The sequence below is a fragment of the Scytonema millei VB511283 genome, from assembly GCF_000817735.3.
GTDB lineage: Bacteria > Cyanobacteriota > Cyanobacteriia > Cyanobacteriales > Chroococcidiopsidaceae > Chroococcidiopsis > Chroococcidiopsis millei_B.
On sequence record NZ_JTJC03000006.1, the window covers coordinates 240,830 to 298,500 of the forward strand.

Annotated in this window: 60 protein-coding genes and 1 tRNA gene (2 of these 61 running past the window's edge); 22 read left to right on the forward strand and 39 right to left on the reverse strand. The window is 45.2% G+C overall.

The window, feature by feature from the left end; all coding sequences use genetic code 11:
- Together QH73_RS20680 and QH73_RS20685 are read left to right on the forward strand one after the other, a co-directional pair.
- On the forward strand, positions 1-278 hold the 3' end of the coding sequence (locus QH73_RS20680; RefSeq protein ID WP_039713975.1) for a four-carbon acid sugar kinase family protein. Its footprint begins 1,072 nt before the window's first position; 278 of the gene's 1,350 nt are visible here — the last part of the coding sequence; its start codon lies beyond the left edge, outside the window; its stop codon occupies positions 276-278.
- Between the two features lie 36 nt (positions 279-314).
- Positions 315-764 (forward strand): hypothetical protein, encoded by a 450-nt coding sequence (locus QH73_RS20685; RefSeq protein ID WP_132867427.1) that lies wholly within the window; start codon positions 315-317, stop codon positions 762-764.
- 119 nt (positions 765-883) lie between these two features.
- Here the strand turns inward: QH73_RS20685 and psbA are convergent, their stop codons facing one another.
- Positions 884-1,966 (reverse strand): photosystem II q(b) protein, encoded by a 1,083-nt coding sequence (gene psbA / locus QH73_RS20690; protein ID WP_039713973.1) that lies wholly within the window; start codon positions 1,964-1,966, stop codon positions 884-886.
- Positions 1,967-2,344: 378 nt separating this feature from the next.
- On the opposite strand from psbA, the gene cofG reads away from it, so the two are divergent.
- Both cofG and hflX read left to right on the forward strand, forming a co-directional pair.
- Positions 2,345-3,307, forward strand: coding sequence for a 7,8-didemethyl-8-hydroxy-5-deazariboflavin synthase subunit CofG (gene cofG, locus QH73_RS20695; protein WP_039713972.1), 963 nt, complete (start codon positions 2,345-2,347; stop codon positions 3,305-3,307).
- A 93-nt stretch (positions 3,308-3,400) separates the two neighbouring features.
- Positions 3,401-5,158 carry a GTPase HflX gene (hflX, locus tag QH73_RS20700; RefSeq protein WP_132867428.1) on the forward strand — a complete coding sequence of 586 codons (1,758 nt, stop codon included), beginning with the start codon at positions 3,401-3,403 and terminating at the stop codon, positions 5,156-5,158.
- Between the two features lie 32 nt (positions 5,159-5,190).
- Here hflX and QH73_RS20705 read toward each other — a convergent pair whose 3' ends face one another.
- The 3 genes from QH73_RS20705 to QH73_RS28945 all read right to left on the reverse strand — a co-directional run bounded on the left by QH73_RS20705 (position 5,191) and on the right by QH73_RS28945 (position 6,778).
- The gene (locus QH73_RS20705; protein ID WP_039714630.1) at positions 5,191-5,868 is read right to left on the reverse strand and encodes a TIGR04283 family arsenosugar biosynthesis glycosyltransferase; all 678 of its coding nucleotides are present in this window, start codon (positions 5,866-5,868) and stop codon (positions 5,191-5,193) included.
- An 89-nt stretch (positions 5,869-5,957) separates the two neighbouring features.
- Positions 5,958-6,590: a TIGR04282 family arsenosugar biosynthesis glycosyltransferase gene (locus QH73_RS20710; protein ID WP_039713970.1), complete on the reverse strand. Its 633-nt coding sequence runs from the start codon at positions 6,588-6,590 to the stop codon at positions 5,958-5,960.
- A gap of 62 nt (positions 6,591-6,652) precedes the next feature.
- A complete protein-coding gene (locus tag QH73_RS28945; RefSeq protein WP_286194148.1) occupies positions 6,653-6,778 on the reverse strand; it encodes a hypothetical protein in 126 nt (41 codons plus the stop codon).
- A gap of 177 nt (positions 6,779-6,955) precedes the next feature.
- On the opposite strand from QH73_RS28945, the gene pgl reads away from it, so the two are divergent.
- The 6 genes from pgl (at position 6,956) to QH73_RS20740 (ending at position 11,432) form a co-directional block, all read left to right on the forward strand.
- Positions 6,956-7,687, forward strand: a complete 732-nt coding sequence (pgl, locus tag QH73_RS20715; protein WP_039713969.1) for a 6-phosphogluconolactonase — start codon at positions 6,956-6,958, stop codon at positions 7,685-7,687.
- A 37-nt stretch (positions 7,688-7,724) separates the two neighbouring features.
- Positions 7,725-8,609, forward strand: coding sequence for a double zinc ribbon and FHA domain-containing protein (locus QH73_RS20720; RefSeq protein ID WP_039713968.1), 885 nt, complete (start codon positions 7,725-7,727; stop codon positions 8,607-8,609).
- Positions 8,610-8,640: 31 nt separating this feature from the next.
- Complete coding sequence (locus QH73_RS20725; RefSeq protein ID WP_039713967.1) at positions 8,641-8,946, forward strand: FHA domain-containing protein; 306 nt, start codon at positions 8,641-8,643, stop codon at positions 8,944-8,946.
- Positions 8,947-9,027: 81 nt separating this feature from the next.
- Entirely contained in the window at positions 9,028-9,261 is a 234-nt protein-coding gene (locus tag QH73_RS20730; protein WP_015156280.1) for a DNA-directed RNA polymerase subunit omega, read from the forward strand.
- Positions 9,262-9,711: 450 nt separating this feature from the next.
- Complete coding sequence (locus tag QH73_RS20735; RefSeq protein WP_039713966.1) at positions 9,712-10,587, forward strand: SDR family oxidoreductase; 876 nt, start codon at positions 9,712-9,714, stop codon at positions 10,585-10,587.
- A 119-nt stretch (positions 10,588-10,706) separates the two neighbouring features.
- The gene (locus QH73_RS20740) at positions 10,707-11,432 is read left to right on the forward strand and encodes a molybdenum cofactor guanylyltransferase (RefSeq protein ID WP_052289926.1); all 726 of its coding nucleotides are present in this window, start codon (positions 10,707-10,709) and stop codon (positions 11,430-11,432) included.
- Here the strand turns inward: QH73_RS20740 and QH73_RS20745 are convergent.
- From QH73_RS20745 to QH73_RS20765, 5 genes are all read right to left on the reverse strand, one after another.
- Entirely contained in the window at positions 11,392-14,676 is a 3,285-nt protein-coding gene (locus QH73_RS20745) for an EAL domain-containing protein (protein ID WP_039713965.1), read from the reverse strand. The two genes, QH73_RS20740 and QH73_RS20745, sit on opposite strands and share 41 nt — an antisense overlap.
- A complete protein-coding gene (locus tag QH73_RS20750; protein WP_132867430.1) occupies positions 14,673-14,852 on the reverse strand; it encodes a hypothetical protein in 180 nt (59 codons plus the stop codon). Before QH73_RS20750 ends, QH73_RS20745 begins: the two co-directional genes overlap by 4 nt.
- Before the next feature lie 637 nt (positions 14,853-15,489).
- Positions 15,490-16,407 (reverse strand): fused MFS/spermidine synthase, encoded by a 918-nt coding sequence (locus QH73_RS20755; RefSeq protein WP_039713964.1) that lies wholly within the window; start codon positions 16,405-16,407, stop codon positions 15,490-15,492.
- 66 nt (positions 16,408-16,473) lie between these two features.
- Positions 16,474-16,869, reverse strand: a complete 396-nt coding sequence (speD, locus tag QH73_RS20760; protein ID WP_039713963.1) for an adenosylmethionine decarboxylase — start codon at positions 16,867-16,869, stop codon at positions 16,474-16,476.
- A gap of 119 nt (positions 16,870-16,988) precedes the next feature.
- Entirely contained in the window at positions 16,989-18,635 is a 1,647-nt protein-coding gene (locus QH73_RS20765) for a flavin monoamine oxidase family protein (RefSeq protein WP_039713962.1), read from the reverse strand.
- Positions 18,636-18,656: 21 nt separating this feature from the next.
- Between QH73_RS20765 and QH73_RS20770 the strand changes: the two genes are divergently transcribed.
- Positions 18,657-18,794, forward strand: coding sequence for a hypothetical protein (locus QH73_RS20770; RefSeq protein ID WP_165587751.1), 138 nt, complete (start codon positions 18,657-18,659; stop codon positions 18,792-18,794).
- Here the strand turns inward: QH73_RS20770 and QH73_RS20775 are convergent.
- Entirely contained in the window at positions 18,791-19,108 is a 318-nt protein-coding gene (locus QH73_RS20775) for a DMT family transporter (protein ID WP_039713961.1), read from the reverse strand. The genes QH73_RS20770 and QH73_RS20775 overlap by 4 nt on opposite strands.
- 861 nt (positions 19,109-19,969) lie before the next feature.
- On the opposite strand from QH73_RS20775, the gene QH73_RS20780 reads away from it, so the two are divergent.
- Positions 19,970-20,161, forward strand: coding sequence for a CsbD family protein (locus QH73_RS20780; RefSeq protein ID WP_015156289.1), 192 nt, complete (start codon positions 19,970-19,972; stop codon positions 20,159-20,161).
- Between the two features lie 154 nt (positions 20,162-20,315).
- Here the strand turns inward: QH73_RS20780 and dusB are convergent, their stop codons facing one another.
- Positions 20,316-21,344, reverse strand: coding sequence for a tRNA dihydrouridine synthase DusB (dusB, locus tag QH73_RS20785; RefSeq protein WP_039713960.1), 1,029 nt, complete (start codon positions 21,342-21,344; stop codon positions 20,316-20,318).
- 472 nt (positions 21,345-21,816) lie between these two features.
- Here dusB and QH73_RS20790 point away from each other — a divergent pair, with 472 nt between their 5' ends.
- The gene (locus QH73_RS20790) at positions 21,817-23,205 is read left to right on the forward strand and encodes a chlorophyll a/b binding light-harvesting protein (RefSeq protein ID WP_063777304.1); all 1,389 of its coding nucleotides are present in this window, start codon (positions 21,817-21,819) and stop codon (positions 23,203-23,205) included.
- A 187-nt stretch (positions 23,206-23,392) separates the two neighbouring features.
- On the opposite strand, the gene QH73_RS20795 is transcribed toward QH73_RS20790, so the two are convergent.
- Complete coding sequence (locus tag QH73_RS20795) at positions 23,393-23,881, reverse strand: allophycocyanin subunit beta (RefSeq protein ID WP_039713959.1); 489 nt, start codon at positions 23,879-23,881, stop codon at positions 23,393-23,395.
- A 114-nt stretch (positions 23,882-23,995) separates the two neighbouring features.
- Complete coding sequence (gene apcD, locus QH73_RS20800; RefSeq protein ID WP_039713958.1) at positions 23,996-24,472, reverse strand: allophycocyanin subunit alpha-B; 477 nt, start codon at positions 24,470-24,472, stop codon at positions 23,996-23,998.
- A gap of 566 nt (positions 24,473-25,038) precedes the next feature.
- Between apcD and QH73_RS20810 the strand changes: the two genes are divergently transcribed.
- From QH73_RS20810 to QH73_RS20820, 3 genes are all read left to right on the forward strand, one after another.
- Positions 25,039-25,112: transfer RNA gene (locus QH73_RS20810), tRNA-Asp, on the forward strand.
- Between the two features lie 71 nt (positions 25,113-25,183).
- Complete coding sequence (gene gltX, locus QH73_RS20815; protein WP_039713957.1) at positions 25,184-26,623, forward strand: glutamate--tRNA ligase; 1,440 nt, start codon at positions 25,184-25,186, stop codon at positions 26,621-26,623.
- 146 nt (positions 26,624-26,769) lie between these two features.
- Positions 26,770-27,750 (forward strand): aldo/keto reductase, encoded by a 981-nt coding sequence (locus tag QH73_RS20820; RefSeq protein WP_039713956.1) that lies wholly within the window; start codon positions 26,770-26,772, stop codon positions 27,748-27,750.
- Between the two features lie 173 nt (positions 27,751-27,923).
- On the opposite strand, the gene QH73_RS20825 is transcribed toward QH73_RS20820, so the two are convergent.
- From QH73_RS20825 to pheA, 9 genes are all read right to left on the reverse strand, one after another.
- Positions 27,924-28,424: a hypothetical protein gene (locus QH73_RS20825; RefSeq protein WP_039713955.1), complete on the reverse strand. Its 501-nt coding sequence runs from the start codon at positions 28,422-28,424 to the stop codon at positions 27,924-27,926.
- 107 nt (positions 28,425-28,531) lie between these two features.
- Positions 28,532-29,836, reverse strand: a complete 1,305-nt coding sequence (locus QH73_RS20830; RefSeq protein WP_039714627.1) for a GTPase family protein — start codon at positions 29,834-29,836, stop codon at positions 28,532-28,534.
- A 167-nt stretch (positions 29,837-30,003) separates the two neighbouring features.
- On the reverse strand, positions 30,004-30,216 hold the full coding sequence (locus QH73_RS20835) for a DUF6887 family protein (protein WP_039713954.1): 213 nt from the start codon (positions 30,214-30,216) through the stop codon (positions 30,004-30,006).
- Positions 30,213-30,395 carry a DUF6888 family protein gene (locus tag QH73_RS20840; protein WP_132867431.1) on the reverse strand — a complete coding sequence of 61 codons (183 nt, stop codon included), beginning with the start codon at positions 30,393-30,395 and terminating at the stop codon, positions 30,213-30,215. Before QH73_RS20840 ends, QH73_RS20835 begins: the two co-directional genes overlap by 4 nt.
- A gap of 283 nt (positions 30,396-30,678) precedes the next feature.
- Positions 30,679-31,410 (reverse strand): HNH endonuclease, encoded by a 732-nt coding sequence (locus QH73_RS20845; protein WP_039713953.1) that lies wholly within the window; start codon positions 31,408-31,410, stop codon positions 30,679-30,681.
- Between the two features lie 169 nt (positions 31,411-31,579).
- Positions 31,580-31,939 (reverse strand): type II toxin-antitoxin system PemK/MazF family toxin, encoded by a 360-nt coding sequence (locus tag QH73_RS20850; protein ID WP_132867432.1) that lies wholly within the window; start codon positions 31,937-31,939, stop codon positions 31,580-31,582.
- Complete coding sequence (locus QH73_RS20855) at positions 31,936-32,160, reverse strand: hypothetical protein (RefSeq protein ID WP_039713952.1); 225 nt, start codon at positions 32,158-32,160, stop codon at positions 31,936-31,938. The genes QH73_RS20850 and QH73_RS20855 overlap by 4 nt, the downstream gene beginning before the upstream one ends.
- A gap of 171 nt (positions 32,161-32,331) precedes the next feature.
- Positions 32,332-33,300: a protochlorophyllide reductase gene (locus QH73_RS20860; protein WP_039713951.1), complete on the reverse strand. Its 969-nt coding sequence runs from the start codon at positions 33,298-33,300 to the stop codon at positions 32,332-32,334.
- A 155-nt stretch (positions 33,301-33,455) separates the two neighbouring features.
- Positions 33,456-34,304, reverse strand: a complete 849-nt coding sequence (gene pheA, locus QH73_RS20865; RefSeq protein WP_039713950.1) for a prephenate dehydratase — start codon at positions 34,302-34,304, stop codon at positions 33,456-33,458.
- Here pheA and QH73_RS20870 point away from each other — a divergent pair.
- Both QH73_RS20870 and QH73_RS20875 read left to right on the forward strand, forming a co-directional pair.
- Positions 34,284-34,478 (forward strand): hypothetical protein, encoded by a 195-nt coding sequence (locus tag QH73_RS20870; RefSeq protein ID WP_132867434.1) that lies wholly within the window; start codon positions 34,284-34,286, stop codon positions 34,476-34,478. The genes pheA and QH73_RS20870 overlap by 21 nt on opposite strands.
- 120 nt (positions 34,479-34,598) lie before the next feature.
- Positions 34,599-35,177 (forward strand): DUF1997 domain-containing protein, encoded by a 579-nt coding sequence (locus QH73_RS20875; protein WP_039713949.1) that lies wholly within the window; start codon positions 34,599-34,601, stop codon positions 35,175-35,177.
- Positions 35,178-35,200: 23 nt separating this feature from the next.
- Here QH73_RS20875 and QH73_RS20880 read toward each other — a convergent pair whose 3' ends face one another.
- The 6 genes from QH73_RS20880 to QH73_RS20905 form a co-directional block, all read right to left on the reverse strand.
- Entirely contained in the window at positions 35,201-35,902 is a 702-nt protein-coding gene (locus QH73_RS20880; RefSeq protein ID WP_201278254.1) for a ribonuclease HII, read from the reverse strand.
- A 95-nt stretch (positions 35,903-35,997) separates the two neighbouring features.
- On the reverse strand, positions 35,998-38,100 hold the full coding sequence (gene rne / locus QH73_RS20885) for a ribonuclease E (RefSeq protein WP_039713947.1): 2,103 nt from the start codon (positions 38,098-38,100) through the stop codon (positions 35,998-36,000).
- 9 nt (positions 38,101-38,109) lie between these two features.
- Positions 38,110-38,280 carry a hypothetical protein gene (locus tag QH73_RS20890; RefSeq protein WP_015156311.1) on the reverse strand — a complete coding sequence of 57 codons (171 nt, stop codon included), beginning with the start codon at positions 38,278-38,280 and terminating at the stop codon, positions 38,110-38,112.
- 376 nt (positions 38,281-38,656) lie between these two features.
- Entirely contained in the window at positions 38,657-41,428 is a 2,772-nt protein-coding gene (locus tag QH73_RS20895) for a TIGR03960 family B12-binding radical SAM protein (protein WP_039713946.1), read from the reverse strand.
- A gap of 147 nt (positions 41,429-41,575) precedes the next feature.
- Positions 41,576-41,905 (reverse strand): STAS domain-containing protein, encoded by a 330-nt coding sequence (locus QH73_RS20900; RefSeq protein ID WP_039713945.1) that lies wholly within the window; start codon positions 41,903-41,905, stop codon positions 41,576-41,578.
- 942 nt (positions 41,906-42,847) lie between these two features.
- Entirely contained in the window at positions 42,848-43,210 is a 363-nt protein-coding gene (locus tag QH73_RS20905) for a hypothetical protein (protein WP_132867435.1), read from the reverse strand.
- A gap of 135 nt (positions 43,211-43,345) precedes the next feature.
- Between QH73_RS20905 and clpS the strand changes: the two genes are divergently transcribed.
- Both clpS and QH73_RS20915 read left to right on the forward strand, forming a co-directional pair.
- Positions 43,346-43,627, forward strand: coding sequence for an ATP-dependent Clp protease adapter ClpS (gene clpS / locus QH73_RS20910; RefSeq protein WP_015156315.1), 282 nt, complete (start codon positions 43,346-43,348; stop codon positions 43,625-43,627).
- 85 nt (positions 43,628-43,712) lie between these two features.
- Entirely contained in the window at positions 43,713-44,543 is an 831-nt protein-coding gene (locus tag QH73_RS20915) for a CPBP family intramembrane glutamic endopeptidase (protein ID WP_039713944.1), read from the forward strand.
- Between the two features lie 63 nt (positions 44,544-44,606).
- On the opposite strand, the gene QH73_RS20920 is transcribed toward QH73_RS20915, so the two are convergent.
- The 7 genes from QH73_RS20920 to QH73_RS20950 all read right to left on the reverse strand — a co-directional run bounded on the left by QH73_RS20920 (position 44,607) and on the right by QH73_RS20950 (position 51,851).
- Positions 44,607-44,807, reverse strand: a complete 201-nt coding sequence (locus QH73_RS20920; protein WP_039713943.1) for a hypothetical protein — start codon at positions 44,805-44,807, stop codon at positions 44,607-44,609.
- Positions 44,808-44,954: 147 nt separating this feature from the next.
- Positions 44,955-45,992, reverse strand: coding sequence for a glycosyltransferase family 2 protein (locus QH73_RS20925; RefSeq protein ID WP_039713942.1), 1,038 nt, complete (start codon positions 45,990-45,992; stop codon positions 44,955-44,957).
- Positions 45,993-46,005: 13 nt separating this feature from the next.
- On the reverse strand, positions 46,006-47,307 hold the full coding sequence (locus QH73_RS20930; protein ID WP_039713941.1) for a DegT/DnrJ/EryC1/StrS family aminotransferase: 1,302 nt from the start codon (positions 47,305-47,307) through the stop codon (positions 46,006-46,008).
- Positions 47,308-47,761: 454 nt separating this feature from the next.
- Positions 47,762-48,394 (reverse strand): pentapeptide repeat-containing protein, encoded by a 633-nt coding sequence (locus tag QH73_RS20935; RefSeq protein WP_039713940.1) that lies wholly within the window; start codon positions 48,392-48,394, stop codon positions 47,762-47,764.
- Between the two features lie 92 nt (positions 48,395-48,486).
- Positions 48,487-49,830, reverse strand: a complete 1,344-nt coding sequence (locus QH73_RS20940) for a DICT sensory domain-containing protein (RefSeq protein ID WP_039714625.1) — start codon at positions 49,828-49,830, stop codon at positions 48,487-48,489.
- Positions 49,831-49,922: 92 nt separating this feature from the next.
- The gene (locus tag QH73_RS20945; protein ID WP_039713939.1) at positions 49,923-51,494 is read right to left on the reverse strand and encodes a photosystem II high light acclimation radical SAM protein; all 1,572 of its coding nucleotides are present in this window, start codon (positions 51,492-51,494) and stop codon (positions 49,923-49,925) included.
- Positions 51,495-51,698: 204 nt separating this feature from the next.
- Positions 51,699-51,851: a hypothetical protein gene (locus tag QH73_RS20950; RefSeq protein WP_165587753.1), complete on the reverse strand. Its 153-nt coding sequence runs from the start codon at positions 51,849-51,851 to the stop codon at positions 51,699-51,701.
- Between the two features lie 222 nt (positions 51,852-52,073).
- Between QH73_RS20950 and QH73_RS20955 the strand changes: the two genes are divergently transcribed.
- Both QH73_RS20955 and QH73_RS20960 read left to right on the forward strand, forming a co-directional pair.
- A complete protein-coding gene (locus tag QH73_RS20955; protein WP_052289924.1) occupies positions 52,074-52,439 on the forward strand; it encodes a DUF1830 domain-containing protein in 366 nt (121 codons plus the stop codon).
- A 184-nt stretch (positions 52,440-52,623) separates the two neighbouring features.
- A complete protein-coding gene (locus tag QH73_RS20960; RefSeq protein ID WP_039713938.1) occupies positions 52,624-53,061 on the forward strand; it encodes a DUF4079 domain-containing protein in 438 nt (145 codons plus the stop codon).
- A 293-nt stretch (positions 53,062-53,354) separates the two neighbouring features.
- On the opposite strand, the gene sir is transcribed toward QH73_RS20960, so the two are convergent.
- The 4 genes from sir to QH73_RS20980 all read right to left on the reverse strand — a co-directional run.
- Positions 53,355-55,334, reverse strand: coding sequence for a sulfite reductase, ferredoxin dependent (sir, locus tag QH73_RS20965; RefSeq protein ID WP_039713937.1), 1,980 nt, complete (start codon positions 55,332-55,334; stop codon positions 53,355-53,357).
- A gap of 228 nt (positions 55,335-55,562) precedes the next feature.
- Positions 55,563-56,111, reverse strand: a complete 549-nt coding sequence (locus QH73_RS20970) for an outer membrane beta-barrel protein (protein ID WP_039713936.1) — start codon at positions 56,109-56,111, stop codon at positions 55,563-55,565.
- 655 nt (positions 56,112-56,766) lie between these two features.
- Positions 56,767-57,087 carry a divalent-cation tolerance protein CutA gene (cutA, locus tag QH73_RS20975; protein WP_039713935.1) on the reverse strand — a complete coding sequence of 107 codons (321 nt, stop codon included), beginning with the start codon at positions 57,085-57,087 and terminating at the stop codon, positions 56,767-56,769.
- A gap of 88 nt (positions 57,088-57,175) precedes the next feature.
- A protein-coding gene (locus QH73_RS20980; protein ID WP_039713934.1) for an iron-sulfur binding domain-containing protein crosses the window boundary here: on the reverse strand, positions 57,176-57,671 show its 3' portion. Its footprint extends 206 nt past the window's final position; the window shows 496 of its 702 coding nt (coding positions 207-702); its start codon lies beyond the right edge, outside the window — the gene reads right to left on this strand; it ends in the stop codon at positions 57,176-57,178.

A 57,671-nucleotide genomic window follows, 5' to 3' on the forward strand; every position in this document is an offset into this window, starting at 1 on the left:
ATGTCTCAGCACTGTTGATGGATATAGTCAAGGGTTTACCGTCAGATATTGGCTTTTTAATTAGTAAAGGTGGAATCACTTCCAACGATGTTTTAAGTGACGGACTCGCCCTGACTTCTGCCCGCTTGTTAGGACAAATTTTAGCTGGTTGCTCGATGGTACGCACACCAGTCGATCATCCGCAATTTCCTAATCTACCTGTGGTTTTATTTCCTGGGAATGTTGGCGATACCGATGCTTTAGCCACAATTTATCGCCGCCTAGTGACGGTTACTTAAAAGATCGGAGCATTAGCATCGCAAGACTTACCGACAGTGAAGCGAATCCTTTTTTCTCTAGCAGCATTGACTTTTATCTCAGCTGCAATAGCTCTATTGAACGGCTCGATTCTACCAAGAAAGCCTAGCGAGGTATCGCGATGTCCGAGCGAAGCTTTGATAGGATCGGATACCAAGAGCGATCGCATACATCCCGAAAAAGTTGTCGTCAGACCCTGGAAAGGTCGGCATCAAGTCTATGCTATTTTTGTACTCCCTGATGACTATGAGATAGACAATGCTGTTGTCGTCAGTATTGAGGGAGAGATGACTTACTGTGCTAGTAAACCCGCCAGAGTTAAAGGAGATGAATTTCAAGGAGTCTATGCCAAACCTGGAGAAGATATATTTGTCGCACGCTTCAGAACTCGAACCGCTAGCTGGCTGATTGCCCAAGGTAAAGTAGAATCACTAAAACAACCGCACAACTGGAGCTTGAGGAGATAGAAATCGCCTGTTCTTCTGCTCCCTGCTATACAAATAAAAAGCACCCCTCAACTCTGAAAGGCGCTCTTTATGTTTATGGAGAGATACGAGCGATCGCATCTCGGCTATGAGCTATTGAATTAACCGTTGATCGCAGGAGCGGTTAAAGCAACTGGAGTAGCTTCACCACTAGCCAAGTCGAGGGGGAAGTTGTGAGCGTTACGCTCGTGCATGACTTCCATACCCAGGTTAGCGCGGTTGAGTACGTCAGCCCAGGTGTTGACGACACGACCTTGGGAATCAAGAACAGATTGGTTGAAATTGAAGCCGTTGAGGTTGAACGCCATCGTGCTGATTCCTAATGCGGTGAACCAGATACCGACAACGGGCCAAGCACCCAAGAAGAAGTGCAAGGAACGACTGTTATTGAAGGAAGCGTATTGGAAGATCAGACGACCAAAGTAGCCGTGCGCTGCAACGATGTTGTAGGTTTCTTCCTCTTGACCGAACTTATAGCCGTAGTTCTGAGACTCGTTTTCGGTAGTTTCGCGTACCAGAGAAGAGGTAACGAGAGAACCGTGCATAGCCGAGAACAGAGAACCGCCGAATACAGCCGCTACACCTAACTGGTGGAAGGGATGCATCAGGATATTGTGTTCGGCTTGGAACACGAACATAAAGTTGAAGGTTCCAGAGATCCCTAAAGGCATACCATCAGAGAAGGAGCCTTGTCCGATTGGGTAAATCAGGAACACGGAGGTAGCAGCAGCCAAAGGAGCGCTATAAGCTACGCAGATCCAAGGACGCATACCCAAGCGGTAGGATAATTCCCACTGACGACCCATGTAAGCAAAAATGCCGATGAGGAAGTGGAAGACTACCAACTGGTAAGGACCACCGTTGTAGAGCCACTCATCTAAAGAAGCAGCTTCCCAAATCGGGTAGAAGTGCAAACCGATCGCGTTAGAAGAAGGAACAACAGCACCGGAGATGATGTTGTTGCCATAGATCAATGAACCTGCAACGGGTTCGCGGATACCATCGATGTCTACCGGAGGAGCAGCCACGAAAGCGATGATGAAACAGATGGTAGCGGATAGCAACGTAGGAATCATCAATACACCGAACCAACCTACGTAAAGGCGGTTTTCAGTGCTAGTGACCCAGTTGCAAAACCGATCCCACACGCTGGAGCCGCGCTCGCGCTGTAATGTGGTTGTCATGGTTCTATAATTGCTGGTTTGAACTGTTAATGAACTGATAATTAAATTTTAGGCAGTATGTTTACCACCTGTATTGAAGATTAACGTTAGGAATTGATTTTTGTAAAGGGTTTTTTAGTTTAATTTTTGTTTTTTTGGCAACGAAAGAGCGAGAACAGCAAATTACAGTAATAGCTACAGTTTTTGTTAAATTATATTTAATCGACTGAAGAATTTTTAACTCTTCTTTACATCAAGTTCTACAGATTGATTGTATCTAAATGTAAAAATGAATATCAATAATTTAATTAAGAAATATTAATCACAAGTTGGTAGTTAGTTATGAGTTGTTGGCTGACTGATAACTGCTCCCTACTCCCTACTCCCTGCTCCCTGCTTATGACTGGTACTGTCACCTATAGCCCCGCTTATACCTTAGTTCCAACTTACGAATGCTTTAATCGCTGTAGTTACTGCAACTTTCGTACCGATCCCGGTCAAAGTCCTTGGATGACATTAGAATCAGCAGCAAAGATTCTGAGGGAACTGCAAAAGCAAGGCGTATGCGAGATCTTGATTTTAAGCGGTGAAGTGCATCCGCGATCGCCCCGCAGGAATGCTTGGTTTGAAAGGATTTACCAGTTATGCAAACTTGCTTTGGAACTGGGTTTTTTGCCACACACCAATGCTGGACCTCTAAATTTTGCGGAAATGGAACGCTGCAAAACCGTGAATGTTTCAATGGGATTGATGTTGGAACAATTGACACCAGAATTATTACAAACAGTACATCGACACGCACCTAGTAAAATTCCACAATTGAGATTGCAGCAATTAGAATGGGCGGGAAAATTACAGATTCCGTTTACGACTGGGTTATTACTGGGAATTGGCGAAACTCAAACAGATTGGTGGGAGACATTAGAGGCGATCGCCACACTACACCAACGCTGGGGACACATTCAAGAAGTCATTTTGCAGCCGCATAGTCCTGGGAGTCAGCAAAGCTTTGATGCACCAGCTTTCAACCCGCATCAAATGCCAGAAGTTATTAGCAAAGCTAGGGACATTTTACCTTTAGATATTACAATTCAAATTCCACCTAATTTAGTTTTAGATCCAAAGTGGTTAATAGCCTGTATAGAAGCAGGAGCAAGAGATTTAGGTGGAATAAGTCCCAAAGATGAAGTTAACCCCGACTATCCCCATCTTTCCGCACAAAAGTTAACAGAAATTCTGAAACCCGCTGGATGGCAACTCGTCCCCCGATTACCTATATATGGTCAATATGACCATTGGCTGATACCGCAGTTGCAAACGGCTGTGAAACAGTGGCGAGATGTGGGTAGGAATGAGGAGTGAGTAAGTCGTAATTTCCCCCCTGCTCCCTACTCCCTGCTCCCTACTCCCTTTTTTGTAGAATAGAAATGATGCATTCAGAGGATAAAAAAGCCTATCGAGACTATCTACGGAAACTTACAGGGTCTAAAGTCTAGCCAATTAAAGCAACTCGCTAAACTTTACCATCAACGCTTACCAGGCGATCGCCTCACTACGCCTGAATTTGCCCAACGGTTAGCGGCAATTAGTAGCGACATTAACCAGCCAGTCTGTGTTTATCTTAACCGTCGCGGACAAGCGATCCGAGTCGGAGTAGGGACACCCAGACAAACTCAAATCCCACCTTTAGAATTACCTCGCTACGGTGCGGAAAGACTCAGTGGTATTCGCTGCATTGCCACACAGCTTAAACCAGAGCCACCAAACGAAGCCGCGCTGACATCAATGGCGTTGCAAAGGCTAGATGCACTCGTAACGCTCAATATTACCAGTGGTGGCTTTGAAAAGCGGGGTGGCGGAGTCACCGGATACGTGAAAGAAGCTTACTTGTCACATTTAGTACCCAGCACCAGTATAGAATCTCCGCTCCCGACTCCCGACGCTGTACGGGCGCACAGCAGTGCGCCCCTACCGACTCCCCAAACCGCATGGAGTGTATCCCCACCCCTCAGCCTAGATAACCTTACCAAACAAGACTTCCTCGACTTGGTAGAAGGATTAGAGGCGGAGTTCGGACGGGAATTTATCGGTCAACAAGTCGATACAGACCGCGATCGCGTTTTACTAGTCGGAGTTGTGACAGATAACGCAGCGGCGCGAGAATTTCAAGACCGTTTGGCAGAATTGGGACGTTTGGTAGAAACAGCTGGCGGTGAGGTGTTGCAGGTAGTACAACAAAAACGCCCTCACATTCATCCTCAAACAGTCGTGGGTGCGGGAAAAGTGCAAGAAATTGCTCTCACAGCTCAAACTTTGGGAGCCAACTTGATTGTCTTCGATCGCGATCTTTCTCCCGCCCAAGTGCGTAACTTGGAAATTCAAATTGGGATTAGAGTCGTCGATCGCACGGAAGTGATCTTAGATATTTTTGCCCAACGCGCCCAGTCACGAGCGGGTAAATTACAAGTTGAGCTAGCCCAGCTAGAATACATGCTGCCCCGTCTGACGGGTAGAGGTCAAGCCATGTCTCGATTGGGTGGTGGAATTGGAACTCGCGGTCCTGGGGAAACAAAATTAGAAACTGAACGACGGGCAATTAGTCGTCGCATATCACGACTGCAACAAGAAGTCAACCAGCTCCAAGCACATCGCTCGCGACTGCGTCAACAGCGCCAACACCAAGAAGTCCCCTCAATCGCCTTAGTTGGCTATACCAATGCTGGTAAATCGACATTGTTAAATGCTTTAACAAATGCTGAAGTCTATACTGCCGACCAGCTATTTGCTACCCTCGACCCGACGACACGCCGTCTAGCGATCGCAGATACAGAGACAGGTACACCGCAAGAGATTGTCTTGACAGATACAGTAGGGTTCATTCACGAACTACCTGCATCGCTAATGGATGCTTTTCGGGCAACATTAGAAGAAGTGACGGAAGCCGATGCTTTACTGCATGTTGTAGATTTATCCCATCCAGCTTGGCAAAGTCAAATCCGTGCCGTGATGGGCATCTTATCAGAAATGCCCGTTACCCCGGGTCCAATTCTGTTGGCACTCAACAAAATCGATCGAGCTGATAGCGACACTCTCGCACTGGCGCAATCTGAGTTTCCCCAAGCTGTATTTATTTCTGCCGAGAAGCGCCTGGGATTGGAAACCTTAAGACAACGGCTGCTTCAGTTAGCTAAATATGCGGTGACAACTGTGTGAGTGGTTGACGGTTGACAGTTGACAGTTAACCGTTAACTACTACTTTTTCCTCGATACCAAGCAGCAATTTTAGCGGGTGCAACGCCTAACAAATAAGAAATAATTGCGATCTGGTTTTTGAGTGTAGTTTGACAAACACCTTGTTTGAGCCAACGGCGGGGGGAGGTAAGCACGGGTGTAGGCAGAATAACGATGCGTCCTTTTCGTTGTAAGCGTCGCATCAGTTCAAAATCTTCCATCATGGGTAGTTCGGGAAATTTCCCCAACTGATGAAATACAGACGATCTGATAAAAATAGCTTGGTCGCCGTAAGGCATTTTCAGAAGTCGCGATCGCCAATTGACTCCCCATTCAATTAACCGCAAGCTACTTAAAGGCGAATCAATTTGTAAGCGAAAAGCTCCCGCGATCGCGTGAGGTTGTGCTATTGCAGCGCGTACCATTGCGTCAAACCCAAATGGTAAAAGGGTATCGGCGTGAAGAAACAGTAAAATTTCCCCCGTTGCTGCGGTTGCACCTAGATTCATTTGCTTGGCGCGTCCTTGGGGAACGGACAACACTTTTGCCCCCCAAGCAGACGCGATCGCCACAGTATCATCTTGGCTGCCACCGTCCACAACAATAACTTCTACATTTGTCCCTGTTTGCGTGCTAGCTAAAGTTTTCTCGATCGCTCGTGCTTCATTCACCGCCGGAATAATAATCGAAATCTTCTCTTCCTCGAATGGGACATCGGGAGTCGGGAGTCGGGAGTCGGGAGTCGGGGAATTTTGAATTTTGAATTGCTTCCCTATTCCTTTCACGACGATCTCTGCTCCCAAACATACAGATCCTCTGGGCGATCGACATCTGGTAGTTGGGGTAAGTAAGCAACAGATAAATTCAACCGTTTGGCGATCGCAACTGTTTGGGATAAGACTTCAGGAGATCCCCAATTCACCCCGACAAATAACTCTGGAATAAAACGGCGCAGACCGAGTAAATAGTAACCGCCATCAACAGCTGGACCAAGAACGAGATCGCAAACCCGATGCAACTGGTCAAAAGCTGCTGCGATCGACCCTGCATTTAATCCAGGGCAGTCAGTGCCGACGATCGCAGCATAGTTAGCACCATCATCAAATGTATTGGCAAGCGATCGCGCCATGCGAGTCCCGAGATCTCCCTCTCCTTGGACTGTATAAATCAAGTCATTTCCCAACCACTGCATCATCAAATTAGAGTTTCCACCAGCAAAACAAACTTCTACCCTGACAGAACGCTGTGCTTGCAGTCGCTTCACCTGCGCTAGGGTATGCTCGGTCATCTGGCGATGCAATAAAGCTGCTTTTTCTGCACCTAAAGCTGGGATCAGTCTTGTTTTTGTCTTCCCCGGCTCTGGATAGCGGGTGAAAATAATTAAACTTTCTCGGATAATTCTAGTAGCGTTCACAAAACAAAACTTTACAGTTATCAGTTATCAGTTATCAGTTATCAGTTATCAGTTATCAGTTATCAGTTATCAGTTATCAGCGATCGCCGATCGGCGAACAGGGTGTGGGGTGTGAGGAAATTTTGAATTTTGAATGCGTGAATTTTGAATGCGTGAATTTTGAGTTGCTCCCTCAGCTCCCTCAGCAACCTTGCGCTTCCTCAGCTCTCTTCTCTCCCTTGTCCCCCTGCTCCCTGCTCCCTGCTCCCCCTCAGCTCTCTTCCTCCAGCCCCTAGCCCCTAGCCCCTAGCCCCTTGTAAAATGTAACAGCTTCGGTACATTTTAACTGAGAGTATAAATTGCACTGCTATAACACTGCTATAACAATGCACAAAAAAGTTGAAGTCCTACCAGATCTAGCGGCGCTAGTCCAGCGATCGCTCGAACTCACCCTCGCCCAAATGCACAACGCCATTCAAGCACGGGGACTGTGTACCATCGCCTTATCAGGTGGTAGCACGCCTAAACCTCTTTATGAAGCGATCGCTGCCCAAGCATTACCTTGGGAGAAAGTTCACGTTTTTTGGGGTGACGAACGATACGTTCCTCCCGATAGCCCAGATAGCAATCAGCGGATGGCACGACAAGCTTGGTTAGATAAAGTTGAGATTCCTGCCGAGAATATCCACCCCATGCCCACCGATGCAGCCGATCCTGCTGACGCTGCCCTTCAATACGAAACCCATCTTAAAGAGTTTTTTCAACTAAAATCGGGTGAATTTCCCGCTTTGGATGTAAATTTATTGGGGATAGGAGATGACGGACATACAGCGTCCTTGTTTCCTCATACTGCGGCTTTACAAGTATGCGATCGCATAGTTACCGTTGGGAACAAAGATGGACAACCTCGGATCACATTTACTATCCCTACTATCAATCAAGCTCGTTGCACCATGTTTTTAGTATCAGGTGCGAACAAGCAAGCGGCATTAGCACAGGTATTTGCATCCGTAGCGGACGATTATACCTATCCTGCACGGTTCGTTCAACCCCAAGGAGAACTTTGGTGGTTGTTAGATCGAGCAGCCGGACAAGGCTTGCAATTACCCGAAGAGTAGCGCTTAAAATCAAAAACTGTTCACAGGGATTGACTTCATGATCGTTTGCCCTAATTGCAATCACCTCAACCCAGAAGGGGCGCAAGCCTGCGAAGCTTGCTACACACCTCTACCAGCTACTACTAGTTGTCCTAACTGTGGCGCACCCGTACAAACTGATGCAAGGTTCTGCGGACAATGTGGCTACGATCTCAGTGCTGACTTAGCAACTGTCGCCGAAGGAACGCCGCTAGATCTTGGTGACCTACCACCGACTCAACCAAACTTGGCTGTTCCAGAACCGATCGTAGAGGAACCGATGGTAGAGGAACCCAGAGTAGAGCCAGCTATAGAGCTAGAATCACCTGCACCTGTAGTGGAAATCATTCACCGCGACCTATCACCGACTCCAGAGCCAGAACCGATAATACCACCAGCGCCAACTCCAGAGCCAGAACCAATCGCAGAATCTCGTAAGAGTAGCAGTGTTAACCCTCCTCCCCCGCCAGCACCATTCACACCGCCAACACCAACACCACCACCGCCAGCAGTATCCCAACCCACTCCCATACCACCAATGCCCGTGGTTTCGAGTTCCAAAACCCAATTGCAGCAGCAGATTGCCAAGCTGTTTCACGTCCAGACCAATACTCTCATCGAGCTACCACCAACTCTTTCTGTGGTGCATATTGGCAAGCCTAACGATCGCATTCCTCCGGATGTTGACGTGGCTGGGTTTCCTAATTCCGAAATCGTCTCGCGCATTCATGCCGACATTCGCATTGAAGGAGATGCTTACTACATAGAAGATGTGGGCAGTTCCAACGGAACTTACATCAACAATATGCCCCTTTTACCAGGTAATCGTCACCGCTTGCGGATGGGCGATCGCATTGCTTTAGGTAAGGGAGACTTAGTAACTTTTCTGTTCCAACTTTCATAGCTACTTGTAGCTTATTCTTGCCCTGGCTAAAGTGATTACAATTACTCTGCTACATCCTCAAAATGGTACTCCCGTCCAAAATTGGACGTTTGAAACTGAATCTGTTGTCCGCGTCGGACGGGCAACAGACAATCAGGTAATTCTATATAGTGCTGTTGTTTCTCGCTATCATGCCGAATTACATGTGACAAAGGGACAATGGCAGTTAGTGAATTTAGGTGCAAATGGCACTTATATAGATGGTCAACCAATTACAGAATCGATTTCAGTCATAAATGGTACGGTGATTCGACTGGCTAAATCCGGTCCCCAATTACAGATTAAGTTATTGCCATAGCAAGACTTTACCAAAGAAGATGCGAGCGGTTGCTTTGGTTAAGTGACTTACAATGGAAGTTATCTTCAACGACCAATTGCCATGCTGAAGCGTTCTAAGTTCGAGACAACCCAATCTCAAATTATGCACCGTGCGGAAGAGCTGATCGACGCAGCATCGAACCGCTATCGAATTACCGTCCAAGTCGCCAACCGTGCTAAACGTCGCCGTTATGAAGATTTTGATAATGTAGACGATCCGATGATGAAACCAGTCATCCGCGCCATCATTGAGATGTCTGACGAGTTGACTCAACCAGAAATTATCGGTGAATAGCCAATAGAGTAAGTCATGAGTGGTTAGTGGCTGGTGGCTGGTGGCTAAATTCTTAGTTTTGGTCTAGTCACCAGTCACTGTTCGCTGATAACTGACAACTGACAACTGATAACGGGTGAGTTGCGATCGCCCGTTTTTTGCTATTTATTACGGTCGCTGAGTCAAATGCTTGAGTCAATCCAATTAAACTCATTAGCTCTGCGATCGCACATTTAAACAATAAATCTCACCTGAGTTATGCGCTCTTTTAAAATAAACCCGCTCATACGAAACTTTTGACTTGCTGACATCAGCTATAAAATAAATTGCTTAAATTGCTCGAACGGAAAACTTTTACCCGAAAGAATAAATTTCCCCCTAATTCCTGTTGTAGTGATTAACATGAATGAGGTACTAGAGAATTTGTGACTTGCCTCAAGCGTACATTTTATCCTCTAGGGAGTTAGCAACATGTTTTTGGTTACCGGAGCAACAGGAGGAATTGGCAGGAGGGTGGTGCGATCGCTCCGAGAACGGGGAATGCCCGTGCGTGCTTTTGTGCGTCTGCTATCTCGCTATAGTGAGTTAGAACATCGAGGCGCAGAAATCTTTATCGGCGATCTGCAAGTCGATCGAGATATTCAAAAAGCTTGTCAGGGAGTACAGTACATTGTTAGCGCTCACGGTTCCGATGGCAATGCCTTCGCCCTAGACTACCATGCCAATATTGAGTTGATCGACCGAGCTAAAGAACAGAAAGTACAGCACTTTGTTTTTATCTCTGTCTTAGGAGCAGATCGCGGTTATGAAGATGCACCAGTATTCAAAGCAAAGCGTGCTGTAGAAAAGTATTTGCAAGCAAGCGGAATTAATTATACAATTTTACGTCCAGCCGGACTTGCTTCTAACCTCCTACCATTGGCAGAAAGATTCCGACAAACAGGAATTTATTTACTAGTTGGTGATGGCAAAAACCGCACTTCTATTGTTAGTACTGACGATTTAGCACAAATAATTGTTAACTCATTCATGCTTCCAGAAGCGCGTAACCGCACTTTCTCGGTTGGAGGAGCGGAAATATTACAACGGCAAGATGTACCGCACATTCTCGGTAAGATTTTCAATATCGAACCAATTATTATTAATCCTCCCTTACTTGCGGTAGACGGATTCAGAACTGTAACGGGTTTGTTTAATCCTTCCTTGCAAAAAGCTTTAGGCACTTTCCGCACTTTACTAGACAACGAATTTTTCTGCACTCGCGAAGAAATTGCTCAGTTAGAGGAAATCTATCATCTCAAAATAGAAAACCTAGAGAGTTTTTTACGGCGCTATTTGGCAATATGAGTCAGTTATCAGTTATCAGTTATCAGTTGTCAGTGAATAGGGAGCAGGGAGCAGGGAGCAGGGAGCAGGGGAAAGAGAGAGTCGCCCAGCTGAGGGAGCTGAGGGAGCTGAGGGAGAGAATTGACTCACCACACCCCACACCCTACACCCCACACCCGACTTCCCTTTCTGGCATCGTTCTAGCGGGGGGTAAAAGTTCGCGGATGGGACGGGATAAAGCTCTACTTCCAGTTGATGGCGTACCGTTGTTACAAAAAGTGTGTGAAGTGGCAATTGCATTATGCGATCGCGTCTATGTCGTAACTCCCTGGCAAGAGCGCTATCAGCATTTACTTCCTGTTGGGTGTGAGTTTATTAGGGAGCAGGGAGCGGGGAGCAGGGAGCAGGGGGACAGGGGGACAAAGGGACAAGGGGGACAAGGGGGACAAGGGGGACAAGGAAGCAATTCTAGTCACCAGTCACTAGCCGCCAGCAACTCACCAACTACCAATAGCCCTCTAACAGGCTTTGCCCAAGGATTAATTCATGTAGAAACAGAGTGGGTGCTGTTACTGGCGTGCGATCTACCTTGCTTGCGGTTGGAAGTGTTGCAAGATTGGGCGCGAGAATTGGTAGAAATGCCGAAGGAGACGATCGCTCTGCTTCCGCGCCATCCCAAAGGTTGGGAGCCTTTGTGCGGTTTCTATCGTCGCAGTTGCCTCACTGCCCTGGAAGAGTATATCGAGCAGGGTGGGCGCTCTTTTCAGCAGTGGTTGGCACAATATCCGGTTCAGCCCTTATCCGATTTTGAGCCTTCAATATTATTTAACTGCAATACCCCAACTGACTATGCAGTCGTGTCATAGGGGGATTGAGCGTCAGCGCTTTCGGTTGAGAAATGCCATAACCTTGAGCGTAATCAACTCCTAATTGGCGCAGCTTGTCTAAAATAAACTCGTCTTCCACAAATTCAGCGATCGTCTGAATCCCCATGACGCTAGCAATTTTAGCGATCGCTGCTACCATTTCAGCAGCGATCGGGTCAGAGACGATTTCCCGTACAAATACCCCATCGATCTTTAAATAATCTACAGGTAAGTTTTTCAGATAGGCAAAGCTAGACATGCCGCTACCAAAGTCGTCTAGGGCAAAACTACAGCCTAGCGCTTTGAGTTGGCGCATTACGGCTGCGGCTTTTGCTAAATTCGTAATGGCTACAGTCTCCGTCACTTCAAAACAAATTAACTGGGGACAAATCTCCGTGAGAGCAAATTGCTCTTGAACAAAAGAAATAAACTGTTCGTCATTTAGCGTTGCACCAGATAGATTCACTGCATAAACATGAGGCAGACGAGCAGTTGAGGACAGCATTAAGTGACGAAACAAAGTTTGAATCACCCAGCGATCGATCCGGTGCATCAGATGGTAGCGTTCGGCAGCAGGAATAAATGCCATCGGCGAGACTAATTTTCCCGTCTCATCCTCCAGCCGCAGCAACACTTCACAGTGATGTGGCAATCCAACGCTGGTCGGAGCGATCGCGGCGATCGGCTGATAGAATAAGCGAAAACGGTTGTCTTCCAATGCTTGAGGTAGGCGCGTCACCCACTGCATTTCTCCTTGTTGAATGGCAAGTTCGGTATCGTCGAGTTGGTAGACGTGGACGCGGTTCCGCCCTTTGTTTTTGGCAACATAGCAAGCAGCATCGGCAGCACTTAAGACGCTAGCAACACTAGGAGTGGTAATATTGATTTCTACTAGACCGATGCTGACACCAACGGTAAAGGTTTTGTCTTGCCACACGAAGCGATAATCGTTGATTTGCTGCCGCAGCACGCTAGCAATTTGAGTTGCTTGTTCTAAGGGACACGAGTAGAGTAAGATGCCAAATTCATCCCCGCCTAAGCGGGCTAGAGTATCAGTTTTACGTAATTGAGTCGGTAGCAAACTGCTAATATGGCGCAGCAGCATATCTCCAGCTGCATGTCCGCAAGTATCGTTGATAATTTTGAATTGATCGAGATCGAGGTAGCAGAGAACGTGCTGGATGCTGCCATTTTGGGCGCTGTGGACGGCAGTAGCCAAGCGTTTCTCAAATTCTCGTCGGTTGTAGAGTTCGGTTAAGGGGTCGTGGCTGGCTTGCCATGCTAGTTGTCTCGCCATCGTGTTGGCTTGAGTGATGTCGCGAAACACTAAAATGCTACCGATCAGTTGGCGATCGCTAGCATAAATTGGTGCAGCTGAGTGATCGATCGCAAATTCCGTCCCATCCCGTCCGATTAACAAGGTGTTGTAAGAGGATTTGACAATTCGACTTTCATCTAAAACTCGCTCTATGGGATTGTCTAATGTCTCCCGCGTAATTTCATTGACAATCTTGAAGACACAATCGAGGGGTAGTCCTCTAGCTTGTTCGCCATCCCAACGGGTGAGTTTTTCTGCTACGGGATTGAGCGATTGAACGTAACCCTCTGCATCTGTGGTAATGACGGCATCGCCAATTGAGTGTAATGTCACTTGTGCTAGTTCTTTTTCACGCGAGAGAGCGAGTTCGATCCGCTTGCGCTCGTTAATTTCTCGCGTCAGTTCTAAGTTGGCAGCTTCAGCGATTTTTGCCCTGACAAGGGCTTCTTCTGCCTGTTTGCGGGCGGTGATGTCGTGTTGTACGCCCCAAACTCGCACTAGATAGCCATTTTCGACAATACCGATGAGATTGTTGAGAAAGTAGCGGAGATTACCGTGGCGATCGAATTCGCACAATTCAGCATCTACCAAGCGATAGCCAGAACTGATGAAGGCGCGAAAAAACTCTATGTTAGCGGGAATGGACTTGGGTAAAAATTCACCGATCCTCGCTCCTAGCATCTCACCTACACTGGCGTAACCGAACATACGTGCCAAGACTTCGTTGCATTCAGCGAGATAGCCGTGCTGGTAAAAGTCATTGACTTGGATCTCTAAAGCAGCTTGAATTGCTACTGGTCGCTCTAATTCACAACGCCAAATACCTTCGGAGCTTTGGGCGAGAAATACGCGATAGCGTTCTTCACTTTTAAGTAGTGCCGCTTGAGATTGGTTCAGCTGAGTTAGCATCCAATTAATCGTACTGGCTAGACAGGCTAATTCGTCGTTACCAGGTATTTCAACGCGGGAACGCAGGTCGCTACTAGCACCGATTCGGCTGACATCACTGCTTAAACGCGCTATGCGTGACAGGACGAGTTTTTCTAATAGTAGTAAAGTCGTGACGCTAAAGACCAAACCAACCAACAACAACAACCACACGAGATAACGAACGCTGAGTTGTCCGCGTTGGTAGATCTGCCTTGGTAAATTTACGCGCAAGATTGCGGCTGGATTCCCTTCCATATTTCGCAGCATCGCGTAGCCAGCAATCGTACTTTCATCGAGCGATCGCACGAAGACTTGCTCGTTTTTAATTAAAGTTTGCTCTGCTCTTTGAAAGTCTAAGGGTATGGGCGGATGGTCTAATCGCTCTAAGGCAATATCAAAATGAGTCTTTGCTGCTAGCTGTTTGACATCCAAATAGCGTCCCATAACGAGAATGCCGCGACTTGGACCTTTGCCTTCACTGGTTAAAATTTGCCGCACGGCAATCAACATCAGTCCTTCAGGTAGCTGTAACAACCCCATTTGCTGGGGATCGTCATTATTTGAGTTTGAGAAAAATTCTGGTTGCTGGAAGTATTTTTGCAGGCTTTTCGGTACTGGTAAAGCCTGTTTTGTATAAGGCGTGATGAAGCCATTATAGACTATCCGTCGATCGCGGCGACGGATATACATAATTAGATCGAGATTCGATCTTACGAGCGAAGCATAGTTAAATGCGTTTTGAAAATATTCAAGATTGCCAGTTTCAATATCGGTATAAGTACCATCCCACTCTGCCTCATCGCCATTCATGATGTTTAATTTGTTCAGCTCATCATTGTATGCTTGCACGATGCGGCGGACATTTTGGTCGGCATCCTGTTCTTCCACTTGGGTAAACCCATCTAATAAAATTGTTTTGGAAGTGCTATACAGCGCTACAAATAGACTGAATAGCGTCATGCCAGTAATAATTAATGTCTTTTTACGCAGCGTCATAAGATGGCATAAGCAGCAATGGTTGACTGGGAATTGGCAAGCAGTTTAACGATCTCACCTCGATTCTGCATGACTGGTTGGCACTGGTTTTGAATTTGCCGCTGATGAGATGACCGAGACTGTACAGCTAAATTGGTTGCTAATAACTGCAATAGCGATATTCTTCTAGTACTCATTTCTCTTCCTAGTAAATTGCAGCACAACCCTAGCCTCTAACACCAACTGAAAAAAATCATAAAAAAGTACATAGTTTTTAATTTTTGCTGTTGACTTGTAGATTTTAACTTCAGTAGCTACCGTATGCCTCCTCATTAAATTCGATTAGAAATAAGTCGTCAAGCTCGGTTCAATTAATGCTATTTCATCTATAGCCGATTGCACTACTAATAATTGCGATTTGTAAAGAAAATGTTTGATTATGCAGTCAAACTTGAGATTTTTTAAAATGAATCCTCGTTTGAATCGAAAATCAAAAAGCCTGAAGCAAAAAATAGTTGAGAATTGGTGCTGAGTAGCTGCTGTTGGAGTTTAATTGGAGTTTAAATAGTTATTATGCATCGGCGATCGCGTTAAATGCCATATAGAAAAGCTTAATTTTACCCTTCTTTGCATAAACAATTGCTTAAATTTTAGTTAGAAAAATAATTACTGCAAATCCCTGCACGGATTGCCGATCGAGTATAAAAAATATCTAAGTTAGTCTTGAAAAAACGGAGTAGCGATCGTTACAAGTACTCCTGCATTTATGCATATTTTCATCTATGATTCTGATGAAATTCTTACTAACATAAAGTGTTAGCTAACGATTTATTTCTACTCAAAAACTAGAGGTTTACCATCCTCAAGAATATGTCCTAGCTGTGCTAATTTAAGCCGTAAGTCTTTTGGTAAGCCAAACATACCTGTATGACTCACAACATCGTATGCTTTAAGTTTATCTGCTAAATTGCGATCGCCTATCCTCTGCTCGATCTCACCATGACTCAAATTAGCAGGGTCAATATTATTAGTTGCAATAATAAATCCCCACGTACAAGCAAAAGAAGGAATAAATATAGAATAACTGCGGACAACGGGAAAGACACTATGAATAGTCCGCCGAATTGTAGCGTGTTCCGTCCATTTCAAAGGTGAAAGAGAAAACCCTTGAACTACCATTACCCCCGATTCTGTGAGTCGCTGCTGACAAAGGGAATAAAACTGTTTGGTATAAAGCGCGATCGCGGGTCCCTCTTCCAACGCATCGGTAATATCGAGGATAATGACATCAAACTTAGCTTCTTGCTGTGCCAAATATGCGCGACCATCAGTATGTAACAATTCCAATCGCGGATCGCTAAAAGCACCTTGATGCCAAGAAGGGAGTTTTTGCTGGCAAAATTCCACTAATTCCCGATCTAAATCCACCATCACCAAAGATTTGACGTTGGGATGCTTCAAAACTTCTCGCGGTGTTGCACCTTCCCCGCCACCAATAATTAATACCCGTTGCGGATCGGGATGAGTTATCATTGCAGGCTGTACCAATGCCTCATGATACAGATACTCATCGACCTCAGATGATTGAATCGTATCATCCAACACCAGCACGTCACCGTAAGCTGCTGTTTTAGCAAATTCCATCGTTTGAAATTGAGTCGATTTAGCCTCCATACCTCCAACTCGCCGCAACAGGCGAATTTCATCTGAGGTTGTTTGATCGCTCAACCAGCTACTAAATTCTAGACTCATGTTTGATGGATTCCTGATGTATATTTTGGTAGTGGCGCACGGCTGTGCGCCACTACCATTTCCACCTTACTTTCTCAGCATTAAAGGCAACTGCGAGACTTGAACGATCGCCGGATCGGCTCTTTCATGCAATTGCTTGGAAACCCATTTTGGTCGCCAGAGTTTTTCTAATACCTCACCAAAGGGTACAACATCTAAATCGCCACAGGTGAATATATCTAAGAAACAAGCTCGGTATTCTGGATAGGTGTGAATGCTGGCGTGGGACTCGGAAAGCATCAACACAACCGAAACACCGCAAGGTTCAAATTTGTGCTTGAGATGCGCCACAATGGTAGCTCCTACTGCACTAACTGCTCTGACCATATCGCGTTCGATCTGTTCTAGATCGTCCATGTCAGCTTCACAACCAGAAAAATTCAGCAGCAAATGCCGACCGTAAAAATCGAAACGCTTTTCCATAGGGCTAATCTCTTTCGTTACAAAAAATTGTTCTTCCCGAAAACGGTAGTATCACCGCCTGTTAGAGTGTTTGTTGGTTTATGCAAAATTTAGCTAGCAAACTTTAGCTCTGTAAATTTTCAGCATCGCAAGATGGTCAGCTTGAGATGTTGCAAAATGTCGCTAGCGGCTTTAATCCCAGATAGAGCTGCTCCTTCCATGTAGCCTTGCCATTCATAGAAAGAATTTGTGTGTTCCCCGGCAAAAAACAGGTTGTCAACTGGCTTGCCTTCGTTACCGCAGATTGTGGTAAATTGCCCTGGCTTGTAACAGGAGTAGCTACCTTGGGCGAAGGGGTTAGCAGTCCAGTTTTCTAGATGTACGAATAAATCGCCAGCACGATCGCGTGTTGCTTGGGCGATCGCCCCAGGATAAACTTTTTCCAAATCTTTCAAAAATAGGTGCGCTTCTGTTTGCACGCGATTGGGATCGAGCGTCGCTCCCCTTGTGCCACTAGAAAAGTCTACTAATATGGCGCGATCGCGACTTGCTTGACTCGGGTTTGTTTCCCATGTGGTTTGATGGTGGGACAAATTAGAGTACGATGCACCGCTACTGCCACGATCTGCCCAAGGACGACCGTTAAAACCCAGCATCATTTTGGCGTGAGTTGCTTGATCGAGTTTATTAATTGCTTCCCGCTTCCAATCTGGTAGTTCTAGGTTTGCGTCTAGTTCGACTTGACGCAGTAGTGGAAAAGGAATTGCTAAGACTACGGCATCGTATGCGACATCAATCGTGCGATCGCCGTTGTCGAAAGTGACTTCTATGCGGTTTGTTGAATTCTTGCGTACCCTCACCAGTCTCATCCCCAACTCAATCTGCCCTTGGAGTTCTTGGCTTAATCCTCGGACGATTTGCTCGTTACCCTCAACGATGTGATAACGCTCGTCACTAAAAATTTGAAAGGGAGAAGCTTGTGATGTTTCAATGTCTCGTACCACCAACAAAAAATTCAGACAGCTTTGTTCTTCCAACTCCAGCCCATATTCTGCCATATAGGCTGCATTCATCGCAGCCTTAATTGTATCTCCTACTTGGCGTTTTTCTAGATATTCCAATAAATTGATTTTGTCAAACCGTGCATCCGCTGACGTAAAGCAATCTACAGTTGGTGTGGCGGATATTTCTTGTAAATCTCGTGTTACTTCAGCTAGAAACGCTTGATATTCCTCTAAAATCGCTGACTGAGTGTAATGCTGTCCGTTGAAATAGCAAGCGAATTCTCCTGGCTGCTGAGACACGTCTTCCAGCGTCAGTTGAAATTGTCGCGCCCAGCGCAGGATGGTTTTGTTTTGGCTGTCGATCAGTTCTCCACCGCGTTCGATGACTTGGTGGGGAAATTTCGCGGCTCCAGGGAATGTTTTACCGAGCGAATAGCACCGTCCGCCAATGCGATCGCCCGCTTCGTAAATTGTGGCAGATATCCCTTGCTGTTTTAGTTCGTAGCCACAAGCTAAACCTGCTAATCCCGCGCCGACAATGCCAATTTTGACATCTCGCTCCCACTGGGGCGAGACGTAAGAGCGCTCTAGCTGCATCGCTACGTTCCCCAAAGCTGTTCCCCTTAGTTGGGTTTCTCTTTCCCGTACCGTGGATTGAGCAGCGCTGGCTTGCATCTGAGCTATCTGTTCGATACCCTGACTGATTGAGAGATGATTTTTTTTGGCGTAAATTCCGATTTTTATAGCACGTTTAAGGTCTTGAAACAACAATGAACGACCCATAGATTTCTTTTAAAAGTTTGATTGAAGTTGTTTAGGTACGATCGCGCTTTGACTAGTGGCTGTAGTGGCGATCGGGAAAACACGTTTAATTTTACTGCCCCGTCAAAATTTTTTATGGTACTTAATTTAGATGAAGCGATCGCTGAAGCATCTGCTTAGTATTCTCCTGCACTCAAAAGAATAATTCCGGCAACAATCAAAGATACACCAAATAGGTTGCCATGAGAATAGCTTTCGCGAAAAAGTAAAGCTCCAACTAAAAATGCCAAAATAAATTCTAACCCAACCACGAAAAGATAGGTGACTCCTAAACTAGAGTCGTTCATGGCTATGGCTTCAATACTAGCCCCGGCAATTAAAAAGAAATAAACTAGCAAACTAGGTACGAGTTCAGATAGTCCCTTGGAAAGTTTCATATACATTCCACCCAAGGTATAAGCAAATGCAGCAACTAACACCATTATTAAATACATAAACTCGCTCCTTTAAACTTGAAATTTTACAACCAGACGTTTTTTTGTTTTTTTATAGCCTAGTGAATTCAGCTACACTTGTTATTTTTACTATCAAATAAATTGATTTATTTACATAAAAGCTTCGCATTCTTATATCGCGTCAATACTCAACAACCGCCAAAAATCTTTCAGATTTTTTTTAAGTTTTTCAAAATCCTTAAAAAATATATATTAGATTCATTATTGGAACCACAGTATTTTTACGGGCAATAGTCAAAAACAAGCTGAACTTTAAGAAAAACTTGCGAGTCGATTCAGTGAAAATGCCGATTTAACGAAATACTGAACTTCCACGGACTGTAAAAACGATTGTTCGACTGAAAATCAGCTACTAATTACGGATAAGTAAGATGCTAAATCCGATTATCTTCATAGAGATTTAATACTGAACCCCTTTAGTAGCGGTAGATTCAGCAGAACGGTTTTTGAGCTAGTTTTACAAGAAGAGAGTTGTCTATTCCTAGTTGCCGACAGTTATGAATTTATAATTTCTTTATGTTTGAGAAGGTTTAAATCTGCTGTTTACTAGCTTCGATTGGTAACTTATTAGTTGTTCTTATGAAAGTTAAAAAATAATTTTATCGATTAGTACAGTTAATTACCTAAAATTTGCTGTACGACCTATTTCTGTTGACTTGCACTGACACTCAAATCTTTCTCAAGACTCATAGATATCGGTCTTAAGATAGGCGCTCGCCAGCTCGAAAATCTGACTGACGAACGATGTTAGATCTCTCGTTCATCCTACAAGCTGTACGTATAAATACTTTACATCCTGCTTGCAGGAGAAATTACGAGTAGTTTTAGTAGGAGATTGATATGAGCATCGAAAAAAGAGTTGAAGCAGTTGCTAAGAACGTTGAAGGCAAAGTTCAAGAAGCGATGAGCGAGCTGACAGGCGATCCCAAAGATAAGTTGGAAGGACAAGCAAAACAAGAGGATGCAGCCACAATGCACGCTCAAGAAGATGTTAAAGATAAAGCTAAAGATTTCATCGACAAAACTTTTTAAGCGTCAAACTCTCAAGAGTTAGGCGCGATTGGAGTTGGCAAGAGGTTAAGTTGTCTCTTGCCTTTATTTATTAGGAGTCGGGAGTGGAGGGACAAGGAAGACAAGGGAGAGGGGGGAGCAATTCTAGCCACTAGCCACCAGTCACCAGCCACTGTCAACTAACAACTGACAACTGACGATCGAGTTGTTCGATCGCGCGATCGAGTAGTTCTAACCCCTCAGTCACAGACTCGATAACGCTGAGTTGACCGCGTAATTCAGCTGCACCGTTAAAACCTTTAGCGTACCATGTCATATGTTTGCGGGCTTGACGCACACCGCGATCGCCCTTGTACTCCCACAGTGCTTGCAGATGTTCTCTAGCACATTGCAAGAGTTCGACTGGTGTAGGAGACGGTAATTCTCGTCCTGTCTTGAGAAAGTAATCGACTTCTCCAACTAAAAACGGATAGCCTAGCGTCCCTCGCGAACACATCACCCCATCTGCACCTGTCTGTTCCAAACACTTCACGGCTGCTGCTACAGAAAAAATATCGCCATTGCCAATCACGGGAATTGACAGCACTTCCTTAACCCGTGCAATCCATTCCCACTTCGCCGCACCATTGTAGCCTTGGGCGCGGGTACGTCCGTGAACGGTAATCATTTGCGCCCCCGCATCTTCCATCCGTTTGGCAAAGTCTAGGATGGTTATTTCTTTATCCGTCCAACCAATGCGAGTTTTTACCGTCACTGGTACATCGACGGCTTGCACCACAGAACGGACAATCGCTTCCGCAACTTCTGGTTGTCGCAACAGCGAAGAACCACCACCATTTTTGGTAATTTTATTGACCGGGCAACCCATATTAATATCAACTGTATCTGCCCCCTCTTCCACAGCTTTGATGGCTGCTTCTGCCAAAAAGTCAGGGCGACAGTCAAATAATTGAATGCTAATTGGCTTTTCCTGCGGTTCTACCTCCATAATTTTAGGTAGCTCTTTGACGTAGTGCAGCCCGGTAGCATTCACCATTTCGGTGTACATCATTGACTCTGGAGCATAGCGTCGCACTAAGCGGCGAAACACCAAGTCAGTTACACCTGATAGCGGTGACTGTAAGACTCGACTATTAACTTCAAACGAGCCGATTTTTAAAGGTGTTGAAAGTCTAGCTTGCAAGCTAGGAGATAGGGCAACCATAGGAACGAAAGGAGTTAGAGTTTCTACTTTAACGAGAAAAAGCGTTCGTTTGGCGCGATCGCCCGCTCGAGGTCTTCATTTTGCGCGATCGCTAATAAATCTTAGCAGAAGCAAATTAAAGGATATATACAAATATTACGAAATAATTCTGGCGATTGCGAATAGTTTGCAAGTTCAGAAATAATAAAAACGAAGATAATTAAAATTTCCATTCACTGCGATCGCATCTGCTTGAAACTGTTGGTGCATGACTTGGCAGGCTCATCGTAACAGTTTTCTCCGTTGAAGCGATCGAAATATTGGTAAAGAGGGAATCCCCATCTTTGCAGCGCTGTTTCACGTCCGAATTTGGCTTGGGAGTCAGGATCGTTCTTTCATTTTTGAGCGCTTAATTTGAAGTTTTGTAACAGAAGCTTTTTCACAAGCTATCTCGACTTTCAGTAGACCGATTTGAAAGTGAGGATAATAAATAATGATCGAAACTGCAAGCGATCGCAAAGCCCAATATCCTTGGTGGGCTGGTAATGCGCGCCTAACTAATTTATCGGGCACATTTTTGACTGCTCATATTGCCCATGCTGCGATCGTAGCCTTTAGTATTGGTGCGCTGATACTGTTAGAAATTAGTCGATATTCTCCTGACCGTCCGATGTCAGAACAAGGGTTATTTCTCTTACCTCGACTGGCTACACAAGGATGGAGTCAGGTTTCTGGTGGTCAAGTGACTGACACTTATCCCTTTTTTGCTTTTGGAGTTGTACTGCTTGTTTCCGCCGCAGTTTTTACAGCAGGCACTCTATTTCACCGCTGGCAAGTTCCGGCAAGCTTAGAAGAGTCCAAAAATCCTCTAGCGCGGCAATATCATTTTAGTTGGGACAACCCTAAAAAATTGAGTTTTATTTTAGGAAACCACTTAATTTTCTTAGGAATAGGGGCTTTGTTGTTAGTAGCAAAAGCCATGTTTTTTGGCGGACTTTACGATGCTAATATCGGACAAGTGCGCGTCGTTACCGACCCAACTTTAAATCCTGGAATAATTATAGACCGCATCGGTCATCTATTTGATGTCAACAATCTCGAAGATGTTGTTGGCGGTCACATTTATGTTGGTGCGCTGTTAATTGTGGCAGGAATGTGGCATGTCATTACAGAACCGTGGGATTGGGTCAAACGACGTTTTCTCTTCTCTGGTAACGCCATTCTTTCTTACTCTCTATTTAGTCTTGCTTTGACAGGATTTGCTGGCTCTTACTTTTGCGGATTTAATACCCTCGCCTATCCAGTTGAGTTCTACGGTGCGCCCTTAAGCCTCAAATCGTCCTTATTACCCCACTACTTCGACCCAAATCAACTAGAACCTACAACTCGCGTTTGGTTGGCAAATACCTACTTTTACCTATCGTTCTTCACTCTTCAGGGTTCTCTCTGGCATTTTGGATTGGCATCTGGTTACTTTGAACCCGTTCTACAATCTTGGAAAGCAGCTTTCTCGGAAATTAGAACTGCAAATTTAACATATCAGCGAGCTTTCAACCACCAGTCTCAACCCAATTGGAATACATTCTATGAATCTCCTCAAGTTGAGCTTCAGCCAGCTTTTGCTGACCAAGAATCTGCTCAAAAATCTTTGAACTATCTCTACGAAACCTCTTCAAATTCAGTTGCATCCACAAGGACAAAATTACAGCCCAATCATCGACAAGTGCTTTACCAATTCAACTATCCCAACGACGAAGGAAAGACTTTTTACGAAAGTTCTAATGGGGAGAAATCAAAATTAGAATATCCCTCCCCCATGCCTCAGAATCTTTACGAGGCTACTTACCAAAAACAAAAATCTAGCAAGTTGTATGGGGGTTAACAGTTATCAGTTAACAGTTATCAGTTGTCAGTGGTTAGTGGCTAGTGACTGGTGACTAGCGGCTAGAGCTAAAAATCTAGCATTCAAACTAAAAAGCCCCCTTGTTCAGGGGGGGTTGGAAGGATCTAAAAGCCCCCCTTAACAAGGGGGGTTGGGGGGATCTAAACGACCTAGTGCTAGCTACTGGTCACTGACTTAAACCACTACAAATGTGGTCTAAATGCGTCCCAACTTCTTGCCCAGCTTCCGCACCAACTAGACGAGTCGTGACTTCCTTCATTGCTTGAACCGCTTGCACGGTTGGTTGAATCGGAACACCTAGAGTACTGAAAGTTTCCTTCAAACCAAAAAGTACCCGCTCTTCAATAATGGAAGGATCGTCAGCTAACATCGCGTAGGTAGCATAACGCAAGAATAGGGTTAGATCGCGAATGCAGGCTGCATAGCGACGAGTAGGATACATATTACCTCCAGGACAGGTGATATCTCCATATAAAAGCGAATTTGCCACCGCTTGACTGACAATACCAGAGGCATTTTCACTGATAGTAGCAGCTGCTTTCACGCGCAATTCACCTGTTTGGAAATATTTTCTCAACTTTTCCAACTCAGGTGTGTCGAGATATTTACCTTGTCGATCCGCAGGATTGATAACAGAAGTAATCGTGTCTTGCATGGTTTTTCTCCAACCGAGATTTCGTTTTTAATTGGTAGATTTATGTGTTGAGAATTTGCACTTTTGAGCTATCTAACTCTTAGCAAAGAGAAGCTCTAATTAGTTCACCAAAACCTAATACATGGCTCGAATTAAGTAATCGAAATAAGGTTTGACAAGATCGGCTTCTTCGCGACTCATTAAACCTGTAGCTACCTCTTTTAAAGAGCGCATACAACTGCCAATGTTACTGACAGGAACACCCAGGGATACATACATTTCCCGCATTCCATTTATGCCGATATCATCTAAGGGCTTCATGTTTCCAGCTAATACGGCATATGTAATAAGTCGGAGATACCAAGCTTGATCTCTTTGACATAAGGCTGTTTTCTTCGAATCGCCGCTATTGCTGGGAGTATTCGGTATCACCTTCCAAAATCTTTGGCTACCCTCTTGGACAATTTTTTGTTCGTTTTGCGATAGGATTTGCGCTACTTTAAGTCGCGTCTCTCCAGTTTTAAAAAAATCTTGTAGTTTATCTAATTCCGTGCGGCTAAGAAAGCGATCGGCTTCATCAGACTGAGCTATAACTTGGGCAACAAGGCTCATTATTTTATCCTCCCGTAAGATAGGACGAAACCAGTTTTCTCTAAAACAATTGTTGACTTTATTGTTGCAAAAGTCATTAGCATTTTTCACAACTTAATAAACAATTTTATAACTTAACAAATAAGATATTTCTTGCTTGAATATAGATTAATTTCTATAGTAAAAATTCTAAACTTGGGTTTCAATATTAATTGACTTAACTCTCATGTAACAATAGAGTTTGGGTTATGAAACCCTGACAGGTTCTATTGCTAAGTCATTAGTAAAAATGAGCGATCGCAACTTATATCTAGCTTTATATCCAGCTTCTTCAGGCTAGAAAACATTACGCTCTTTTTGCCTGTTTTCTTGTTTGCTTTTGGACGATTATCAAAACTCTCAGCCTGGATGTAGCAATTCCAAAATTAGAATTAACCGTCAGGCGATCGCAGATTTTGTAAAAATCAATACAATTTCCAACCCGTGTAACCTTACCAAATCAGCCGATCGCTCCCTCTGAAAAAAAATTCACTACAGTTCTTGACAAGATAGAATAGACGTGGCATGATGATAAATCGTCCGACTAAGGGACTGTAGTTCAATTGGTTAGAGCACCGCCCTGTCACGGCGGAAGTTGCGGGTTCGAGCCCCGTCAGTCCCGTTAAAATGTATTGATCTAGAGACGTTCAACGTAACGCCTCTATATTGGTTTAACCTAAATCACCTGGATCTATGATTCGCGTTCGTATTGCTCCCAGTCCCACTGGTAACTTACACATCGGTACAGCAAGAACCGCAGTATTTAATTGGCTGTTCGCCCGCCATCACGGGGGACAGTTTATTTTACGGGTTGAGGACACGGATACGGAGCGATCGCGCCCTGAATATACTCAAAACATTCTCGACGGATTAAACTGGCTCGGTATGCACTGGGATGAAGGTCCCATATTTCAGTCAGATCGCATAGATATCTACAAGCAACGAGTACAAGACTTACTCGATAAAGGCTTGGCATATCGCTGTTATACCACCGAGGCAGAATTGGAAGAAATGCGGGCAGCGCAAAAAGCTAGAAATGAAGCACCCCGTTACGATAACCGCCACCGAAATTTAACCTCAGAACAAGAAGCAGCTTTTACAGATGAAGGTCGTCGTCCCGTAATTCGGTTTAAAATTGACGACGATCGCGAAATTGTCTGGCACGATCTGGTACGGGGAGAGATGCGCTGGCGGGGTAGTGACTTGGGCGGCGATATGGTGATTGCTCGTCGTTCGGAAGATGCTAGTATCGGTCAACCTCTGTATAACTTTGCTGTTGTCGTGGATGACATGGATATGAACATTACCCATGTGATTCGCGGTGAAGATCACATTGCCAATACAGCCAAACAAATTCTGCTTTACGAAGCTTTCGGCGCAGCCATACCAGAATTCGCCCATACGCCCTTAATTTTGAATATGACAGGGCAGAAACTTTCTAAGCGAGATGGGGTGACATCCATTTCTGACTTTAAAAAAATGGGTTTTGTGGCAGAGGCGATCGTCAATTACATGACATTATTAGGCTGGTCGCCACCCGATTCTACCCAAGAAATCTTTACTCTAGAGGAAGCGGCAAAGCTATTTAGTTTCGATCGGGTAAATAAGGCTGGGGCAAAATTTGACTGGGCAAAGCTGGATTGGATTAACAGTCAATACCTGCATCATATGCCTGTGGATAAGTTAACCGATCTGCTGATACCCTACTGGCAAGAAGCAGGATACGAGTTCGATCCGGTGGGAGATCGCCCTTGGTTGGAGAAAATTACAGCCCTTGTGGGCGCGAGTTTGACGCGGCTACCGGATGCTGTGGATATGTGTCGGTTATTCTTTGTCAAATCTGTAGAGTTCAGTCAGGAAGCAACCGAACAACTCAAGCAAGCGGGGGCTGATGCTGTGGTGCAAAGCATTGTCACTGCCCTGGATGGTACGACCGAATTAACCGCAGAGCGCACCCAGGAGATCGTTAAACAGGTGATGAAGGAGCAAAACGTCAAAAAAGGCTTGGTGATGCGATCGCTCCGGGCTGCCCTCACAGGCGACTTACACGGTCCCGATCTCGTTGAATCGTGGCTGATTTTGCACCAAAAAGAATTGGATAAAAAACGGTTGCAAGAGGCGATCGCGAAATAAGAAGATCCCCCTAAATCCCCCTTTTTAAGGGGGGCTTTGCAAGATATTTATGCCCCCCTTAAAAAGGGGGACTTTGCAAGATATTTATGCCCCCCTTTCTAAGGGGGGTTGGGGGGATCTAAAATCTCAAACTAGGATAGAAAAGTATGCAAACTACCAGCCAAATTTACCTTCCAGAAATGGGCTGCGGTACGTGGGCATGGGGTAATCGCTTGCTCTGGGGCTACGATGAAAGCATGGACGACCAGTTACAAGCGGTTTTCGATCTCTGTGTCAGCAACGACGTAACTTTATTCGATACAGGCGATTCTTATGGTACTGGGCGCTTAAATGGACGCAGCGAGAAGTTGTTGGGACAATTTGCGAGAGAATATCAGGGAATTGAGAAAGAAAATATTTGTATTGCCACTAAACTAGCTGCTTATCCCTGGAGATTGACCCGTCAATCGATGATTAAGGCTGCCAAAGCTTCAGCGCAACGTTTGGGTAGAAATGTTGATTTGGTGCAAATGCATTGGTCTACAGCTAATTATGCCCCTTGGCAAGAGTGGGTATTATTGGATGGTCTTGCCGACTTGTACGAACAAGGGTTAGTTAAGGGAATCGGTTTATCAAATTATGGTTCTCAACGGCTGAAACAAGTCTATAAAAAGTTGCGCGATCGCGGCGTTCCGATCGCTACGCTACAAGTTCAGTATTCGTTGCTATCGACCTATCCTGTCACCCAATTAGGTATTAAAGATGTATGCGACGAATTGGGAATAAAATTAATTGCCTATAGCCCCTTGGCTTTGGGAATCTTGACTGGAAAGTATACTGAGAAAAGTTCATTTCCCAAAGGAATTCGCGGTGTATTATTTCGGCAGCTATTACCAGGAATTCGCCCCTTGCTAGGATGTTTGCAAGAGATTGCCAGTTTGAGAAGTAAAACTATGTCTCAAATTGCAATTAATTGGTGTATGTGTAAAGGAACTATTCCAATTCCTGGAGCGAAAACTGTAGCACAAGCGAAGGAGAATATTGGTGCTTTGGGTTGGCGATTGGATGCTAGTGAAGTTATCGCACTCGATCGCGCTGCGGCAAGTACGGATAAGAAAATGGTACAAAATATTTTTCAGACAAAATAGTTAAAAGTCAAAAGTTAAAAGTTAAAAGTCAAAACTGAGAAGTCAGAAGAATATATACAAGCACGCACCACGCACCACTAGCGTACATTAATATTTTTACTATTAAATAAAATTTAATAGGAGTTTTGCAACAATGTAAAACCTGCTCAAACTCCACTTGATTCGAGAGACAACTAGTTTGCCGATCTCCGACTCTCCGATTGGATTCCTTCTACCAGCTTCACCATCATAGTCGTCAAGCTATCGTATTTCGGTTGCTCTGCAACTGAAGATTTATGGCGACAAAAGATAGGGGCAATTCTTTGCTTGACTTGAGAGCCAACAGTAAAGCAAATATCTCCATCTTCGTATTCAAATAGAGGAAAAGCACCGTTACCCCACTCTTTCGCAAGAGATACAGCTCTCCCTAAAGAGATAAATTTGTCGATTTTAGCGTATTCACTGCGATCGCTCCGATTTGGATATGGTAAGTTGCCTAAAAAGCCGCCATCACTCCATTGATATAATTCGTAAACTTCTGTGGGTAAGTCAAAGGGTAAATCCTTCAACTTTTGCTTAATTTCTGCGTAACTCAGACCATCTTCCAATATTGGATAAGCAACACGACCATCGGGAGATTTCGGTGGCACGTAATTTGCGATAAATTCTAGGGCTTCATTTAAAGTAGATACCATCCTCTTCTGCCTCAAAGACTACTGCATTGCATAATACTATCTATGCTGCACCGAACCGGTACATCAAACATCCGCTCTACTGAAGAATTAGCAATATTTTTGGTTTCTTAACGTTTAATTCCTTTAAATCGTTCTTGTGCCGATTGAAATGCCGATCGCATCACGGCTTGAATTTGCTGCGGATCGGGCTTTTTGCCTCCCATCAAGTCACCAAAGTAGACACAAGCCCCCTCTCCTAGCGCCCATGTATATGCAGCAGCCCAGGAAGCAGCGATGACGCTACCAAAGCCAGGAATGAATTTAATCAATTCTCGCCCGATTGCCTGTGCCAAGAAACCCCCGGCGATCGCGCTGACTACGCCCCCTGCTTGCGACGGGGTTAGTGTTTGCCCGTATAATTTCCCTAAGAGGCTAACCATCGATACCTGAACGGCTGTGAGTACGGGCATGGTAGCAAAGGGTAAAGGTACGGCTGCTAAAGTAGCGGCGGCGATCGCAAAGGCAAGCATGTAGCGCCGTCCCACGTCCCGATAGAGGTTGCCAAGTTGCTGACCTGTTTTTTCGTCCAATAACTGATAGATCGCCTTAGCTTCGGCTTCTGGGAGCAAATCGGCTAATGTATCTCTCAATGCCTCCAAACCGTAGAATACTGGGTTATAGCCATCTTCTTCTAAGGTAAAGTCGATAAGCACGGCGCGATCGTACAAGCCGTTAAAGTTCTGTTGGATGGCGCTAAAGGCGCGAGTCACTACATCAAATTGAGGTGGATAGTCAGGGTGATCGGCTGTCCCTGTAGGATAAACTTCATGCAAGCAACTGACAGCTAGCAAGCAGGGTATATCTGGATATTTCTGGCGCAACGTTTGCGCAATTTGTTTTAAGCTATCGGTAGCAAAATCGTTGATTTTTACTGTGAGAATCAGAACTCTAGCGCTATGGCTAGCTTGTTGCAGATCGCCAATCAGTTCTTGGGCGATCGCCTGCGTATCTCGATTCACGTCTCCCAATCCTACTGTATCGGTAAATATCAGCAATGGCAGATCGTTAGTCGGATAGGCGTAACGCTGGGTATGTTGCGTATGAGGACGAAATCCTTGTCCGACGATTTCGGCTGAAACTCCGGTTAAGCCGCGCACGATCGAACTTTTTCCCGCCTGGGGTTTGCCAATGAGTAAGGCTTCTGTCGTGGGTAGTTCGGCGCGTACCGTCGCTAAAATCTCCGCTACTCGTTCATCGCTGACGCTGAACCAGTTGACTATCGTTTGTGCGGCTCGATCTACAGGCAGAAGTTGCATTATCTTTGCTGTTGTCTGGTTCCAGACAGCATGAATTCCGTCACTCTGAGGCTCTTTAACTGTCTCATTGGTGGTTAGGTCGGACGAGGGCAATTCGCGATCGCGTTGCTCGGTCATTGACATCAAAACAGGCGATAGGTTCCAATAACATCCTATCGAGCCATGAGGTGCGATCGCACTACCTAAATATTTATCTTCGATCGCTACAGTAAGCGACGCAACTTGTATTGCATGGCGCGATCGCTTGTTTTTACGAAGAGGGGCGATCGCGCCATACTACTGTTCTACTCAGCCTGTTTCAATTTCTCCATTAAAATAGCCGTGACTTCAGCTTCAGGATCGGGCAGGTCAAAGGGATAAGGCTGAGAGGGAGCATTTGGATCGCGACGACTCATCAGTACTTCCAATGCAGCTCGAAATGCTTCATCGTCATTTCTGTGTACAGAGATATATTGTTTCAATTCAGCATTTGTCATTTGGTGTAGGTCTGGCATCATGGCACAAAATTCCAATTTCCATCCTCTTTTATTATCAACGCAATTTCATCAGTCCTTCCAGCCTGGATGTAAAGCGTTTTTAACTTTTGGTCGTAACGAAAAACTCGAATTGGCTGGTAGAAATTAGAAAGCAACTGACAAAGGAATACTGTAGTTTCTAACTGTTTCTCCGTTGGCAAGTTACCACTCCTGAGGATACATCAAGTGTAGCGTATCAGAAGTTAGTGAAGTCGCTCAACTGCATTTGTCTTATTCATAATAAGTGCGATCGCATTTTTTTGAGAAATTATAATAGGAGTGCGATCGTATTTCTTAGATTATCTTTCGTCATGTTCTCACAGATAACTAGTAAACAGATAACTCAGTAAGTTAACGTTGCCTATTACCTACTGTAAATTACCTTAATCTCTGATATATGGTTTTTCTGCGGTCGAGCATATGGGTATTGTTAGCCTGCAATAGCTATTCAACTGCCAGTTTTCTACGCCCAAGTCGAATTAGATTATCATAAGCAGAACAAACTTTGTTGGCTGTCTGATGTATATCATTAACAGCTTTATGGTATATATCAGGCTTAGAATATTTGATCTCAGGATACACTGCTATTTCTAGTTGCTCACCTGTCCAGCGATCGGTTGTAAAACTTACAGCCAACAGTGCATCTATAAACTTTTCTATACACTCTGTTAGTTTACATCTATAAATTTCCAAATCTATGTCGATGAACTCAAAGTCAGGGTTTTGACAATACAACATATAATTATTCAAATCATCATGCGCCTCTTTAAGCCAGGGACAATTATAAATATGATTGCGAATGAAAGCAATTGAGCCTCCTGTTACTGGAAGAATTTCTTTAAGTTTAAGAAACGAGTTTCGATCCAATTCAATACATTCTGGATGAACTAGTAAAACGCCAACGTTTTTTACTTTCTCGTACCATCTATTTCTATGTTCCATTAACTCTGATTCTGTATATTTTCGCCCTTTGGGATGCTTAGGATCGTAAGCTTTAACTTCAGCATGGCAATCTAAGCAAAGTGGAATACAGTTTTCGTATGAATCTTCACCCCCTTCCGATCTTTGAATAATATGATGAAGCTCTATCTTGAAACTACAGAACTTGTGGCAGATGCAGCAACACCTACCACAATCCAAAAGTGCCTTCTCAGCGTCATTAGGAAGAAAAGCCATTGCAATTGTGAGTGAAATAATATTTCAGGTACGATTGAAAAGTTTTCTTTTCGTAGTCTAGTACTTTTCTTAGAGCGATTAGATTAAATCGAAATATTGGGTAAAGCGATCGCGTATCCCAAATTTCTTTAATTTTGAGTTTAGGCGATCGCAACAACAAAACTCACAGTTATGGCTCTGACGAGAGATTTGAATTGTCTAATTCTGCAAGAGCTATATTTACACAAGCTCGAACGCCTTGCCAGTCGCGCTGTGATAAATGCCCGATACAAACCAAGTTAGCAGAGGAAGGCAACGTCACAATGAAACTCCGAAAAATAGACGCAACCCGTAAACCTGCTACCTGCCAATCCTGAAGTACATAATCGGTTACACCTATCCCAGTCGTCTGTGTCGTAATCAGCCCAATTATTATATCAGGACGATTTGCATGATACGTTGCTGAAGACAAAACGACAGCAGGGCGAAGTTTAACACCTGTAACACCAGGAAAATCAACAGTGACAACATCACCTGGATTGAATGTCACTGGGTTGAGTCCTCGCTTTCAGGATATCCGGTTTCAGCATACCGCATGGAAACAGCAACTAAATCAAGTCGATCTTGCTCTGTCCAAGTATCCCTTTGATCAACAAGATCGGCATCGTGCTGTACGAGATCGTTTAAAATCAATGTCGCCAAGCGTAATCGCTCTGCTGGTGACAAAGTGCGAATAACTTGAGTATAAATTTCTTGGATGGTGGTTGACATATTAAATCTTCATCCCCCTCATCCTAATCTAAACCTGTAATCGCTACTTTATTTGCTTATAGCGTAAAGCTGCCACTTTTAATGCTTCGTTTAGTGGCGAATGCGATCGCCCATCCTTAAAAAAACAGGCGATCGCATTTAATATTTAGCTCAATTTTAGAAAGCTATAGCCTACACCGGAACCCCTATTCCCACTAACTTCTCGCTTAAATCCCACATTTTCTGAGCTTTTTCATCGTCGCGGGCTTGGGGCGAAACTTTTTGTACGAAGGACTTTCCCTCTTTCTTCTGACGATTTCCCCAACTCCAATAAGCACCAGATTGCTTGTACTCAGGATCGATAACTACAGCAGCTACCCGTTCGCCAGCCAACTCCTGAGATACATACCCTCCCGTGATATGTTTTTGGAACAATGGGAAGAGTTTTTGAAACAGCGGATAGTGGTTGCGGAATAGCGGTGTATCGGCAACACAACCAGGATAAAGAGACGTAAAAGTAATTCCTGTAGAGTCGTGATAGCGACGGTGTAGTTCCCGCATCGTCAATACGTTACACACTTTACTATCTTTGTAAGCTTTGACGGGTTCAAATTTCTTACCGTCAATCATCGAAATTGGAGCTTTAAATCCAGCTGCAAAACCATCTAAATTCCCTAAATCTGGACGCGGTGGAATCTTCCCACCCAGTTCGTCTGGATTGTGGGTTACGGTTCCCAAGATGACGAGCCTTTTATCCGCAGCTGGCGAATTCTTCAAATCCTCTAACATGAGGTTGCATAGGAGAAAATGACCGAGGTGATTGGTAGCAACATTTAACTCATATCCTTCTGGGCTGCGTAATGGCTCCTTGAGTAAGGGCATATAGATTGCTGCATTGCAAACCAGAGCATCTAGGTGTCTGCCTGTTGCCCGAAAGTCTTTGACAAACTGTCGCACGCTCTCTAAGCTAGCTAAGTCCAGATGGATGACCGTGTAGCTATCTTCCGGTATGCTGACACTCTGAGCCGCAGCTTTTGTTTTGGGTATATCCCGACATCCCATAACGACATACCAACCTCGTTGAGCGAAGGCTTTTGCTGCATACAAACCAACACCCGAAGAAGTTCCTGTAATAACAACGGTCGATTGCTGTTGTGCCATTTTCTTAAATCATTATTAATCGCGTTTTCTATTTTTTAGGATCTCATATCAGTGGATCGCTAGTGCTAATGTTTCTAAGTATTGCAATGCGATCGCCACACATATGAAAGCGATCGCCATACTTGTGAAAAATTGCTATTCTCTCTTCATCCTGCCTAGTTGTTTTGGTTGAGCAGCACGACTTTGTAGCTGCCAAAATTCTTTAAGATTTCTGTATGTGCCGTTAATTCTGTTAAAGCTGACTCCACAGCACTATTATGAGAGTCGCCTTCTAAGTCAATAAAATAGAGATATTCGCCTAGCGATCGCTTAGTCGGACGAGACTCAATCCGACTGAGATTGATATTTCTTTGGGCAAATACCTGAAGCGGTTTGACCAATGCACCTGGAACATTGGCAGGTAAACTAAAAGCCAGAGACGTATGACTGCCTATGGTTGAGGGCTGGCGGCTGAGTACCCAAAATCGCGTGCAATTATCGGGATAGTCAGAAATGCCGCTAGCCAATACGGGTAAATTATAAAGTTTTGCTGCCCGTAGAGAAGATATTGCCCCCGCAGTTTTCTCCCGTTCTAAATGCTGTAACGCCTCAGTGGTAGAATTTGTCGGAATCAATTTGACGTGTGGCAAAAATTGCGTGAACCACAACTGACACTGTGCCAGTGCTTGAGGATGAGAATAGACGACTTGCAGCGTATCCAGACTTTGAGCGTGGGAAAGCAAAACATGGGCAATTGGCAAGACTAAAGCCAGTTGAATCTGTAGAGTATCCAACAGCCACATCATATCTAAAGTGACGGCAACACTGCCCTCAATCGAATTCTCGACTGGTACGACAGCAATTTGTGCTTCTCCTTGCGCCACAGCTTTGAGGGTTTGAGGAATGCTGGGGTAGGGATGCAAGGCTGTCTCTTGTCCTTCCTGTTGCAATCGATCGCGATAGGCGATCGCAGCTTGTTCGGAATAAGTGCCACTAGGTCCCAAATGGGCAATCGATACGGTCATGTTCGCCTGCTAGCGCCGCTAAAAGTCATAACTCAATATAGCAGGGAGCAGGGAGTAGGGAGCAGGGAGCAGGGAGCAGAGGGAAGACAAGGGGGACAAGGGAGCAATTCTGGTTCCACTAGTCACCAGCCACTAGCCACTGATTTGAGCAAAGAACTTCATAGTACTTTATAATCGTTAACAAGTGTAAAGATTACCTTCATGATTCGTTCATCTTTTGAACTGAATTCCAGTAGGATGAACTCATGGGCTTAAAGAAACTATAAATTCTCTCTATAGGCAACATTGCAACCCATGTATACTCGGTTCACCGCCTCTCAGTCTGTTGAAATTGTTGTCCCAGAACAACCCGTACCGATCCAACACTACCTGCGTCAACCCCAACGTTTGGTAAAAGCTCTGGTAGACCCCAGCCGGATCGAGCAGTTAGATTGTGAAAGCTTTCGGTTGAAGATCCGTCCGCTCTCATTTATGACCCTGAACATTCAACCAACCGCAGACTTGAAAGTGTGGACAGAACCGAACGGTACGGTGAATTTGCGATCGGTTGCTTGTGAAATTTTGGGATTAGATTACATTAACCAACGGTTTGAGTTAAACCTTCAAGGTCATTTAGCTCCATATCAACACCAGAACATTACTTTACTGAAAGGTAAAGCCGATCTAGAGGTAAAGGTTGAACTGCCTTTTCCTTTGAATATGACACCCCAACCAATTGTTGAGACTACTGGCAATGGCTTACTAAAAAGCGTGTTGGTGACGATTAAGCAACGCTTGCTACATCAACTTTTGACGGACTACCGTAGCTGGGTGAGCGACAATCAAAATCAGTTACCAGTTACCAGTTATCAGTTACCAGTAAGCGAGGCTTGAGGTAGTCAACCAGCCACTGACCGTCAACAACTCTTCCCTACTCCCTGCTCCCTCACTTGACAGGGGCGAAAAGACAGCCGATGCAAGCGACAGGGACCGTGTTGTTTCAATCCCTCGATGTGTCTCTGAGTACCGTACCCTTTATTTGTGACTAAATCGTACTGGGGATATTTGACTGCAAGGCGAGTAATTAGGGCATCGCGCCACACTTTAGCCACGATACTAGCAGAGGCGATCGCCAAAGATTGCTCGTCTCCTTTGACGATCGCCTGTTGCGGGATAAATAAATCTTTAATGGGTTGTCTGCCATCGACTAAGCATAGTTCGGGCTGAATTTTCAGTTTCAGGACTGCCCGTTTCATGGCTAGTAACGATGCTTGCAAGATATTAATGCGATCGATTTCGGCAGAGGTCGCAAAACCAATCTGCCAATCAAGTGCTACCTGACAAATATGGGCTGCTAATTTCAAACGGCGAGCGCACGATAGTTTTTTGCTATCTCTAATCTGGGCTGCTACTAATTCCTTCAAGGCTGATGGAGGTAAAACTACTGCCGCTGCTACCACCGGACCAAATAAAGCGCCTCTGCCTACTTCATCTACTCCAGCTATGAGGATAGAGTATCGATCGCTTAAACCTGAGTCAAAGTCCTGGGTAATGCCATTTTGAATTTTAGATTTTTGAACTTTAGATTTCAGTTTTTGAATGGACGATGACTCAGCCATAATAGTCAATCGAAAAAAGTAGGTGGGCATCGCCCACCCTACACTATACACAAGCCCCCTTTTTAAGAGGATTTGGAGAGATATTGACACGGAATCTACTCGTCACCATCTGCCGAAGAACGACGGCGACGGCGACGGACTGGAGTTTTGCGATCGGTTTCGCTGTCTCCTGTCGCTGGTAGTTCCGATTCAGTGATTTCAGGAATTGCAGCTATAACCGGAGTATCGGCAGCAGCCACGCTGTCAATGTTAATGGTAGATACTTCTGAATCGGACATTGTGCCATTTTCACTTTGAGGCAAAGGAGGTGCTTGCCCAGGCAAAACGACTTGCACGATCGCAGATTTGGGATTTTTCACTTCCCTGTCTAAGCGTACTAGGGGCGATACGCCCATGACGGCGTAAATTTCCTGTTCCTCGGGTGTCATTTCCACCACAATTGTTTCTGGTGGATCGATCGCGACTTTGACAGGTTCCGGCTTTATGGGTTTAGACCGCTCTGGTTTTTCTACCCAGCCGCGATGGTCGCGACTTAGCGTTCCGCCTGCGGCATCGCGGCGATCGCCATAGGAAACTTCAGCGGCAATTGCCCCTTCCGATTCTACTTCTGGTTCTGTATCTCGGTCGTTGAGCAGGGTAAGTGAATTAGCCGTTGCCCGTGGATTTTCTTCTTTATAGCCCCCCTCGCCGATGCGCCGCCGCCGCCGCCGCCGATTATTCCCCGCCGCGTCGCCAATTTCTTGATAATTGGGATGGTTGATCGGCATTAAGTCTTGGCGATCGCTATCGAAGTCGTTACTAAAACTTTCTGCTTCCAATCCCCAACTACTACTACTACTACTTTCGCGGGGTTCTACTGACCGAGGGTTGGGCATGACGCGATATGAGTCCCGTGCTGGCTGTGGGGCTGACCATTCGGGTTCTCGTGCTGCTGGTGGCATTGATACTTCGCGTTCTTCCGATTCTCCTGGCAGGTGTACGACATGCCCTAAGCCGCCGCATGTAGGACAGGTGCGCCCGAAGAGTTCGTAAATATTTTGACCTTGGCGTTTGCGGGTCAGTTCGACTAAACCCAATTCTGACAGTTGAGCAATTTGCGGTCTGGCTTTGTCCGCTCTTAAGGCTTTATTGAAATGCTCTAAGACTTGTAACTGGTCGCGGCGCGATTCCATATCAATGAAATCTACCACGATCACCCCTGCCAGGTTACGCAAACGCAACTGTCGGGCAATTTCTGTTGCCGCTTCGCAGTTCGTCCACAGTACGGTTTCTCTTGCCGTAGCGGAACGAGTGAAGGAACCAGAGTTTACGTCAATGACCGTTAATGCTTCCGTCGGTTGAATGATGATATAACCGCCAGAAGGCAACTCAACTCGCGGTTTGAGGGCTTCGCGAATTGCGGCATTGATGCGGAAATATTCCAAAATGGGAATGCGATCGCGATGGTGGTCGATCAATAACCCTTGAGGCGGCTGTCCGCCACCCCAGTTCATCAAGTATTGCTTGACCCGCTTGAGTCCGGTAGCAGAGTCTACCACGATGCGATTTACGTCCGAACCGTACATATCTCGCAAGACGCGCTGAATGAAATCGTCATCGCGGTTAAGCAAAGAGGGAGCGCGGGTAGATTGCGCTTTCAGTAACACCTCTTCCCACTGTTTTTGGATCGCCTCTAGATCTTCAATAATTGCTTCTTCTGGCTTGCCTTCGGCTTCGGTACGAATTAACAAACCCATGCCAGCAGGTTTAATTAAAATTGCTAAAGCCCGCAAGCGGTTGCGTTCGTTTTCATTTCTGATCCGTTGCGATAAGTTAACTCCCCGTCCAAACGGCATCAAAACTACGTAGCGACTGGGTAAAGTGATATTACCCGTGAGCCTAGGTCCCTTATTGCCCGTCGGCTCTTTCATCACCTGGACTAAGACTTTTTGCTGCGGTGCAAGTAGTTCTGTAATCGCTGCCGCAGTCCGTTTCAGCTTTAACGGTCCGAGATCGGTAACGTGAATAAAACCGTTTCGTTCTGAATCGCCAATGTTTACGAAAGCTGCATCTATACCTGGTAAAACGTTTTCTACGACACCGAGGTAAATATCACCAACTTGATGTCGTCCGGTAGCAACGACGAGTTCTTGAATTTGATCTTCTGAAAAAACAGCAGCAATGTGATGCTGCTCTGCTATGATAATTTGTTTTGGCATTCAATTCCCTCAAAAATTCGCAGCATCAGAAGCTTTGAGGTCTCCTCTCTCGCTTCGATTGACTGAAGGTAGGCGCTGCTGGAAATAATAGTGGCGCTCACCACGCTCGATCGCAACTAAATCTAAAGATGCTGGCAGTTTAAAAGCATAACAAAATGTTTTCAAAACTGCTGCATACATAAGTCTGCTCTGAGAACCGAGCATTTTTTGTAGTTTTAATCTTGTCTCCCATCCTTAATTTACGGACAGGAGCACAATATTAGTTCGCAGACACCTAATTCACAGACACCTAAAAAGCCTGTTTTGCCTGTCACTGGCTTCAAGAAACGCTCTTAGCGACTAATGAGACGACCGCTCCGTTTCAAGTGCTATGCAAAAGAATCGTGGATGCTTCTCAATAATTTTCGCTACTGTCCCATTTGGGAGAGCGAATCGGAAATCCAATGCAGCGCTAGAAAACTTCTGTTAGCTCAATTTTAACTCATGCTTGAGAAAAAGCAATCTTTTAGGGAGCAGGGAGCAGGGGAGCAGGGGAGCAACTACCAATTACCACTACTCACTCTAGTATGAGTTGCTGGCGATGGATGTGAAGCAGTTGGATTTCTTGGCGGGCAACTTGCTCTAGCATGAACGTGACATGTTCTGGTTTCAGGTGATTGCCATCTTGAGAGCAACTACCCGCATAGCGCAAGTTAAAGGTATTGTCTGGTTCTCCTGTATCTGGGTTGTGTGGTGGAACTAATTCTAATTCAAATAGGCGATCGCGCAAGTTCACCTGATAAGTTTTCTGAGATTTTGTCGTCTGCTCCCACCAAATTTCGGTTGAGTGCTTAATTGTGTCTAACCATTCTTGCCATTGTGTCGGTTTTGTCGTTTGAGTTGGCGCTATTGTCAGGATGTACTCTGCTCCCGTTAGAGTTTTCATTGCCGCAGGTGCTTTTAAATCGAGCGCGATCGCATCGTATATAGGTATGTCTGTTGGTAACTGACTGCTCAGTTGTTGGCGGAAAACTGCGGGATCGATGATTTGAGTTAGTTCAAAATCGACAATCTCCCCACTACTCGTTACTCCCAAAGGAAGAGCCAGCGCTACAGAAATCCTCGGACTGGGGCTAAATCCGGCTGTAAAGGATACGGGCAATGCGGCTCGTCGGACGGCGCGATCGAACAGGCGCATCAAGTCGAGATGGCTCACTAGCGCCATATCTCCCAGCTTGCCAAACCGGAGTCGCAGTCTTTGAACTTTGGTATTGTTAGGAACGTACTGTCCGGCAAATTGGGGAATTGATGGTGGTTCGATGACAATGTTATGACCGAAATCGATTCCACAAACGCCGCAGTGAGAACAACCATCAAAAGAGCAATCGGGGACGGTTGCAGCCTCCATAGCGCGTTGCAGATCTTCCTTAAGCCACTTTTTCTCGATCCCCGTGTCGATCCGATCCCAGGGTAGAGGGCGATCTAGGGAGTCGAGAGTCGGTAGGGGCGGGTTTGGAAACCCGCCCGTACGGGAGTCGGGAGTCGAAAAAGCAAGTAGGTTTTGCTCCCTCTGCTCCCTCTGCTCCTCTGCTCCCCTGCTCCCAGCTCGTCCCAGCTCCCTGCTCCCTTGCATCAAATTCCACTCACCCTGCTCGACTTGACGATACTTCCAGGTTAAGCCGGATTCGGCGATCGCTTGTCCCCAAGCGTTATACGCTCTCTCTACGCTGTCGTACCACGAGTCCATTCCCGCACCCAGTTCCCAAGCGCGGCGCAATACGGTAGATAAACGGCGATCGCCTCGTCCGATGAAGTCTTCCATTGCCGAGATCCGCACGTCGGTAAAATTAACTTTGACCCCTCTCATGCGACGAAACTCTTGGCGTAATAAGTCTTGCTTGCGCTGGAATTCGCCAGTAGAGACAGAATGCCATTGAAACGGGGTGTGGGGTTTGGGTGTAAAGTTGGAAATTGTTAAATTGAATGCCAAAGGTTTTCTACCTTGGGCGCGACATTCCCGTTGCAGCCAAGCGACGGTTTCCGCGATCCCCAACACATCGACATCTGTTTCCCCAGGCAATCCAATCATGAAGTAGAGCTTGATTTTATCCCAGCCTTGTTCCCAAGCTGTTTTTACGCCTCGCAATAATTCTTCATTCGTCAAGCCCTTATTTACGATATCTCGCATCCGTTGGGTTCCAGCTTCTGGGGCAAAGGTCAACCCACTTTGGCGATAACCCCCCAAAATATTTGCGATATTTTCATCGAAACGGTCTACTCGCTGACTAGGAAGCGAAAGGGAAATATTTTCGTTTTGCAGCCGGTTCTTAATCTCCATCCCTACAGCGGGAAGAGATAAATAGTCGGAACAACTGAGGGAAAGTAGGGAAAATTCGTTGTATCCCGTTGCCCTCATTCCCGTTTCGATCGCCTCGACAACCTGCTCCGGTTCTACGTCCCGTGCGGGACGAGTGAGCATTCCTGGTTGGCAAAAGCGACAGCCGCGAGTACAACCGCGCCGAATTTCGATTGTGAGGCGATCGTGGACTGTCTCGACGTAGGGAACCAAGCCTGTAGAATAAGCTGGTATGGGGGTAGCAACGCGCCGAATTATTTTCTCTGGAACGTCTGGACGATTGGGGTGAATGGAGCCATCCATTGCCAAATCGTAAAATCGCGGCACGTAGACCCCTGGGATCTGCGCCAAATCCAGCAAGAGTTCTGCTCGATTTAACCCCGCTGCCTTGCCTTCTGCAACAACTAAACCAATTTCTGGTAACAGTTCTTCCCCGTCACCTAAAGCAATGAAATCGAAAAAATCAGCATAGGGTTCGGGGTTTGATGTCGCCGTCTGCCCGCCCGCAAAAATGAGTGGATAGTGAGAAATCAGTAGCTGCTCCCCTGCTCCCAGCTCGTCCCAGCTCCCTGCTCCCTTCCAAGCTTGCCTTTCACGCCAAGTCAGGGGTATACCAGCTAAATCCAACATTTCTAAAATATTGGTAGCTCCTAACTCGTAACTGAGGCTGAAGCCTAAAATATCAAATTCTGTTAACGATCTTCTCGATTCAACAGCAAACAGGGGCGTGTGTGTCTCGCGGAGCTTTGTTGCTAGGTCGGGAGCTGGGAGGTAGGCGCGATCGCACATTTGGCGGGGCTGTGCATTCAAAATATTGTATAGAATGACGTGCCCTAGATTAGATGCACCAACCTCATACAACTCAGGATATGTCAGTACCCAGCGTACATCTGCCGATTGCCAATTCTTTCGTATAGCTCCCAGCTCGTTACCTAAGTAGCGAGCTGGACGTTGAATTTCAGCCGTTAGTAATGTTTCTACTGCAACTGCCACTTTACGCCTCTCGTGCCAATCCCTGACTTATCACTCTAAAGCTAGCATCAATCGGCGATCGCATCTGGAAGAACAGCAATTGCTGCTGCGAAACATCAGACAGTCATAATATCAAATAGTCATAAATTGTTTGCATCTAGCTTCGTGCTAAGCTGCTGTAACCTCTACAGGTGTATCTAGAATTTCAAATACGCTATCTAGTTGAGTCAACTCAAAGATAATCCGAATTGAAGGTGCAACAGAGCAAAGGTGGAAGCTTTTTCCGAGCGATTGCGCCACTCTCAATCCATGAACTAGTACCATCAAACCGGCACTATCCATCGACTCTACTTGTTCTAGATTGACGACAATACAGTCTTGTGTTGCCTGTGTAACTTCTGCGGTCAGGTATCGCTGAAAGTCAGCGGCATTCGCTGCATTAAAGTGACCGTTAGGGCGAATTACTGTAGCTCTAGGAGCAGTCATTGTTTGCATCATTAACGCTTCCGTGCAAATTGGTGAAATCGAATGGGGTGAAATCGAATTTAAATGAAATCAAATGGGTCTATGATATGAGGTATTTTTCCTTTTGTCTTGCTTTTTCTACTTAGCTCTTTGTTGCTTAAATCTTAAATATTTATTAAATCATTCATTGTGATTCCAAACTACCAGCGTTTATTCTAAAAAAAAAGTGTTTAACTATACCAACGATAACATCTTCATCAATTATTTACATAGCACTCGATCGATTCAAATTAGCGATTGAAATTTGTACCAATAGAATACCAGTAAGCGTAATTTTCCTACTAATTAACCAATTTCACATGAAAAATAATCATCTGCCAAGCGATCTCGTGCAGTGGGACTGACTTTTGCTGACTTTTTATTGAGGTCAATCTCTCGTACATAGCCACGTCAAATGATTTCTAGATTCTACGATACTGGCATGATACATCAACATCTACCAGATGGTAGAAACCGAGAAGAGCAAGCAGTTTGACTTGATTTTTCTAGTTTGTGTGACTGAGTATACAGTTGAGTTTAACTCATAGATAGATAGCTTGAGATCCATAACGGTCAATCGTCAGTAGATACTAGTCTAAAGAGTAAATCCCCGCGACCGAAAATCAAGACAATTTGTTCCTCAGACACATATTAATTTTTGATAATTTCGATCCTGAAACATCAGAATTATGAATGTTGTTGACCGTAAAGATCGCATTCTGATAATTCGATCTGATTTGCAAAAGACTTATGCAGCAGCCGATCGCCAATTCTAAACCATGAGAAATTAACGATAACAACCAAGTTCCCATCAATCGTTAGAAATTACTATAGATTGCATCAGAAATCCAAATGGAAATATGTGAAATTTTTGAGCAGCAGGCAGCGAGTGGCAACCAGCGATCGGTTTCCAACAACCAACAACTAACAACCTCCTCACTTCTCGTCGAGCAGCAAAGCTTGTTGAATGAATTGATGCAACCGTTTGAAGGCAACCGGATCGCGTTCTAATGGCGGTTCCCAAGCTGACAGTTGCATCAGCAACGGTATGACCTCAGTATCAATTGCCGGACGGAATAAAGAGGGAGAACAGAGAAGATCGGCTCCAGAACGGAGGTCGAGTAGTGTTGGTGAGATCGATAGCTGCTCATCGTCAAGAAATTCCACGAGTAGTAAAGGTCGAAACCACCCAATTTGGCGCGATTCCACTACTTGAATGACTTCAGCATATAAGTGAGTAGCTTGATGGGTTGTACAAACGATTTGTCGCGGTTGAAAGTCACATATAGAGTTCGTCACAGCTCGCCTCCAGTTCTTCAGCCATGTGCGATCGCTACGGTCGTTGGATTTCGATGCTATAAATATTTAATAAGTTAATCAGTTTCAATCGAGATTTAAACCGAAAGTCGTTAGTCAGAACAAGAGGAGTAAGCAGTGTCCGTCGAAACCCTGGAGCAGCGTTCAACAGTTCGTAAACTCGCACCTCGGTATCGCGTGTTGCTTCATAATGATGACTTTAATCCTATGGAGCATGTGGTGCAGGTATTGATGCAAACTGTACCCAGCCTCACCCAGCCACAAGCAGTAGATATCATGATGGAAGCCCATACAAATGGCATCGCTTTAGTCATTACTTGCGCTCAAGAACACGCTGAGTTTTACTGTGAAACCCTCAAAAATCATGGTTTGACCAGTACGATTGAGCCAGATGAGTAAACAATAGGAAGTCGTAAGTCGTAAGTCGTAAGTGTAAAATCTCTTACCACTTACTACTCCCCACTCACTACTCACTACTTGCTAATTGTTAAAATTCAATTTTGCCAGAATAGCCCGTTATCCCGCTCCATTGCGGTTAGTAATTTTTATCTTAGTACTGTTGCTAGTATGGTTGCCTGTAGCTGCACCGATTCATTGGTGGGTGGATGACAAAAACTTAGTGAGTATTCTCACCTTGCCGTTGCTGTATGGAATATTTACTATCCTGTTACGGCTGTGGGGAAAGTCTATCTATCGTCAGCCACACGTGTTACAAGCATATGGTTTGGTCAATACTAGGCAGAATAGGCGAGAGCTACTGATAGGATTGGGGCTTGGGGTCGCTAGTGTTTTGAGTTTATTTGTGCTAGAAGGATGGTTGGGTTGGCTATGGTGGCGACAACCCTCTATTTTTTTATGGCGATTTGTCGTTGAAGGGTTAATCGTTGCTCTGGCTTATGGTTTTGCGGAAGAGTTACTTTTCCGGGGATGGCTGTTAGATGAATTACAGCGAGATTACCATCCTCGGACAGCGCTCTGGACGAATGCTTGCATATTTGCCGCGCTGCACTTCATGAAACCACTAGCGGAAATTATTCGGACTCTGCTGCAATTTCCAGCTTTGGTATTGTTGGGTTTAACTCTTGTGTGGGCAAAACGCTGTAGTAAAGGTCGTTTGGGTTTACCAATTGGTCTTCATGCTGGATTAATTTGGGGTTACTACGCAATTAATGTCGGGCAAATGGTGCAATATAGCGATCGCGTCCCAGAATGGTTAACTGGCATCGATCGCAATCCTCTCGCTGGTGGAATGGGAATGTTGTTTTTAGGCGCGATCGCCTTGGGTATGAGAAGATTTAGCCACAGGTCACGTTGATCGTGCTTCTCGTAGGCGCGATCGCCTTTATATCCCTTAGAGAAAGTCCAAAGTTGTCCGGCATCAACCACGGCTTTTCTTTTGCTCGGCTCGTTGTCTTTTTTCTAATAAGCGTTGCTGAATTTCTTGACTAGCAAACAAGTTATTCACTTCGCGAAAAACTCGTTCGACGCGCTCATCATGTGTTGGTAAATTAAAGCAAGCTTGTAAATGTTGCTTTTGGCTAGTCAGGATTCGAGGTTGTGACGAGAATTCTGGAAACATAAGACAGCTCTGTATTTCTGTTTGAATACAGAATAAACATTACACCCAATAACAACAATGCCACTACCTCCATAAGAATAAGAGTTTCTCTATCTAAAGAGTAGTTAGAGATAGCAGAATTTCGACTTACGACTTACAAGCAAGCGCTTAATTCTGAATTCTTATCCTAGTCCTTAGTTTTTGGAAAATTGTTGTTGGCTGTCCGACTATGACCTCAAAATGAGCGCGCCAGTGGCGGGGAACGAGTAACAACAGGTAAGCCGCAATGAGTGTCATCACAGTTTGGCGCGGCGATTCTAGAACGATCCGCCAATAGGAAGCTATGGCTTGATGCATCAATCGAATCGCGATCGCGTCGGATTTCCAGCGAATAGCACTCCGAGCTAAGTAACGTAGGTGATAAGCTCTCATCACAGCCTCCCAATTCTTATCGAGTTGGGTTGCATAAGTATGAATTTTGGCGATTAATTGTTCTCCTGCTGCTAATTGTCGATCTAATTGAGCTGAAAGTCCGCTAGAGTGGACGCGATATAAAGTTAAAGCTTCGGGAATTCCTTCAATTTGCCATTTGGTTTGCAATAAGATTCGCAACCACAGATCGACATCGCCGCCAGAATAATGAAATTGTTCGTCAAAGTAGCAGTCTAGCGTGTCGTATCGGTTGTCTGAATATTGGCGAGGTGAAAATGCGATCGCGGCAAAGACTTCCCGTCTGACGACAGCAGCCGAACCGTTACCTACAGGATTACACCGCATTAGATATGAGGGAGTAATTCCCTTAAGTTTCGGTGTTTGATACGAGCCTAAAAATTTACCTGCTTCGTCAATAAAAGCAGAACGGCTGAAACTAACTCCAACTTCTGCGGAATTAGCGAGATGATTGACGTGATGCTCTAGTTTATCCCGTCGCCATAAGTCATCGCCATCGATAAATGCTAAATAATCTCCTTTTGCTTGTCGAATACCTGCGTTTCTCGCTCCTGGCAAGCCACTATTTGGTTGGCGAATAATTTTTATTCTTGAGTCGTTGAATTGCTGACAAATTTCTATACTCTTATCTGGAGAACCATCGTCAATTAACAATACTTCAATATGATGGTACGTTTGTGATAATACAGACTCTAATGTCGCAGCAATATATTTTTCGCTATTGTAAATTAAGACAATTACTGAAACTAATTTCATTCATTCAGCAATCCTAAGTGAGTTTAGCAGTTGGTAGTTGGTAGTTGGTAGTCGGTATTTGGTACTTGGTAGTTAGTATTTGGTAATTCTCTTCCTCGCTCCTTACTCCTCGCTCCTCGCCCCTCAAAGTTTTATGAGTCTGACCCAATACTAGAACCTTTCTCACTGCTTGAATGACATCTAATTCATCTTGACAAGTCAACTTTGCAGAAAGCGGCAGACTTACTGTCTGCCGCCCAATTTGCCTTGCTTGAGGATAGTCTTCTGGTTGCCAACCAAATCTTTGCTGATAATAATCGTGTTCTGGAATACTGAGATAATGTACGCCCACGCCAATGTTTTCTGCTGTCATAGCGTTGAGAAAAGTGTCGCGATCGCATCCAGTTTTCTTCTCGTCAATGAGTACCGGATAAAGATGATAGGCATGGCGAGTCTGGGGTTCTGGTTCGGTAGGAAGTACCAAGGGGAGATCGGCAAAAGCTCGGTTGTAGTGCTGCCAAATCTCTTGACGGCGCTGCCAGCGGGCTTCTACTTGCTTCAGTTGATGAATGCCAAGGGCAGCTTGTAGATCCATCATGTTGTATTTGAATCCGCTTTCCAGAACTTGATAGTGTTTGTATCCCTCTTCGCTAAACCGTTTCCAAGCATCTTTACTGATACCGTGCAAGCTCAGCACTTTGATTCGGGTGGCATCTTCGGAGTTACGCGCTAAAATCATCCCACCTTCGCCCGTGCAAATATTTTTGGTGGCATAGAAACTAAAACAGCCAAAATCGCCAAAAGTGCCTGCTTTTTTACCTTTATATTCTGTTTCGATCGCGTGGGCGCAGTCCTCAACAATTTTCAAGCCGTAGCGCGAGGCAAGATTGCATAAAGCATCCATATCACAGGCTCTACCTGCAAAGTGGACGGGTAGAATTGCCTTTGTTCTAGGGGTAATTTTTGCTTCGACTTGGACAGGATCGATATTCATCGTGACGGGATCGACATCTGCTAGCACGGGTGTCGCGCCCACATGAGTGATGGCGTTGACCGTGGCGCAAAACGTCAGGGGACTGGTAATGACTTCATCTCCTGGCTGCAAGGAAGCCGCTAGTAGGCTCAAGTGTAGTGCTGCGCCGCAGGAATTCACGGCGATCGCATTTTCTGCTGCTTTATACACCCCAAAATCTCGCTCAAACTGAGCTACCTTAGGTCCTGTTCCCAACCAGCCACTTTTGAGGGTGGCGATCGCTTCTTCTATTTCTGCTGCTTCAATCACAGGCGCGCCAAATACCAGAAACTCTTCTTGAGAACGAATAGGAATGTTTGTCATTCAATTTTTTCCATTTCCCAGATGAAATGTGCTACTGATTCCTGCCTACAAACGAATAAATCCTGCACGCATTAGCAATCGCTTGCTGTATCGAATCATGCTAAATAGGGGTCGCTTTGTTCGGGAATTTGTTCGGGAAATATTGCAATTTTGAATTTCGCTCGAATTCAGTCAGGCGATCGCCCATCTGAAAGCAGCTACTCGCAATCTTTATTTTTTTAGAAAAATAAATCTATACTAGCAGCCAAGCCAAGGCTACAGTACTAACACTGAAATAGTCAATACTTAATTGGTAAATAGCAATTATTAGGGATCGGTTACTATTCACTAGTCACAGATCGCTGGTCGCTGATAACTGATAACTAGAATTGCTCCCTCAGCTTTGCGACTCTCTCTTTCCCCTGCTCCCTGCTCCCTGCTCCCTGCTCCCTGCTCCCTGTTCACTGATAACTGGTCACTGTTTCACTACGGTTCCCAACAAGCAAGCACCAGCCAAATTCACTCCCGCAAGATTAGCTCCTTCTAACTCCGCACACAGAAGGTTAGCACCTGAAAGGTTAGCACCTGCTAGATTTGCTCCCCGCAAGTCCGCTTCTTCTAAATTGGCTTCGTTTAACAACGCGCCCTGTAAATCTGCCTGAGTCAGATTAGCTCCTTGTAAATTTGCATTAGAAAAATTGACCCCCCGTAAATCTGCCCCTCTAAGATCTGCGCCCTGCAAGTTAGCACTCATCAGGTTTGCGCCACTCAAAAATGCTCCGGCGATCGCGCTTTGGGCTAATTTTGCGCCCATTAAATTTGCGCCTCGGAGATTACTGCCTCGCAGATCGGCACTTGTCATATCAGCCTGCATCAAATTGGCTCCCAAAAAGTTCGCCCGCAAATCTGCACCGTACAGCTTGCTACCGAGTAGGTTAGCGCCTTCCAGACGCGATCGTTCTAACTTGGAGCCAGAAAAATCGGTTCCAACTAAGTTAGCCCCCGCTAAATTCATTTCCGCCAGATCTAACCCTGCTAGATCTTCATCCTCTAGATTGGCTCCTGGCAGTTGTTTAATTTTGCCCTCACGCACAGATGTAATATCCACAAATCTCTGTCTCTAAATTTCTACTAATTTCTGTCTATTTAAATGAGCTTTAACCAAAGTTTGATGACGGCGCAAAGCTATGCACCCCTAAGTCATTCATTACTCATCACTCGCTCCTCATTCCTTGCTCCTCGCTCCTCTTCGATCAGCCACATGCCACTGCTAATTTTGGTGGGGGAGACGGGTAAGGTTAAACCTTGTTGCATCCCGCGCATGAGGAGTTCTAGGGTGTCTACAAGTTTTGGTTCCCAAGCTTTGCCCTGTTGTTGCTGACATTGAGCGAAAGCAGTCGATAAAGCTTCCTCTCTTGTATGAGATTGGGATAGATGGGTAAAACGCTGCTGAAAATCTGCCACTAAGCCTAAAATTCGCGACTCTAACGGAATTGTCTCCCCTATCAAACCTGCTGGCTGTCCGCTACCATCCCAATGTTCCGAGAGATGGTTGATAATTTGGGCGATCGCACTCAGGCGAGGCATGGTACGCAAAACTTGAGCGGCTGGGATGAGAGGGCAACTGGGAGCTTCGCAATATTGCACGTTGACCGATTGGGGGGCGATGCGATGGAGTAAACTGGCTAGGCGCAGGCGTTTGACCTGCCAAGCGGGAAGATTGAGTAATTGCCCCATAATTTCAGCGATCGCGGCGACTTCTGCGGCTGCGAGGGGGTTGCCCGTATCGGCAAGATCGATCAGTTGTCCTAAGCGGAGGAAGGCTTGTAATTCGTTGGAAACTAAATTGCTATCTAATACCTGGTGATGTTCTATCTGCTTGATGCTGTATTCGCTGGTTTGGAGGTAATCGACCACGCGAGAAACGATTGTATTCAAATCGTCCGGTTCTACTTGGGCAGACTCTTGGGCGATCGCCTGGACGTGAGATTTAAGTTGTTGCGCGAGTTCGGGATTGTAACGGTTAATGTGGGCGATCGCTAGCTCGATCGTTTTCTCTACCCTAGCTGGCTCAAACGTCCAAAAACCGTAAAATTTACGCTCTAAATCGATTGTCGGTCTGCCCCCGACTCCGTAATCCGCCTCAGATAACTCTTGACAAAGTACCATTGCCGTGTAGCTAGGGGCAAGAATTATCAAATGCCACTCTTGCGCCACTGGGTCTTCGGAGTTTAACGCTACTAAGTCTACATTTGGTAATTTGCTCGTAGGATGGTCGGCAAAGCCCGTATCTGGAGCTGCCATAATCACCACATGGCGCGATTTTTGCGCTAAATCGTGGTAACGCTCTGCTTCTTGCAGATACCATTTACCCCGTTGAAAAGCCGTAATGACTAGCGGCTGGCTACCAGAAACCAAAATGCCGTCTTCTAAGGCATGACACAGAGCAACCAAGGTGTTTTTGTAATAGACACCCAGGTTGAGGGGTCGATTTGTATTTTCGAGTGCCGATTTGAGCTGTTGTAAGATGGAGCCTTTTAGCATAATTTGGTCAGTTGTCATTCGTCATTTGTCAGTTGTCATTTGTCATTTGTCAGTTAATTCCGACTTACGACTTACGACTTACGACTTACCACTTATGCTGTTACAAGTTGTTTTTTGTCAGTGGTAGCAATAGGGGCAGAAAGGGCTTCTTCGAGGGGGGCGCAGCCGAGACGTTCCTCTAAGATTTTCATCACTTCCCGTCCGAAGTCGTTGGGGTTTTGTCGCCATGCTTGCAGGCAAACTTCACCAAAGAAGGAGCCGAGGGGTTCGGGGTTCCACAATAATTTTTGCACTGTCCAAGGCTTGAGGTTCATCGGATCGTAGTCTGGTTTGAGTACGCCGTTTTTAAAGGCATACTCTTCCAAGTGGGTATGGGGTTGAAGTCCGATGAAGAAAATGGCTGGTTCGACTTTATCAGCGCCGAAGATCCGTTCGAGTTCGCGGTGGTAGGCGATCGTTTGGCGAATGGTTTCGGGGCGTTCGTCAATGACGTTGAAGGAGTAATTGACGGAGACGAGATCGTTAAAACCTGCTGCTTTTAAGTCGCGGCAGTTTTCTAATACCGTGCGCAGGTTGTAGCCCATCCGCATTTTCCGAACGAGTTCCTGAGAACCGCTGGTGATACCGATCTCGAAGTAATTCATCCCCGTTTTTACCATCAAATCGCATAGTTCGGGGGTGAGATTATCGGCGCGGATGTATGCTGCCCAGTGGATGTCAGTCATGCCTGAGTCAACGATCTTTTGCAGCAGTTCGAGCGCGTCATCGATGAATCTCCGGGCTGGGATAAACTGGGCATCGGTAAACCAGAAATTCCGAATACCGCGATCGTATAGTTGTCGCATTTCAGCTACGACTTCATCGGCGGGGTTGATCCGTACCTGTTTGCCTTCCACTACGGTGTAAATGCAGTAGCAGCAATTATGAGGACAGCCGCGCTTGGTTTGCACGCCGATATAAAAGTCGGAAGATTGCAGGTAATATGAGAATTCCGCCCAAATCTTTTCAATATAGTCGTAGTTACAAGCAGATTTTTCTAACGGTGTTGGCGCTTCGTGGATCAGGCGATCGCGTGGTTGAGCTTCGCCAACTACGTAACAGCGTTCGTTGCTAAAGTCTTCGCCTCGCAATAATTTTTCTAGCAGTGTTTCTCCTTCACCGACAGAAACAACCGTTCCCTGGGGCAAATTATGCTGCAACTGCTCGTAAAATACACTGACTGCACCCCCACCAACTACGGCACGGGCATTTGGTTGGTGTTTCTGAGCGCGTTTTAGCCCGCGTTTAATCAGTCCTTGATTGCGCCAGAGTTCTTTGTAATAAGAAACTGCCAATCGCAGCAATCCAGTTGCGCCTCGAAACTTGACAAACGGATTGAAGGCGTAGAAAAACTCAAAGGAATGTTGCAGAGGATTACCACCCCTACCACCTACTGGGGCATAAATCTGAATATCTCGCCAAGAGAATACTAAAAGTGTCGGCTGGAATTCGCCGATACAAGTATCTAAGGCAGAATTAAAGTCGAGTGGTGGGACTGTGCCTAAGTCGAAAATTCGCTGCTCGATTTCGGGAAAAAGCTTGTGAACGTGATCTGCCAAGTAAACAACCCCAATCGGAAATATAGGGTTGCACGGAAGGCGAACGTAGAGAATGCGGTTTTCCATCTCGATCGGTTAAGGTTAGAGTTTACCAGGGTTCGAGTAGCAGCGCTGCTGAGTGAAGCTGAGTCAACTCTTGTCTAGATAGCTTCCAAGCTAGCCCTCAGTCACGAGCCTCAGCGCCCCTATTAAAGAGATTTCTGAAAATAATTTTCATATAACTTTACGATAACATCGAGCTTGTCTTAGTGGTAGGTCGATCGGAGATAATCAGTTGTCGGGGCTGGAGGCGATCGCTGCCCGATGTGATGCGATCGCCTCTAGGATCGCTGTATGTATGTTATTTCGGCGTGAGTTTCCCTTAATTGCCGCTCGTGAATAAATTTGGTATTTTGCCTTAACGCATAAATCATTTACAGTCAACCGATTTTGTTCGGTTAAATGCGAAAATCAAATCAAAAATTTATCAGACGATTGCTCGTTAAATCGGAAAGCCAATAAGTTTAACTTCTATCTATAGATAGAGGCAACAACAAATTTGATGGATTTTATCAGTTGGTAGTAGGAGTTACAACACTCGGGGATCGCTAAGTGTTAGCTTAGATGTGTAATCAAATAAGAGCGGCTTTCATGCCCTTAGCTGATATGGCTCAAATATTAGATTCCTTACCACCCGAACAGTCCGACCGACTTCTTTGCTGCTATGTAAACGCAACTAGTAAGATTCAAATTGCTCGGATATCAAATATCCCTAACTGGTATTTTGAACGAGTTGTGTTTCCAGGTCAACGCCTTGTATTTGAAGCGCCACCTAAAGCAACACTAGAAATTCACACGGGCATGATGGCGAGTGCTATTTTGTCAGATAATATTCCTTGCGAACGCTTGTGCTTGCTAGAAGAAAGCAAAGCAGAAGCACAAATGGATCGTCCAGCAGCGCGATCGGTAGAACAAAAAGATAAGCCAAGTCAAAGAAATTTTAAATCCCCTCTTTTAACGACTATTGATTAGATAATCGGTTTAACTAACATTGGAGCCGCTAACTTTAGCGGCTCTATTTTAATAAATTAAAAAATAGTAAATTGCCTCAACAACAAATTCTACCGAAAGGAAGAAAGTAAATTGCGCGATCGCAATATTTAGTAAGCTATTACTAGAAATAGAATTGCTGCGATTGTATTGGGTCTAGAGTAAATTGGATTTACCTTCTTTTTTGTGGTTGTGGAAAATAGCAGCCTGGTCGATGGGGTTGTCGCTACTAGCTTATCTGCTGTTGACCGTGACAGGTTGGCAGATGTTCCAGGCAAGAACAAATTTTCATCCCAGACCTAGTTGGCTGCATTTGCTGCACTATAGTATTGGTGGCAGCATGGTTTTGCTAGTGCTGCTGCTATTAGCAATTGGGATTGTCGGTACGCTGGGTCATTTTGGTTCCCTCGGTCATTCCCAACACTTGACGGCAGGGCTAATCGTGGTAGCATTAACCCTAATATCGGCAGTTAGTGCGACTTTAATCAGTCCTAAGCGCCAATGGGCGCGATCGCTCCACGTAGGCACGAATGCAGTTTTATTCCTTGGTTTTCTCTGGGTATCTCTCACGGGTTGGGTGGTGGTACAGAAGTATTTGCCTTAGTGAGAGATTGGAGGCAAGGGTGCGACATATCAGATTTGAGATCCCCCAACCCCCTTTTTAAGGGGGCATTTATTCCTCTCTTTTTCAGGAAGGCTATGAAGTCTCTAAGGCAATACTTCTTGGTTAGGCTGCATAGCTCTTGAAGATCCCCCAACCCCCTTGTTAAGGGGGCTTTAAGTTCCCCCCTTAACAAGGGGGGCTAGGGGGGGATCGAATCTTAACCGAGATGTATTGGTCTCTAAGGAAGTATTCATTCCCCCCCTTTTTTAAGGGGGGTTAGGGAGGATATACGATTACTGTCCTTGTAAGAAAGCTTCAATTGCCTCATTCACAAGTTGAGTCATCGGTTTACCTTGACTCTCAGCCGTAGCTTTCAGCTTTGCGTAGACTGGTTCGCGTAAAGTGATGCGACGACGGGCTTTTGCCGCAGTTGCTGCATTAGCAGCCGCTTCCTGTTCGCCATTGCCATCATCTTGCAGGGCGATTTCTGGTTCCAGTGTGCCTTGAAACTCATATTTGGAGGTAAACTCTCGTAAAGAGTCAAAGCCAATGCGATCGCAAAAATCGCCAAAGCTTTCATTAGGTTGACGCGATTGTTTGAAGTAAACCAGCAATGGTTCTAATTCTGCCTCTAGGTTATCGAGAGGCAACTTCTCTATATACACTTGCGCTAGCCTAGTTTGGTTAGCATCTGCACCCAACCATAGTTGATACGTGTTGGGACCATTGCCAACAAACCCTAGTTCTGCCATGTAGGGTCTAGCACAACCGTTAGGACACCCCGTCATCCGCACGACGAAATGTTCCTGTCCCAAGCCCAAGCGATTTAACAACATTTCAATTCGCTGGAGGACGCTTGGCACGATCCGTTCTGACTCAGTTGTTGCTAAGCCGCATGTAGGCAAAGCCGGACAAGCCATAGAGTATCTAACCAACTGGCTGATGGCATTGGGGTCAGGTTCTACACCGTGAGTTGCAAGCAGATCTGCGATCGCCTGTTTTTGTTCTGGGGCAATATCGCATAAAATCAGGTTTTGGTGCGGTGTCAGTCGCATCGATAAGTTGTACTGCTGCACGATTTCCCGTAAAGCAGTTCTCAAGCGAAACGACCCTTCATCCTTGATTCGACCATTTTCGACCGAAATTCCCAAAAACAATTTCCCATCACCCTGTTCGTGCCAGCCGAGGAAATCTTCGTATTTCCACTCTGGTAGAGGCTTAGAAGCTTCTAAAGGCTTACCCAAATACTTTTCCACCATCGACCGGAATTTATCTACACCCCAGTCATCGATCAGATATTTTAAGCGGGCATGGCGACGGTCGGTGCGATCGCCATAATCGCGTTGAGTGGCTACAATTGCTTTAACTGCATCGTATACATCAGCTTTGGCTACATAACCAATCGAGTCGGCTAGTCGGGCAAAAGTTTCTTCTTTACCATGCGTCCGTCCTAAACCACCACCAGCGTAGATGTTAAATCCTTCTACTTCTTGCTGGTCGTTGGAAATAACTACCAAAGTTAAATCTTGAGAAAACAAATCTACGGAGTTATCACCAGGTACGGTGACGCTGCACTTAAACTTACGAGGCATATAGTGCGTGCCGTAGAGTGGTTCCTCGCTATCGTGGAAAATCGTCCCTGTACTATTCTTTTGCCGTGCGGCTACGACTTCAGGATTTTCTTCCGCGCTAATGGCTTTTTCTCCATCTAGCCAAATTTCGTAATATGCCCCAGTTTGTGGCGAGAGCAACTGAGCAACATACTCGGCATATTGCCAGGCATGTTGGTAGTCTGGCTGATTTTTAAACGGAGCCGGAGGAGCCATGACGTTACGATTAATGTCACCACAGGCTCCCAGCGTCGAACCCATACTTTTAATTATGGCTGCGATCGCGCTTTTCAGATTTCGCTTCAAAATACCATGCATCTGAAAGCCTTGCCGCGTGGTGACGCGCAAAGTTTGATTGCCGTATTCTTCAGCCAGCTTGTCCAGAGTCAAATACAATTGAACTGGTACGAACCCACCTGGGTTTTTTGTTCGTACCATAAATTGGTAGTCTTTCTCCTGACCTTTAATCCGGTTGTCGCGGTTATCTTGCTGATAAGAACCGTGAAACTTAAGAATTTGGATCGCTTCTTCGCTAAAATGAGTTGTATCTTGTAAAATTTCGGTCGCGACTGGTTCCCGCAAAAAATTGCTGCGTTCCTTAATCCCTTCAACTTTGGAAGGCTTGCGAGTTACGGGAGTGGGAGGAGTAGAAGATTTAACCATTAGAGTTGGATGCTGATTTCACAAAAATATTTCACCGCCGCTCCGGTAAATTCGATAACACCCCTACGGCTGTTTAATCTCCGGTAATTCCGTCGATTTTGTGATGAATAGACTAACTCTATAGATCCTATCACGATCGAAAAGCTGGGGCTGACTCCATTTATAAGAGTAAACAATCCCAGCTTTGAATTGGTAAAGGCGCACAACTGTGCGCCTTTACCTCAATCGTTAGTTAAAGCGGTAAGCCGCACCAGCTTGAATGCTGACAGCATCAGAATCGCTGTCTCTGTAGGAATCAATACCCCACTTGGCATCACCGTAAACAACCACGTTGCTACCAACTTCAGATTCAGCACCAGCAGTTAGCACGATGGCATCTTTGTTGCCTAGAGGCGAAGAATTGCCTTCTTCGGTATTGAAGGAGTAACCGCCACCGAGATAGAGGTTGGTGTTGGGAGCAACTGGAACATCATATGTGACTAGCGGCATCAATGCAGTTGAATCGCCACCGAATAAGATTGCACCTCTAGCAGAAATAGGCGCGTTTGGAATTGCAAATCGTCCTTGAACGTTGCCACCAACTTTAGAATCGTCATCGTATATGGGACTATCACCATCGGTAACGCCTACGGAAATACCACCACCGAGATAGTTCGCATCCGTACCATTTGTGGTAAAAGTTTGAGCTGAGGCTTTTCCTACAGGAAGAAATGTAGGAACGATAGCCAATGCAGATAAAGCAGAAACAGTCAGAACTCTCTTGAAAAAGCGTTTCATAGTAACTCTTGAGCCAACAAAAACTTGTGTACTTTGTGTGTCATGAAGATGGCGTTTATGAGTCAGACTAAACAACTTCTTTGCCATTTATTACTAAGTTGTTTACTTTTCCGAAACCGTTGCCGTATCACCTTCACTACAACTAAGGTAGCGATCGCCAATCACAACTTGCAGCAGATGTAGACTGTTAATAAACTGTCATATTATTTTTATAACGTTTGTTCAAAATAAAATTTTCACGATATAATACAGTCAAACAAGTATAGATATGGGAACTTTTTGTCAAAGCTTTCGTCCGTGGTAGGGTGCGTTGAATAACGCACCCTACTACTTTAGATAGACTGCACAATGCCGAGTGACTCAAAAGTTTTAACTGGTTTAATGGGGTTATGTGTAGGGGATGCTTTAGGTGTTTGTAAAAAGTTAAAAGATTGCTGACATCTTTCCCGCACTGGATTGAACGAGTCATGGGAACAGTTCTAATTTTATTAGGATTTCGGTTAGCCTTTGCCAAAGGAACAGAATAATTAGATTCAGGTGATTGAAATAGCCATATGATTGTAGGGGCGGGTTTGCCGAGTTATTTTATGTATATATGGATATCTCCATTAAACCCGCCCTATTAAGATTTATAGTTAATTCACAAGAAACAATATTATTTAACAGAAGCAGAAATCCAATCTAGATAAGATTGAGAACCTGCTAATATCGGAATGGCAATAATTTCAGGTACTTCGTAAGAGTGTAATTCGCGGATTTTAGCTTCTAAATTGGAAAATTGAGCTAAATCTGTTTTGATTAATAATTGCCATTCTTGTTCTTGATTAATTTCTCCCTGCCAAGTGTAAACCGACTGGATGGGGAGAATATTTACGCAAGCAGCTAACTTAGATGCTACTAAAGAAGTGGCGATCGCCTCTGCTTCTTGTGGCGATCCGGCTGTGACCAAAACTACACCGTAATTGGTATTATTCATGATTTGTCTGGGTTTGTGTGAGGGCGGGTTTTATAAAAAATCTGACTCAAATCCCCAGATCTTAGTTAAACCCGCCCCTACAAATCGTTTATGCTGAATGTTTAATTTTGGCGTAATTGCATTGCGATCGCAACGGACAAATTCCACAACTGGGATTTCTTGCCGTACAAACTCCCGCACCAAAATCTAATAGCGTTAAATTCCACCGACTCACATTTGTTTTAGGAGCGACATATTCAGCCGCACTCCACAGCAACTTACAACGAGATTTGACACGATTCCCCTGCAAACCAAAGAAACGCTCCAGAATCCGCGCTACGTTGGTATCCAATATCGCTAGCGGCTGTGCAAAAGCATTAGCACAAATAGAACGCGCCGTATACAAACCAATTCCAGGCAAAGAAAGCAACTGAGCCTCTGCTGCTGGAATTTCACCATCGTACTGTTCGATAATAACTCGTACAGATTGGTAGAGGCGATCGGCACGAAAATGCAACCCTAAAGGCTTTAATAAAATCGCAATTTCTGCTACTGATGCCGTCGCCAAATCTTTGAGAGTAGGATATTGAATCAAAAAAGCTTCA

Coding starts and splice junctions, on each gene's coding strand:
- psbA (WP_039713973.1), bottom strand. CDS start 1,966: ATGACAACCACATTACAGCGCGAGCGCGGCTCCAGCGTGTGGGATCGG.
- cofG (WP_039713972.1), top strand. CDS start 2,345: ATGACTGGTACTGTCACCTATAGCCCCGCTTATACCTTAGTTCCAACT.
- pgl (WP_039713969.1), top strand. CDS start 6,956: ATGCACAAAAAAGTTGAAGTCCTACCAGATCTAGCGGCGCTAGTCCAG.
- QH73_RS20720 (WP_039713968.1), top strand. CDS start 7,725: ATGATCGTTTGCCCTAATTGCAATCACCTCAACCCAGAAGGGGCGCAA.
- QH73_RS20730 (WP_015156280.1), top strand. CDS start 9,028: ATGCTGAAGCGTTCTAAGTTCGAGACAACCCAATCTCAAATTATGCAC.
- QH73_RS20735 (WP_039713966.1), top strand. CDS start 9,712: ATGTTTTTGGTTACCGGAGCAACAGGAGGAATTGGCAGGAGGGTGGTG.
- QH73_RS20745 (WP_039713965.1), bottom strand. CDS start 14,676: ATGACGCTGCGTAAAAAGACATTAATTATTACTGGCATGACGCTATTC.
- QH73_RS20750 (WP_132867430.1), bottom strand. CDS start 14,852: ATGAGTACTAGAAGAATATCGCTATTGCAGTTATTAGCAACCAATTTA.
- QH73_RS20755 (WP_039713964.1), bottom strand. CDS start 16,407: ATGAGTCTAGAATTTAGTAGCTGGTTGAGCGATCAAACAACCTCAGAT.
- speD (WP_039713963.1), bottom strand. CDS start 16,869: ATGGAAAAGCGTTTCGATTTTTACGGTCGGCATTTGCTGCTGAATTTT.
- QH73_RS20765 (WP_039713962.1), bottom strand. CDS start 18,635: ATGGGTCGTTCATTGTTGTTTCAAGACCTTAAACGTGCTATAAAAATC.
- QH73_RS20775 (WP_039713961.1), bottom strand. CDS start 19,108: ATGTATTTAATAATGGTGTTAGTTGCTGCATTTGCTTATACCTTGGGT.
- QH73_RS20780 (WP_015156289.1), top strand. CDS start 19,970: ATGAGCATCGAAAAAAGAGTTGAAGCAGTTGCTAAGAACGTTGAAGGC.
- dusB (WP_039713960.1), bottom strand. CDS start 21,344: ATGGTTGCCCTATCTCCTAGCTTGCAAGCTAGACTTTCAACACCTTTA.
- QH73_RS20790 (WP_063777304.1), top strand. CDS start 21,817: ATGATCGAAACTGCAAGCGATCGCAAAGCCCAATATCCTTGGTGGGCT.
- QH73_RS20795 (WP_039713959.1), bottom strand. CDS start 23,881: ATGCAAGACACGATTACTTCTGTTATCAATCCTGCGGATCGACAAGGT.
- apcD (WP_039713958.1), bottom strand. CDS start 24,472: ATGAGCCTTGTTGCCCAAGTTATAGCTCAGTCTGATGAAGCCGATCGC.
- gltX (WP_039713957.1), top strand. CDS start 25,184: ATGATTCGCGTTCGTATTGCTCCCAGTCCCACTGGTAACTTACACATC.
- QH73_RS20820 (WP_039713956.1), top strand. CDS start 26,770: ATGCAAACTACCAGCCAAATTTACCTTCCAGAAATGGGCTGCGGTACG.
- QH73_RS20825 (WP_039713955.1), bottom strand. CDS start 28,424: ATGGTATCTACTTTAAATGAAGCCCTAGAATTTATCGCAAATTACGTG.
- QH73_RS20830 (WP_039714627.1), bottom strand. CDS start 29,836: ATGACCGAGCAACGCGATCGCGAATTGCCCTCGTCCGACCTAACCACC.
- QH73_RS20835 (WP_039713954.1), bottom strand. CDS start 30,216: ATGATGCCAGACCTACACCAAATGACAAATGCTGAATTGAAACAATAT.
- QH73_RS20845 (WP_039713953.1), bottom strand. CDS start 31,410: ATGGCTTTTCTTCCTAATGACGCTGAGAAGGCACTTTTGGATTGTGGT.
- QH73_RS20855 (WP_039713952.1), bottom strand. CDS start 32,160: ATGTCAACCACCATCCAAGAAATTTATACTCAAGTTATTCGCACTTTG.
- QH73_RS20860 (WP_039713951.1), bottom strand. CDS start 33,300: ATGGCACAACAGCAATCGACCGTTGTTATTACAGGAACTTCTTCGGGT.
- QH73_RS20870 (WP_132867434.1), top strand. CDS start 34,284: ATGGGCAATCGATACGGTCATGTTCGCCTGCTAGCGCCGCTAAAAGTC.
- pheA (WP_039713950.1), bottom strand. CDS start 34,304: ATGACCGTATCGATTGCCCATTTGGGACCTAGTGGCACTTATTCCGAA.
- QH73_RS20875 (WP_039713949.1), top strand. CDS start 34,599: ATGTATACTCGGTTCACCGCCTCTCAGTCTGTTGAAATTGTTGTCCCA.
- QH73_RS20880 (WP_201278254.1), bottom strand. CDS start 35,902: ATGGCTGAGTCATCGTCCATTCAAAAACTGAAATCTAAAGTTCAAAAA.
- rne (WP_039713947.1), bottom strand. CDS start 38,100: ATGCCAAAACAAATTATCATAGCAGAGCAGCATCACATTGCTGCTGTT.
- QH73_RS20890 (WP_015156311.1), bottom strand. CDS start 38,280: ATGTATGCAGCAGTTTTGAAAACATTTTGTTATGCTTTTAAACTGCCA.
- QH73_RS20900 (WP_039713945.1), bottom strand. CDS start 41,905: ATGATGCAAACAATGACTGCTCCTAGAGCTACAGTAATTCGCCCTAAC.
- QH73_RS20920 (WP_039713943.1), bottom strand. CDS start 44,807: ATGTTTCCAGAATTCTCGTCACAACCTCGAATCCTGACTAGCCAAAAG.
- QH73_RS20925 (WP_039713942.1), bottom strand. CDS start 45,992: ATGAAATTAGTTTCAGTAATTGTCTTAATTTACAATAGCGAAAAATAT.
- QH73_RS20930 (WP_039713941.1), bottom strand. CDS start 47,307: ATGACAAACATTCCTATTCGTTCTCAAGAAGAGTTTCTGGTATTTGGC.
- QH73_RS20940 (WP_039714625.1), bottom strand. CDS start 49,830: ATGCTAAAAGGCTCCATCTTACAACAGCTCAAATCGGCACTCGAAAAT.
- QH73_RS20945 (WP_039713939.1), bottom strand. CDS start 51,494: ATGGAAAACCGCATTCTCTACGTTCGCCTTCCGTGCAACCCTATATTT.
- QH73_RS20955 (WP_052289924.1), top strand. CDS start 52,074: ATGGCTCAAATATTAGATTCCTTACCACCCGAACAGTCCGACCGACTT.
- sir (WP_039713937.1), bottom strand. CDS start 55,334: ATGGTTAAATCTTCTACTCCTCCCACTCCCGTAACTCGCAAGCCTTCC.
- QH73_RS20970 (WP_039713936.1), bottom strand. CDS start 56,111: ATGAAACGCTTTTTCAAGAGAGTTCTGACTGTTTCTGCTTTATCTGCA.
- cutA (WP_039713935.1), bottom strand. CDS start 57,087: ATGAATAATACCAATTACGGTGTAGTTTTGGTCACAGCCGGATCGCCA.